Consider the following 57051-nt stretch of genomic DNA (forward strand, 5'->3'; position numbering starts at 1 on the left):
CCCGTAGGGGGAACCCACCCCCCCACCCCCCTCCCCTCCCCCCCCCGAGGAACCGCCCCCCAACCCTGCCCCCCCCCCCCTCTCTCCCCCCTCTCCCCCCCCCCCCCTTTTCCCCCCCCCCCCCCACAAGTGCGGCAGGAAAGCGTCAGTCGTCAGTCCTGGGAGATCGTCTGGAGCAGGTCGCCGACTGTCGCGTCCGGCAGTGCGCGGCGACGTCGGCCAGCCCGACCATGCCGACGAGCGTGTGCGCGTCGACTCGACTCACATCAGCATCTCGTGCCGTCCGCCCACGCTGAGATCTCCGCGGCACCCCGACGGACAGCTTTTTCCGGGTCCCGGGCGAGCTGCCCGCAGACCGCTGCGACGTCCAGCACACCGTCCGGCCCCACGAGCGCGTCATGCACCCCGGTCTGCAGCCAGTCAGCCTGGTGGTCGTCAGCCTCGGCAACCGCGAGAGCGATGAGCCGTAGGGCGGTCACCGTCCCCGCGCCGACCAGCACCTTTGCCGTCTGCCGGGTCACCGCCGTGTCCTTGATGTCCAGCAATAGCCCCACCAACGCTTCCGCAGCCTCAGGAACGTCAGCGAAGGGAGCAAGGTCACGCCCGGCACGGACACGCTGCGACCACGAAGGACACGACGCCTCGGCCAAGGCCGCCTCCAACCCATTCATCATCTCCGACACGACCAGACAGTCTCATGCCCCAAGCGACGTCGGACGGCCGGTTCCACCGGTGAAGCGGTTCCAGCGTGCGAGGTCCATCGGAAGGGTCAGAGGGTGGTGCCGGTCGGCGGCGGTGTCGGACAGCCGGGGCTCGTTGGCCGGGGAGGTGTCGCTGGTGTAGCGGGGGGAGGTGGCGGTCCACATGGTGACGCCGGCGATGAGGTGACCGAGGGCTTCGAGGTAGGTGCGCAGTTGGGGGCTGGCGTCGGGGTGGAGGGTGTCGCGGAGTTTGAGGAAGGTGTCCAGGGTGCGGTTGCGTAGGGCGTTGGCTGTGTCGACGGCTTCTTGGAGGGTGAGGTGGGGGTCTTCGTTCTGCAGGACGCGGATGAGGCTGCAGTCGTATTCGCCGCGTTCGGTCTCTTTGTGGCGGGAGAGGAGTTCGTTGTCGAGCAGGGCGATGGTCACGGCGGTCTGGGTGGCGGCGATTGTGGCGGGTGCGTCGATCTCGTGGGCGGGGATGTCGACGCCGGTGGCGATTTCGACCATGGCGGCCACGGCGGCGCCGGCGCCGGAGGCGTAGCGGAAGGCGAGGTACTCGTCGAGGGATGGCAGGGTGGAGGTCCGCTGGAGGGAGGCTTCGTGGACCAGGCCCAGTGCGTAGCTGCGGAATCCGTCGATGGCGCGGCGCAGGGCTGAGGGTTGGGCGATGGTGTGCAGGTCTTGGGCGATGTCGGCCCAGGCGCGGACCCAGAGGTCGTCGTCGGGTGTGAGGGCGTCTGGTGTCTCCATGACCTGGACGAGGCGGGTGATGCGGCGGATGGTCTGGTGGAGGCTGTCTTCGGAGGTGCCGGCGCGGTCGCCTTCGTCGTCCAGGGCGAAGCCCCAGGCCATGTAGCGGGCCAGGGTGCGGGCGCTGAGGCCGGTGGCGGAGGGGATGGTGGCGGCGGTGCCGTAGGCGCCGACGGTGCCGAGCAGGGCGGCGTGTTCGGCGTCGGAGCACACCCCGGCCTGCTGAAGCCAGTGGCCGATCTCCTCGGCCATGGCCTGGGTGTCGGCGTTGGCGAGGGGGGTGATCGGCGCCCAGAAAGTCGGCAGCTCGAATGCGGCGGCGGGGGCGGGGGCGGGGGCGGTCATGGGGTGCTCCTGGGGTGCGGGTTTCAGTGGGTCCGGTCGGCGGCGAGGCGGGCCAGAGTGGTGAGGTCGGCTTCGGCCACCTGCTCGGGGTCGGCTGCGCGCAGGCTTTCCAGCGCCTGAGCCAGGTGGCGGCGGCTCTGGCCGACGGCCCAGTCGCGTCCGCCGGCGGCCTCGACGAGGTGGGCGGCTCGTTCGAGTTCGTCGGGGCCCAGTGGGCGGGAAGTGGCGTACAGGGCGGCGAGTTCGCGGGCGGGTTCGTTGTCCGCGGACAGTGCTGCCGCCACCGGCAGGCTCTTCTTGCGTGCCTGCAGGTCGGCCAGGCGTGGCTTGCCCGTCACCGCCGGGTCGCCCCAGATACCGAGGATGTCGTCCGCGAGCTGGAAGCACTGGCCCAGGTGCGCGCCGAAATCACGCAGATGGGCGGTTCGCCGGGCGTCGGCTCCGCCCGCCAGGGCTCCCAGGGCGCAGGAGACGGCGATCAGTGAGCCGGTCTTCGCCGCGGCCATCGCGGCGGTCTCGCTCAGGCTGACTGGTTCGGGGCTCTGTTCGAGGGTGGTGTCGGCGTACTCGCCGTCGATCAGCTCCTGTACGGCCGCCGTCAGCCACTGCAGGCCGGTGCCGCACAGTGGTGCGGGCGCCTGTGCCAGGGTCTGCACGGCGAGGAAGAACAACGCGTCGCCGGCCAGAATGGCCGCCGATGTGCCGAACAGGGCCTGGATGGTGGGACGGTGGCGCCGCAGCTGGTCGTTGTCGATGACGTCGTCGTGCAGCAGGGAGGCGTTGTGGACCAGTTCGGCCGCGACCGCAGCGGGCAGGGCCTGGGCCGCCCGGCCCCCGACAGCCTGGCACGCCAGGAGGGCCAGCGCCGGGCGCAGGCTCTTACCCGGCACGGTTGCGGGGAGCCCCTGGGCGTCGGTCCAGCCGAGGTGGTAGTCCGTCAGGCGACGTATCGGTGGCGTCAGGTGCCGGACGGCCCGGCGCAAGGCTGGGTCGACGGTACGCGCGGCATCGGCCAGGATCTGACCTGCGGATTTGGCCCGGGGCACTGTTAATGGTTGTGATGCCATGCTGGGTCCTCGTCTGTGCGGTCGTGGTGGATTGTGACAGCGCGCGTGCAGAGCGGGGCGGCTGGCGCGGTGCGCGGCGGGCTGGGTCCAGACGCAGTCCGCCACGCGGTGGGGCGCTGTGGCCGACGCTAGGGGATGAGCCGAGGCAGGAGAGCGAGGTGCGCGGGCCTGTCTTACGGCCGGCCGGTCACCGGCCGCCGCCGTCGTCGGGAGACGGTCGCGGGTGGGCGATGACGATGACGCGGTCGGGCGTCAGCGCGGCCTTGGCAAGCGGCCGGGGCTCGGGACCCGGCCCCGGAGTCAGGCGCCACCGGGTACTGACCGCCACGAGGGCGATCAACGCCTCGGTGAGGCTGAAGACGTCACCGATGCACTTGCGTGCGCCACCACCGAACGGGAACAGGCCACGCTGACCAGCCTTGTCGCCACGCGGGGAACACCAGCGGTCGGGGTCGAAGTGTTCGGGATCGGGGAACAGCCGCGCGTCATGGTGGAGCATGTAGGGGCTGAACACCACGGCACTGCCCGCGGGGATGCGCCACTGGCCCAGGCTGGCGTCGGCGGTCGTGGACCGGGTGAGCAGCCAGGCCGGCGGGTACAGGCGCATCGCCTCGGTCAGTACGCCGCGGGTGTACTCCAGGCGGGAGAGGTCCTTGAGGGTGGGCACCTGCCCTCCGAGGACGTCGGCGATTTCGGAGTGCAGACGCTCCTGGACTTCGGGATGCCGGGCGAGCAGGTGCAGGGTCCAGGACATGGCGTTCGCGGTGGTCTCGATTCCGGCCATCAGGAACGTGAAGATCTGCTCGTGGACTTCCCTGCTACTCAGCCTGTCCTCGCCCTCACGGGCTTCGAGCAGCGCCGACAGCATGTCCTCACCGTCGGGGCGGCCGCCCTTGATGCCTTCGTGCTCAACGATCACCTGGTCGATGACTGCGTGCATGTCCGCCGCTGCCCGGTGGTACTTCCGGTTGGCGGTGGTGGGCAGTTTCTCCCACAGCCGGAGCGGTGCAGTCATCTGCCGGTAGACGCCCTCGATGACGATGGGCATGGCTTGCTGGATGGTCGCGATGGAAGCTCGGTCCAGATCAGAACCGAACAGGGTGCGTGCGGTGATCCGCGCGAACAATTCGATCATCTGTTTCGCGATGTCGATTGGCTGTTCAGCCTGCCACGCCCCGGCCAAGGCGTCGGCCTCCTCAGTCATGACCTGTGTATATGCCTCCAGCCTGGCACGCGCGAAGGCCGGTTGTACCAGCGGACGCTGGCGCTGATGCTCGGCCCACGCACTGGTCGCCAGCCCGTTCGCCACGATCTGCCGGGCCTTGTCGAAGAGCATCCCGCCCTTGTCGAACACCGCCGGCTCCCGGAGCATCTGCTGCACCAACCCCGGCTCGCAGACCACATACGCCCGCACCGGACCCAGCCGGATCCGGACCAGGGCACCGTGACCCGATAACGACTTCATGAACTCCAAGGGCCCGCGCCTCAAGTGCGGAAGGTGCCCAAGGAGAGGCCACGCCCCTGGCGCGTCCGCCACCCGACTCGACATCCGCTCCGCCACAGCCGGCACCGAACCCCCTCCGTTGACGCCCACGCGGCAAACCCTAGTACTGCAACGGTGTTTGCTGTGATGGTTTGTTGGCTTCTGGGGGTGTGTGGCCGCGTCGTTTGTAGTGGCTGACGCGTGCCTGGAACTGTCGTCGCCGTCGCCAGTGTGACCAGTGCAGGACGTGGTCGATGCTCGCGCGGGGCCGGGTAAGTCGGCTGATCAGGCGTCGGAGTTCGGGCAGGGTGAGGGGTATGAGCTGGGAGGATCCGTTTCTGCTTTCCCGGTGTCGAGTTCGCGGGCTCGCAGGACGGTGAGGCAGGCGTGGACGGCCATGGCCAAGGTCATGTGGCGGTGCCAGCCGTCGTAGCGGCGGACCTGGTAGTCGTCCAGGCCGCATTCCTGTTTCGCACTCTGGAAGCATTCCTCGACCGCCCACCGGGCGCCCGCGATGCGGATGAGTTCGTCGAGGGTGGTTTCGGCGGGGCAGTAGGCGATGTAGTAGGAGATCTCGTCCGGCCGTCGGACGCTGCGGCGGGCGATCACCCAATGGCGGCGGTCCTCGCGGTGCAGGGCCGGACCTCCACCCTGGCCCAGTCGTAGACGCGCGGGCCGTGGGCGCCGTTCCCGCAGGAGCGGCGCTTCCACTTCTGCCTCGGAAGGCCGGGGAACAGGTCGTGGACGGGGTGGTCCATGGCCCAGCGGGTGACGACGGTGTCGTGGCGGGTGGTGGCCATGACATGGAAGACATCCGCCCGCTCCAGCTCCGTGCGCCAGCCTTTGGAGAAGCCGTAGGCGGCGTCCGCGGTCACCCACCGGAACGGGATCTTCTCGTCGATCGCCCGGCGGACCATGGCCTTGGCCGTCACCACCTTCGTCTCGAAGCCGACCGAGTCGTCGATGCCGGCGGCCCGGCAGCGTTCCCGGTTATCCGTCCATGACGTGGGCAGATACAACCGGCGGTCGATCAGGGTGCGGCCACGGGCGCCGGCATAGGCGAGGAAGACGCCGATCTGGGAGTTCTCCGTCCGTCCGGCGGTTCCGGAGTACTGGCGCTGGACCCCGGCCGAGCGGACGCCCTTCTTCAGGAACCCGGTGTCGTCCACGATCAGCACCGCTTCCGGGTCACCGAGGTGCTCGATGACGTAGTCACGGACGTCGCCCAGGACCTCGTCCGCATTCCAGTCGATCCGGTTCAGCAGCCGGTGGATCCGGTCAGGACCGCCATGACCGGCCTCCTCGGCAAGCGTCCAGCCGTTCTTCCGCTCCAGCGGGGCTAACAGCCCCCGCATATAGGCAAGAGCCGACTCCCGCGGCTCCGACCTGGAGAAACGGTGCACGAACCGCCCATGCAACGACTTCAGTTCACCAGCCCACAACCGGGCATCCCCAAGTTCCCCACCCATGACCTGACCAACGAACGACCTGCCCAACCGTCACGGCAAACACCGTTGCAGTACTAGGTGACCTCGAACCGGCTCCGCCCCACGCCTCCCGTCCAGCTGCCCGCCTCCAGCACCGGGGCGAAACCCGTACAAACCGTGACCGCGAACGGCGAGGGCATGGCTCCCGCCGCCTTCCTGGATACATGCGCAGGCGGTGGGTGGTGAGCGCGCCCGCCATCGCCGTCAGTGGGCTCGGCATGCTCACCGCGTCCGGGATCGGCGTGGACGCCACCTGGGCGGGAGTCCTCGGCGGGAAGTCGACGGCCGCCACCAGCGACCAGCTGGCCGGCCTGCCCGTCGATTTCTGCTGCTCCCTGCCACCTTTTGATCCTGCCGAGGTGCTGGGGCGCCGTACTGTGCACCGGCTGGACCGCTCCAGTCAGCTGGCCGTCATCGCCGCCGGGCAGGCTCTGCGTGACGCGGGGCTGGATCCCGCCGTTTGGGATGGTGCGCGGGTAGGAGTGGTCATTGGCTGCGGGGTGGGGGCCTCGCACACCTGGGAAACCCAGAGCCGGCGTCTGCGGGAGTTCGGGCCTCGACGGGTCTCGCCCCTGCTGCTGCCGATGATCGGACCCAGCACCCCCGCGGGGGAGGTCGCTCTGGCCACCGGCGCCCGGGGCCCGAGCCTGGCCACCGGGACCGCCTGTGCCTCCGGCGCCACCGCCCTCGTCATCGCACGCGACCTGCTCGCCTCCCGGCAGTGCGACGTCGTCATTGCCGGCGGTGCCGAAGCCTGTAACACGCCTCTGATCATGACCGGCCTGGCCCAGCTCGGGGCCCTCTCCACGCGCTGCGACGATCCCGCAGCAGCCTGCCGGCCTTTCGATGCGGCACGGGACGGATTCGTCCTCGGCGAAGCCGCCGCCATCCTCGTCCTCGAACGTGTCCCGGACACGATCGCCCGCGGGCACCGTCCCCGGGCTCTGCTGGCCGGCTGCGGCTCCACCACCGACGCCTACCACCCCACCACACCCCACCCCGAGGGCCGCGGCATCCGCCAGGCCATGGCCACCGCCCTCACCGACGCCGACCTGAGCGGCAGCGACATCTCATACGTCAACGCGCACGGCACCTCCACCCGTCTCAACGACACCGTCGAAGCCCACACCATCCGCGCGGTCCTGCCCCACGGTCCCGCGGTGTCCTCCACCAAAGGCGTCCTGGGCCACTCCCTCGGCGCCACCGGAGCCGTGGAAGCCGCCCTCACCGTGCTGAGCATCCAGCACTCCTTGATCCCGCCCACCGCCAACCTGGAACACCCAGACCCCGACACCGACCTCAACCTCATCTCACACACCGCAGCCGAGCAACGCACGACAGCAGCCCTCAGCAACTCCTTCGGGTTCGGCGGCCACAACGTCGTCCTCGCCTTCCACGCCCCGTAAACCAAGCGGGACGACAACAGCCGCCTCCTGGTCCCCGCCAGGGTCAGGCAACGCGGGATAGAGCGTGTCTGAAAGATCGTGTAAGTCCGTGATGTGACAGCCTGGCCCGGGGCTCGGCCTCGGGCCTGCGGGCCAGGCGGAACGGACGAGTCATGGCAGACAAGACGGAACCAGTCACCTCGGCGGTGGCTTGCGACGCGATGGTCGATGAGGTCGTCGAGCGGCCGCTCGACAAAGCCGGTGCCTCGGGGGCGGCCCTGCTCGGTGAGGGCGGGCTGCTGACGGAGATCACCCGGGCCGTTCTGGAGCGGGCCCTGGAAGCCGAGATGAGTGAGCACCTCGGCTACGAACGCAGAGATCCTGCAGGTCACGGGTCGGGGAACTCGCGGAACGGGACCTCGCCCAAGACGGTTCCGACCCATGCCGGTGCGGTCACTCTGACGGTGCCGCGGGACCGCAACGGCGACTTCGAACCACGCCTGGTCCCGAAGAACGCCCGCCGGCTTGCCGGGTTCAACGACCGGATCCTCTCGCTCTACGCCCGCAGGATGAGCGTGCGCGACATCCGCTCCCACCTGGCGCAGACCTATGGCGTCGAGGTCAGTCCCGATCTGATCAGCAAGGTCACCGACGCGGTGGTCGACGAGCTCGTAACCTGGCAGAACAGGCCTGATGAGAATCTGCGAAATCGGCTCTGCCCGGAATTCCGTGAAGCCCCGGTTCACCGGGCCTTGGCCACAGCAGATGCCCGGTTCGGATCACGAATGCGTCCTTCCGGGTCATTTCCGGACATTCCTCGAGCGAGAGACGCGCGGTGGGGGTAGGTCGTTTCGCGCAAGGTGGCCTTGGGATCCATGAGGAGATCAGCTATGTACGCAGTGATCCGGCGTTACGAAGGGGTGACCGACCCTGCCGAGGCGGGACGCCAAGTGGACGAGGGATTCGTGCCTCTCATCCGGCAAGTCCCAGGATTCGTGGCGTACTACTGGGTTGACGCCGGGGACGGAGTGATGGTCTCTACCAGCGTCTTTGAAGACCAAGCCGGTGCCGAAGAGTCGATCAAGAAGGCGGCGGACTTCGTCCGGGACAACCTCGCGTCACTGCTCCCCAACCGTCCTCAGGTGACGGCCGGCCAGGTAGTGGCTGCCGGGTAGCACCCTGCGGAGTGGCGGCGGTTTCCAGGCATCCCGATTCCGACGATCTGGCCTTTCACGGAACTCCGGTCAGAGCCTTGAAAACATCGGCCGGTACTGCTCTTCGTTCCCCACTCGGTTGCTGTCGGCAAACGACGGCCGGGGCTCGGGCGGGTGCGGAGGGGGCTACTTCGGCGGATGTGCGGCAGCGGCTTTCTGCCCCAGTTGCAGCCAGTCGTCCAGGACGTGGTCGTCGAGGACTTCTCCTGCCACGATGACCCAGCCCTTCGAGATCCGGCCGCGGACCTCGAAGGGCCGCGCGCCGGGCTGGGCGAGGGCCTGCGGGGTGTCGTCCGGGGCGACTCGTACCAGCAGGTCGTCGCCGACCACGCCGACCGCCGTGTTTTCCGTCACCGTGAAGACGAGCCCGCCGAACATCTTCTTCGCGACGACCGCGTCGCCCTCCTCCAGCAGCTCCCGGACCCGCTCCGCCAGCACCTCGTCATACGCCATGGCGCTCACGCTACTCACGCACCACGGCACCCGCCCCGCGTGACCCCGCCACAAGCCATATGGGACATTCCTTGTCCTATATGACTACTACGGTCGATTGCAGAGGGCGAAACCGCCCCAGCCGACCCCACCGGAGGAGAAGACCATGGCGGACGCACATGCCGACGGCACCAAGAGCGGCAAGGTCCTGTCGCACGCGATCTGGGCCGAGGACGGAGGCGCGCTCGCAAAGTTCTACGCCGCAGCCCTCGGCGCGCAGGTCTCCGAGCCGTACCGGGACGAGGACGGCAACCCGGCGGCGTTCCCCGTGTGGGTCGGCGACACGATGTACGTCTTCTGGTCCGCCACGACGTTCAAGGCCCCCACCTGGCCGAGGGACGAACTCGCCTTCCACATGGACATCAGGTTCGACGACGTCGAGGCAGCGGAGAAGCGGCTCCTCGGGCTGGGCGCGACCAAGCCCGCCCACCAGCCGGGCGGGGACCACTGGACCGTCCTGCTCGACCCCTCCGGCCAGCCCTTCTGCATCAGCAGCACCCGCTGACACGCGGAGATCATCAAGGACACCGACACCGACCACACGGGCCAGCGCATCTTCTACTTCCGCGACCCGGACGGCTACGCCATCGGCATCAACGACCAAGCCGCCCTCCAGGCCGGCGAACTCGGCAAGTACGCCTGACCAGGGCTCCGGGCAACACACGGAACCAGAGCCATGAACAGCGACAAACTCGTGCACGAGTGAGCCACCGCCTACAACGAGCAGGACTTCGACCGTTTCGGGGACCTGTACACCGACGACACCACCTACGAGTGCGGGTCCTTCGGGCTCGCCTTCACCGGCCGGGACGCCTTCAGGCATCACCTGCAGGAGTACGCCGGCGCCGTTCCCGACCGGCAGTTCACCGTCAAACGGACCATCGCCAACGGGGACGCGATCGCCGTCGAATACGACTTCGCGGGAACCGCTCTCGTCAATCAACGACGGCCGGGTCCGCGACGAGGCCCTGACGCCGAAGAGATTGAAACCACGGATGGGTTCGATCCTGTCGTTGAGGACCCTCTTCGAGACGGTGCGGGCCTTGTCAACGACGCGGGGAGGGCAAGGGAAGGGCGAACCAGACGGCTTTGCCCTCCGCTGTCGGGAGGGTGCCCCAGGAGCTGGCCATGGAGTCCACGAGGAGCAGGCCTCGGCCCGATTCCGCGTCCGGTGCGGCGAAGCGGGCCTGGGGAAGCACCGGGCTCCCGTCGCAGACTTCGACCCCCAGCTCCCGTCCGGCCTGCCGCATCCGGAGCCGGAGCGGACCGCGGCCGTGGCGCACCGCGTTGGAGAGGAGCTCGGAGACGAGCAGACAGGCCGTCTCTCGCAGCTGTTCGTCGTCCCTGCCCCACGCGGCCAGTGTGGCGCGCAGGAACCGGCGGCCCTCCCCCACGCTGCTCGGATCGGCGTCCAGGACCACGGTCCGCGAAGTGGCCGGGATCTCCGGGATGCGCACGAGCAGGAGGGTGACGTCGTCCGGGTTGTCGTCGACGTCCGGAAGGAGGTCACTCAGCAGCCGGTCCGCCGCGGCTTCCAGGGATCCGGTCGTCGCGAGGCCCTTCTCCAGCGCCGCGCCAAGCCCGTCGACCTGCCCTTCGATGTCGCTGCCCGGTGTCTCCACCAGGCCGTCCGTATAGAGCGCCAGCACCGAGCCGGGTGCGACTGCGTGCCGGCTCTCGTGGTGGGGTACCTCGCCGACCCCGAGCGGAACGCTCACGTCCGCCGGGAGCCGGGTCACCTCGCCGCCGGGAGCGGCCAACAGGACGGGCAGGTGTCCGGCCGAGCAGACGGTGACCTCGGCCGCGTCGGCGTCGACGACGAGGTAGCAGCAGGTGACGAACTGGTCCGGGAGTTCACTCACCACGGCGTCGAGGGCGCGCATCAGCTGCCAGGGCGGCATACCGGTCTTCGCCAGGGCGTGGGAGGCGGACCGCAGCTGCCCCATGACGGCGGCGGCGTCCAGGCCGCGCCCCATCACATCGCCGATCATCACACCGACCCGGCCACCACCCAGGGGGATCAGGTCGAACCAGTCGCCGCCCACCCCGGCACCCTGCCGGGCCGGCAAGTACCGGCTGGCCGTCGGCATCCCCGGCACGTCGGGCGGTGAGCCCATGAGGCTGCGCTGGAGGGTGAGGGCGACATGACGCTGCTGCTCGTAGAGCCGGGCGAGCGTCTCTTCGGCGGCCTTGCGCTCCGTGACGTCGCGGATGGCCGCGGAGACGAGGGTACCCTCAGGCGTCTCCAGGGGGCTGAGGCTGATCTCGACCGGGAACTCGCCCCCGCCCCGTCGCAGCCCGTGCAGCTCCAGGCCCGCGCCCATGGGTCTGACCTGCCGGTTGACGAAGTAGCCGGCGCGGAAGTCGGAATGGTGGCCGCGGAACCGGTGGGGCACGAGCACCTCGACGGGCCGGCCCAGCAGGTCCTCACGGCCGTAGCCGAAGAGCGCCTCGGTCTGGGCATTGACCAGCTGGATGGTTCCCCTCTCGTCGACGATCACCATCGCGTCGGGGGCCGCCTCCAGCAGGGCCCGGAAGCGCTCCTCAGCTGCCCGGCGCTCGCTGACGTCCCGTACGGCCGCCGAGATCAGCAGTCCTTCGGGCGTCTCCAGCGGGCTCAGGCTGATCTCCACGGGAAACTCCCGCCCGTCCCGGCACAGACCGTACAGTTCCAGCCCCGCCCCCATCGGGCGCACCTGACGGCTGGCCGCGTAGCCGAGCCGGTGACCGGGGTGCTGACCGCGAAACCGCTCGGGCACCAGCACGTCGATGGGCCGCCCCAGGAGTTCCTCCCGCGGGTAGCCGAACAGGGCCTCGGTCTGGGCGTTCACCAGACGGATCACCCCGGCGTCGTCCACGATCACCATCGCGTCCGGTGCCGCTTCCAGCAAAGCCCTGAAGGGCTCTTCCGTCGTCGCTGCCATGCTGCGCCTCGCACTCGCCGGATCCCTCAGAGGGGAACATCCGAGCATGCGGCCGAAAACCACGCTCCGGGTTGACCGGAATACACCCACAATTGACCGGCTGTGAACGCACCCGCGGTACATCGGCGAGCCCGCCCGGAACACGCCCAACGTGCCCCGCGTCTCGCACTGCACAGCAGCGCCGAACGGTCCGTTCCGAGACCCGTCGAAGGGCGACGGTGTACTGGCCGAGGAGCTGATGCCGGCTTCGGCCGCCGTGCCGTCGGTCCACTCGACCCCCGGTCGTGGTGCGGCACTTGAACATGGGCGTTCCAGTGAGGGGTCCGGCGTCGCGGGCGCCCGTAGGGAGGTGCGTCAAGGATGTCGCCGAGAGGAGCGACGCCGCCGGTGTTGATGCGGCCTTCATCGAGGCGCGGCAGCGTGCGCTCGCACGGTCGAAGAGCACGCGGGACTGCACGGTATGGAGCTGGCGGACCGTGGAAGCGCGTAGCCGGGGGACGGCAGGCAAGGAGGAGCGCGTTCAGGAGCCGGTGGCACTGCTGATCGTCGCGGGCCTGCCAGTCACCGCAGTCGGTCTCGACGTGCAGACGCGCCGTCGCGATGGACAAAGTCGACCCGGACGCTTCCGCCGCGGCCCGGTGCAACGCGGCCAGATTCCCCGGGTTTCCGGTCACCCCGACCACGACTCTTCGCACGGCCTCTGTCCTCTCGTCTCGTCCGACGGTCCCCATGAAAGGGCCTCGACGCAGGACGAGGTGCGGTTGTTGACGGCCTTCTGGGGCGGAGATCCGTAACCATGACGGGTCTCCGATGCCACACCGCTCCGGCGTCAGTAATCCGTCAGGACTCGGCCCGCCCCCATAAGGGTCTCGTTACGGGGTGGCCATAGCTGGAGGGATGCGGGGATGGCTTCGAGTCCGCGCCCCGGACTGCCTCCCCGCACCCTGGGCGTCATCGGCCGCTCGTGGTTCCTCAGGGAGGGCCCCACGTGTTTGTTCCAGTACGACGACGATCCCGAGCCTGAAGAACAGATCCCGGCCGGACCCCTGTACGTACCGGTCCGGCCGGGAGGAGCGGAGGTCGTGGTGCGCCTGTTCCGCACCCCGCTGGGAGCTCGCACCGTCGTCGGCTTCACGGGTCCGGACCGTCTGGCCGCCACGCTCGGCGTCGAGCAACCGTGGATCCGGCTCTCCGGCTCTCCGGGTCCGCGCACGGTGGGCCGGCCGTCGGCGGAGTACCACTGGCAGAGATCGCCGAGAAGTTCGACACTCCGGTCTACGTCCTGGACGAGGGCGAGGATCGCGGCCGCCGTCGGCCCGCGCGGGCGCCAGAAGGTCATGGTGCGGGTGGTGCCGGGCGTCTCTGCCGGCGGACACGACAAGATCCGCACCGGTGCCGACGGCCAGAAGTTCGGTCTCTCCCTGACCGACGGGGGCGCACAGCACGCCATCTCCCGGGCTCGGTCAGTCGCGCCTCGAACTCACCGGACTGCACTGTCACATCGGCTCCCAGATCTCGGACGTGAAGCCCTACCTGGTGGCGCTGTGCCGCATGGTCGGACTCATGGCCCGTGTCCGTGACGCTCACGGGGTCGTCCTGGCCGAGCTGGACATGAGCGGTGGCCACGGCATCGCGTACCGGCCCGGCGAACCCGCCCTCGACCTCACGACGCTCGCGCGCAGGATGCGCGCCGAGCTCGTCGAAGGCTGCGCGGCCGCCGGGCTGGCCGTACCCCGTCTCGTCGTCGAGCCCGGGCGGGCCATCGTGGGGCCGGCCGGAGTCGCGCTGTACCGGGTGCTCGCCGTCAAGCACACCGGCGAGACGGTGTTCGTCGCCGTCGACGGCGGTATGAGCGACAACCCGAGGCCCGCGCGGTACGGGGTGCGGTACGCGCCCCGTCTCATCGGCCGCGCCTCGACGGCCGGACTCCGTACGGCCACGGTCGTCGGCCGGCACTGCGAAGCCGGCGACGTCCTCGCGGCCGACGTCGAACTGCCCGGCGACATCCACCCCGGCGACCTGATCGCCGTACCGGTGGCGGATGCGTACCAGCTGTCCATGGCCTCCGGCTTCAACTTCGTGGGCCGGCCCGCAGTCATCGCGGTCCATGAGGGCACGGCCCGGATGCTGGTCCGGCACGAGACTCTGGAAGACTTCCGCAGCCGGGACATCGGCGGATAGGGCCGACTTCATAGATCCGATGAATCCTGTGCAGTGCTCGGCTACGGCCGGTAGACGAGCTCGATCACCATCGCTGCGATGACGCCCCAGACCCCGATCCCGAGCAGCCACAGGGATCGCCGCCCCCGTCCACCACATCGCCGTCGGCCGGGACCAGTTCGCCGGCTTCCACGAGGACGAAGTCGAAGGGCTGGAGCTCGGCCGGGGTGACGGCCTCGGTCCGGGCCTGCCGCAGGTTCGCCCCGTTCGTCCAGTGCTCCAGGCGCAGCGCGACCGTGTCCGTACGTGCCTTGCGCAGGGACTCGGCCTGGGCGCGGCCCCGGCCCTCGGCGACCGCCTCGGCCAGATTGGCGAACAGGACCGTCAGCCACAGCCAGACGCTGATGACCCAGGTGAAGACGGACGGGTGGATGAGGGCGGAGAGGGTGGTGAGTACGGAGCCGACGGCGACGACGAACAGCACCGGCTTCTTGACCAGCTCACGCGGGTGGAGCTTGGCAACGGCCTCCCTGGCGGAAGTGCCGAGGAGCTCGGGCTCCAGCATGTTCACCTGGCCGGGGCGTTTCCGGGAGGGCCGGTCGACCGGGGTCCCGAGACCGGGGGAACATGCTGGGCGGCGGGAGCCATGAAAGGACCTTCTGATGAGTGTGGTTGGGGCACCCCCTTGTCGGCGGTGGCGGACGAGAGGCGGGTGCCTGGGTGAAGGGTGTCGCCGCCGAGGGCCCTCTCCATCGACCCCCTCGGCCGTCATGTGAGTACGAGAGACCCTCGGCGGCGCAACAAGCAGGAAATTGCTGCCTGTTGGTCATGCGATCCCCTTTCCGGCAGGGGAATTGGCACCGTCTTGACGGCGGCGTACGGGTTACGTCCAACCGCCGTCAAGGGTGCGTCAGTGAGCGTCGGATGTGACGCGGAATCTCGGTCGGCAGATCACCGCGTCGGTGTCCCGCTGGACTGCGTTGGCAACGGCCGAGCCACGCTGGTTCTGGAGCATCCGCTGCCACAGGCGGGCCGGTTCGGTCTCCGGGATGAGCACGGTGACCTGGATATCCGGGTGGGTTCGCATCAGCTCACGCACGTAGCCGGACACAGGACGCCCGAGGGACCGGGTGTCCGCGGAGAGCTCGATCAGCTTGGTCGTGATGTGCCAGTAGACGGCGGTGGCGGCCGCGCCGAGCCGACCGCCCAGGTTGCGCATATTGAGGCCGTCGAGGCCTTCGTCGTCGAGCAGCTCGATGGCGGCGCGGACGAGCCGGTCCGGGGTGAGGGTGTTGCGAGGCATACCCGAGAGGACTACTTGAACTTAGTGCAGTGGCGCGCCTATACTCAATTGCACTTAGTTCAAGAATCCTTGTGACTCACGAACCCGAGGGGGAATCCATGCAGGAGCAGGAGAAGCACGGCGATTTCGGCGCGGTCGTCGCGGCCCTGGCCGAGAAGTACGGCGTGCCCGGCGCGTCGGTCGGCATCCAGGCCGGCGGCCAGACGATCTTCCTGAACCACGGCGTCACCAGCGTCGCCCACCCGCTCCCGGTCGACGAGAACACCCTGTTCCACCTCGGATCCACCACCAAGACCTTCACCGCCACCGCGCTGCTGCGGCTCGTCGATGAGGGCAAGGTCGACCTGGCCGCGCCGGTGCGGCGGTACGTGCCCGAGCTCGTGCTCGCCGACGAGGCGGCCGCCGAGCGGATCACCGTCCTCAACCTGCTGAACCACACCGCGGGCCTGGACTGGAACTTCATCGACAGCGAGGACGAGGACGGCTCCCTGGCCGCGTTCGTCGCCAAGCTGGACCGGCTCCCGCTGATCGCACCACCCGGCGCCCGAGCCTCGTACAGCCAGGCCGGCTACAACCTCCTCGGCCGGATCATCGAGAACGTCACCGGACAGACCTACGAGCAGGCCGTGGCCTCCCTGCTCCTGGAGCCACTCGGACTCGCGAACACGGTCTTCGGCCTGGACGACGTCATGGTGCGAAAGTTCGCGGTGGGCTACGTCCGCGACACGGCCGGCGAGTTGAAGCCCGCCCGGCCCTGGAAGGCGTACCGAGCCGGCGCCCGCGGCGACAACCCCGGGGGCGGCATCGTCTCCAACGTGACCGACCTCCTCGCCTGGGCCCGCTTCCACCTCGGCGACGGCGACGGCCTGCTGGCCGCCGACACCCTGCACGGCATGCGCGAACAAACGGTGGAACTGCGCGGCAGCACGCTGGGCGACGGCTTCGGCATCTGCTGGTTCCTGCGCGGCGTCGACGGAGTCCGCACCGTCGGCCACGGCGGCTCGGGCAACGGGCAGTTCGCCGAACTCCACCTCGTCCCCGAGCACGACTTCGCCGTCGCCTCGCTGGCCAACTCCGAAGACGGCTACGTCTTCAACCAGGCCGTGATCCAAGCGGCGTTCGAGCACTACCTCGGCCTGGTCGAGAAGGACCCCGAGCCCGTGCCGCACGACGAGACGCGGGCCCGCGAGGTCGCCGGCCGCTACGAGAGCGACGTCATGAACATCGACATCGCCACCGACGGGCAGCGCCTCACCCTCGCGGTCGAGATCAAGCCGGAGATCCGCGCCGCCTCGGACACGGAGATGCCGCCGGACTACGCCCCGGCCGCCATGGGCTTCCTGCCCGGCGACGGCGACGAGTACCTCCTCACCGCGGGCGGCCTGAAGGGGCAGCGCGGCTACTTCACCCGCGCCGCCGATGGCACGGTCACCGGCGTCGACCTCGGCGGCCGCCTCTTCACCCGAACGACGCAGGCCGAGACCGTGTCCTAGAGCGCGTCCGCCCACCAGGGCCTGTCCTGCCGGGCGGCTCGCCAAGCACGCGGCAGGCGCTCCCGTCACAGCGATCAGGAGTTCCCGTACGGGCTCACGTCGCCTCTGCCTGCCTGTGGAAGGTCTGACGGCGCGCCGGGCCGGTCGCGTAGTGGACGTATTCGCGGTTCAGGCGGAAGACTGCCGACCAGGCCAGGAGGCGGCTGGGGCGATTGTCGCGGGAGCAGGTCCAGCTCGGTGTACGGCCGCGGGCGGCGATGTCCTCGCACAGGGCGGTGGCGCAGGCCAGTGCGAGGACGTCGCCACCCTGGCCGGGGTCGGCCAGGGTGGCGACGTCCTCGTAGCCGCTGCCGAGGAAGTAGGTGCAGGCCAGCGAGGGCGCCCGGCCGCGGTGGAAGGCGCCCCAGCCGAGGCCGGAGGCGGCGAGTTACTCCCGGCCGCCCCAGGTTTTGTAGATCCAGGCCGTCTCGGGTCCGAGCGCGAAGAGCGCCGGCGCGTCCTTGGGTGTCAGGCGGCGCACGGTGATGCCGTGCGCCGGGCGAGCGGCCAGGGCGGGCTCCTGGTGCACCTAGACCATGCGCTCCCACGGGTCGACGCGGGCGAGCGACTCCGGGCGCCCCGCCGGGGAACCAGCGGGCGAGAGCGGGGAGACGGGACGGAAGGAGCTCGATCACGACGGATGCCGCCTAGGTTCAGGGGAAGGGGAGCCGGGGCGGCCCTGGACTGTGGGCCGCCCCCGCGGGGAACCGGCGCCGGTGAGCGTCAGCGCCGTTCGGCTTTGCCGACCGCGGTTGGCTTGCTGTCCGGCCGAGCGGCCGACGAGTACGTCGGCCAGCTTGTTCAGCCGCTTGACGGTGCGCTCCTCGGTCGCGCAGGGAGCCGGGTCCATCCGCGCGTTCCGGTCGCAGTAGGCGCCGTTGACGATCTCGACCGCTGGGTCGCAGAGGCGGACGACGTGGGCTGCGCCCTCCGAAGGCGTCGCGCCTTCGTGCCCGTACATCGGCCTCAGGGCGGTCTGGCACACGCCCGGTTGACGGACACGGCGGTGACCCTGGGGTCGGCGGCGAAGACGGTGAGGGCCGGCTGTGGCTGGACCGCGTCACCGCTGCCGCTGCGGCCACCCCCTCGGCGGGTGGCTTCGCCGACCCCGGCGGGAATCGCAAACCACCCGCCGTGCCACCCGAAGACGCAGCCATTTCAGATATCACCCGATCGTGCAACAGACCCGGCCGCGTCGCTCGAGCGGAAGATCAAGCCGTCGGAGGCCACGGGCACGGCGGCGTGCAGGACGAAGGCGTTGACGGCGAGGAACCCCAGCCCGGGCACCTCCAGGTGATCGGTGAGCCCAGTGACATCGGATCCGGCCTTCACGATCGACACGGCCCACTCACTCCCACGGCCCCCACGAGTTGCAGAGACCCTTGCATCGTGCTTCCGGCGCCGCCCCGGACGCATCACGGACGGTCCCGCGGCTGAACCCTCGGGCGCTCCCGCGGACAGCCGCGGACAGCCGCGGACGGTCCCGCCCCGGAGAGTGCCGGGCTACGGCAGGCGGTGCCGGACCGCCACCCCATCTGCCACCACCTCGGCCGGGTGCCCATCGGGATCCCCCGGGTCCGGACCCGGCTCCCCGAGGCCCGGGCACGGGGCGGTGCCCCCGGAGCGGACGGCCGGCGCGGGGGTATCGGGCCGGCCGCTGCCGGGCGGGTCAGTGGACGCCGTTGTAGACCTGCCAGCCGGTGGCGATCCTGGTCTTGGCGGCGAAGGTGCCCTTGCCGGTACCGGACCAGCGCCAGACGGCGCCTGCGGTGTCGCGGGCGAGGAGGTCGGCACGGCCGTCTCCGGTCAGGTCTCCAGCTCCGATGACGGCGTTGTACGAGGCCCCCCAGTCCTTGGCGAGGAGGGTGCGGGCGCCGAACTTGCCGGTGCCGGTGCCGTTCATGCGCCAGAACCCGTTGCCCTTGTCCTGGAGGAGGAGGTCGCCGATGCCGTCACCGGTGAGGTCGCCCGCGCCGACGATCTTCTTGTAGTCCTTGAAGCCCGTGCCCAGCAGGACGCGCGGAGCGAGGAAGCCCGTCTTGGTGGCCGCGTAGAGGTACAGGCCGCCGGTCTCGGGGTCGCGGGCGACGAGGTCCGGGCGGCCGTCCTTCGTGACGTCGCCGGGCGAGGTGAGCACGTCGTACGCGTTCCAGCCCCTGCCCAGCACCTTGTGCTTGGTGGTGGGCTGGAGGGCCTCGCCGCACGCCGGGGTGTAGAGGCGCATCTCGCCGGTGGCCAGGCGGACCAGGGTGTCGTTGCAGCGGTCGCCGTTCACATCACCCGTCGGGACCGGACGGAATCCCTTGGGCCAGCCGGTGGTGGTCGTGCTGCCGCTGAAGTTGCCGGTGGCCGGGTTGCCGTAGGCGGTGCGGAGGGAGCCGGAGGCGGTGGTCTGGAAGAAGTCCCCCGTCCCGTCCGGGGTCCCGGTGGCGGCGCGGCTGCCGAAGTCGCGGTAGACGGCTGAGCCGCCCACGACCTTCAACTTGCCCGAGGCCAGGGTCACTTCGTCGGGGCTGGCGACCGCAGCGCCCTTGAGAGTCCAGGTCAGCGGACCGTTGGGGGCCACGGCCCCGGAGTCCGTACGGCCGTTCCAGACCGGCGTCAGCGGGGACTGGCCGAGCCCGCCGGTGAGCGTGCGCACGGTCCGGCCCGCCGGGTCCTTCAAGACCAGCAACCAGGAGGAAACGGCGCGGTTCAGCTTCCAGGACGGCTTCCAGACCTCGGACTTGGGGGTGCTGTTCGCCAGGGAGACGGCTGCCGGTACCGAGGATCCGGTCACGGCGAGCGCCGGCTCGGTGCTGGTCCGCGTACTCCACAGGCGCCCCTCCAGGGGCCTGGCACCGGTGCGTACGGAGGAGTTGTGCCAGAGGGCGGTCGCCGTGCCGTCGGAACCGGCCGCGATCTTCAGGCTGATCTTGCGGTCCCTGCGGGAGTCCCCGTCGGGCAGGAGTCGGGGCGAGCTCCAGGTATCGGTCGCAGGATCGCGCACGATCTCGGCGGCGGCCGGGATCCACTCGTTGTCCGGGGTTTCCCGCTCGGTCTCCCAGACCACCCGCAGGGTGCCGTCGGGAGCCATGGCGGCGTGCGGGCCGGCGTTCCAGGCCGACCAGCCGAAGCGCCGGCTCCGGGGCCACTCGGCGGCGCCGGCCGGCAGGACCGCGGTGAAGACGCTGTTCGAGATGTCGTCACCGAGGTCGAGGGCGTCCCCCCAGACCACCGTGACGTCCCCGTCGGGGGAGACGAACGGCTGCGGCGAGGGGACGGCGACCTCGGCGTCCGAGTTGGGGATCTCCAGGGGCGCCGACCAGCCTGCCGCGGGACGGCGGACGGCGGCGTACAGGTTCTCTGTGTAGTCGCCGATGAGCTTGCTCCAGCTGACGGCCATGGTGCCGTCCGCGCCGGCCCCGATGCGGGGTGCCGTGATGCCTTCCGCCGGCGCGGCCATCGGGACGGGGGCGCCCCAGGAGCCGGCGGCGGTACGGGTGACGGTCTCGATCGAGGGGACCCCCTGCGGGGAGGTTCGCAGGTAGGCGACGACGGTGGTACCGCGGGCGTCAACGGCCACGTCGGGGCCGTCGACCTGCTCGCCCGCGGCCAGGGCGGTGGACACGGTCGCGGGCTCGGACCAGGTGCCGTCGGCGGCGCGGACGGAGGTCTCGATCGTCCAGCCGGTCTTCGCGTCGGCGGGCCGGGCAGCCCAGGCGGCGGTGAGGGTGCCGCCGGGGCCGGCGGCGAGGCGGCCGCCGGTGACGGCCTTGCCCGCAGAGATGCCGAGGACCGGCTGCGGCTTCGACCAGGTACCGCCGGAGACGGTGGCGGACATCACACGGGCGGCCGTGGAGGGCGCGCCCTCCACGGACATGTCCTCGGGGTATTCGGCCCACAGGGCGGTGACGGCGCCGTCGGTACCCGTGAGGAGGGCGAGGTCGCCGCGGTCGGTGGGGGTCGAGGCCAGCTGCGTGACCGGGGCCCAGACCTCGGACCGGGCGCCGCGCACGGAGGCGTGCAGGGTGCGCCTGCCTTCGGCGGTGACCTCGTTCCAGAGGGCGACGGCGGTGCCGTCGGAGGCGATGGCCAGCTCCGTCTTGTCGTAGCGGGCGAGCGGGCCGTCTACCAGGTGGGCGAGGTTCCACGGCGCCAGGGGCACGGCCGCGGAGGCCGAGGCCGGGGACAGGGACGGGGCCGGGGCCGGGGCCGCAGCGGCGCTGAGCAGCGGGGTGACCGCGCCGCCGGAGACGACGAGCGCGACGGTCGTGACGGCCGCGGCGAGGCGGCCGCGGGCCCGGGTCCGGATCCGGGTCCGGGTCCGGGTCCGGGTGCCGGTGCGGTCGTGGGTGTGGGCGTGGACGGTCATGCGGGTGGTTCCTTCCCCCCGTGAAACTCAGTGGTCACGGGTTCGACCGCGGAACGGCCCGGCGGGTTGTACGGAAAATCCGAGTTTCTGCGCACACCGCCACCGCCAGGGGCGCCGGGCCGGGACGAACCGGAGAACCACGCCCCCGGACGCTCCCGCGGTAGCCCGAGCACGAAAGTCCGCCCCGCCGGCGACGGCCGTGCACGAGCTCTGGCTCTGAGCGTCTCCGCAGGCCAGGCGGGTCACGCTCCTGCCTTCAAGAGAATGACGGCTGCCATCCGACTCCCGCGTAGCGGACCTGGAAGACCACGGACCCCTCCGAAAGCCGTCCTGGCGGACCACGCTTACCCGTTCCCCGCCACCCGGAACCATCCCCACCACCGCGGAATCCCCACTGCCATCCCCCAACCGTCCGACCGGGCCACCCGCGGCACCGGCCGGTCCGGCAGAGCGATCCGCACCGGGCAGTTCAGCACCGTCGCTCCGGACAATTGCGGGGTGCAGGACCGTGAGCAGCCGGGCGCCGGCCGAGCCGGCCAGAGCCACCGAGACCGCCTCGACCACCCGCCGCAGCGCCGGGGGGCGTCGTTGATACCGCTCCGTCAGACCGTCGACCTGCCCGACGAACGTCAGCTTCAGGCAGTCCGGGTTCTCGCAGCACAACCGCCACACGGACAAGTCGATCACCAGCGGACGCCCGCCCACCGCCTCGTCCACGACACGACGCACGTACCGCGAATGCGTCCACTGCGACACCTGCCCGCATCCCGGACAAACCCGGGATATGTCGTCCCTGTCACAGCAGTGACCCGAAGCGCCTCCGGGCTGGTCTCCACCCGCTCGATCCGCAACCCGGCCAGTTGCAGCAGCAGTTCCTCGACAGTGACAACACACGCCGATCGAATGCCTGGTCGGCATGCCATCGTCGGCCGACATCCGCGACCGGATCAAGATCGATTATTGGAAACACCGGAGCGTTCCGGACAGTGCCGCCGTGTCCGGATCACGGTTGCGGCTCGAAGTCAGCCAGGGAAGCGAACCCTACGAGGGCGTGGGCAACCGGGTCAGCCCGCCAGTCGGGCCAGGGCCAGCGCGTGGGCGCGGGCGAGGGAGTCGGCAGCGGCGCACGGGACGTCCGGCTGCACACCGACTCCTTCCCAGTTCGTGCCGGAGACGGGATTGACCGCACGGCCAGTGGGGACGGTGGCTTCCAGATGCGGGTGCACCGTCCAGCCCTTGCACGGATGCGCGCCGCCACGGGTGGGCTCCCCGACGACCACGGCGCGGCCGAGCTGCTGGAGGTCGTACGCCAGCTCTTCCGCGGCAGAGAAGCTGCTTGCACTGGACAGCACGTACAACGGCCTGCTGCCACCGAAGCGCGCACCGGGCACGTGCGGCAGGCTCCAGGACTGCTCGCGGCTCTCGCCCCCGCGCCAGTGCATGGTGTTGAGGTGCGTGCGCTCGTCCAGGAGGTAGCTGCAGACGAAGGCGACCGTATCCGGGTCGCCGCCCCTGTTGCCGCGAAGGTCCACGATCAACGCCTGGGCACGGGAGACCAGGGTGAGGGCGGCGCCCAGCGGTTCGGCGGCCCACTCCAGCGGAAACAGCATCGGTGCCAGCTCCACCACCGCGACCCCTCCGTCGAGCAGCTCCGTCCGGGGCGCACCGCCCAGCGAAGCCTCGAAGTCCCGGCGCATCGCGTCCAGGGTCGCCGCCCCCTGCTTCGGGGGCACCGGGTCGGCGTGGTGCTTCAGTCTCAGGTGCCGGTCGCCGTTGACGGACTGCAGGTCCGCGGTGACCAGCCGGGCGAGCTCCTCGGCGTCGTCGACGTCGTAGGCGCCCTCGGCGAGGCGTCGTTGCAGCAGGCCGGCGAGCTGCTCGGCTATCTCCGGGAATACGTAGTTCTCGGTCAGCAGCCGGGACATCTCGTCGATGACAGGGGCGGGTTGAAGCTTCGTCAGAGTCGTCATGGCAGGGGAGTAGAGCACCACCCTTGCGAAAGCGTCAAATAGTTAGACACTTTGGGTATGCGAGACCAGCCTCCCTACCTGCCGCCTCCTGAGGACGTCCTCGAAATCGGTGCGCCTGAGCAGTTCGCGGCACTCGCCCACCCCTTGCGCCAGCGATTGCTCTTCGCCCTCGGCCAGCGGCCCGCCACCACCGCCCAGCTTGCAGCGCAGCTCGACGCGAAGAAGGGCAACGTGGCCCACCACCTCAAAGTGCTCCGCGAAGCCGGGCTGATCCACATCGCCGAGACCCGCCAAGTCCGCGGCGGCACCGAGCAGTACCACCAGCGCACGGCCAGCGACATGGTCGTCGCCGAACCCCAGGCGGCAGGCACCGCCGCGATGCTCGCAGCGTTCGCCCAGGAGCTGGACCGCTCACCCGCCGAGGCCCACCTGACACTGCGCCACCTGCGCCTCAGCCCGGCGAAGGCAAGAGAACTCGGCGAGACGCTCGCCCGACTGGTCGACCAACTCGAGGAGGACGCAGAGGACCAGCCCGTGCACGGCGTGCTGATGACGCTCTACCAGCAGGCACCGCCCACCAGCACGACCGGTCCCGCCTGAAAGGCGGTGCCCCCCCACCCCCGCGGAGGAGCACCGCCTTCGTCCGCGGACGGCGGGGCCGTACGGCCCCGCCGTCCGCGTCAGTGGATCGCGTCGCACCGTCGTGGGCACGGAGGGCTCTACGCGGCCCTCGCAAAGGGCCGGGTCGACGCGGCCCGGATGCGACGGACTTTGGACTGTCGGGAACTCGCGGTGGCGGTAGGGCTGGAGCCTGTGCCCGCGAAGGTGAAGGGCGTGCGGTCGAAGGTCAAGCCAGTGCCGTCCGCGCAGCCGAGCCAGCAGTGTCTGTCCCGCGTCTCGATCGGTGACGGACGCGGCCGTGACCACGACGGCCAGTAGCAGGCCGAGGGTGTCCACCACGATGTGACGCTTGCGGCCGCGGACCTTCTTGCCGCCGTCGAAACCCCGGGGCGCGGCCGGCACCGACGCAGCCGCCATCACCGACTGCGCGTCGATGATGCCCGCCGTCGGCTCCCGGTCGCGGCCGGCCGCTTCACGGATCCGGTCCCGCAGCCGGTCGCGGAATTCGGCCGTCCGGCCCTTGTCGCGCCAGCGTAGGAAGAAGGCGTAAACGCGATCCCACGCGGGGAAGTCCGCGGGCATCGACCGCCAGGAGATACCGCCCGCGACCAGGTAGCGGACCGCGTCGACCATCTGCCGGTGGCAATTGCCCTCCGGCTGCCCGCCCCGGCCCTCCAACCAGGCCGGCACCGCAAGTGCGGCACGGACCTCGGCCCATTCCGCGTCCGTCATGTCCGACGGATACCGGGGCTCCCGGCCCGGACGATCGCCCGCGTTCCCGTACATGTGGGCGAGGCAGTCACACGACCGGGAAGGAGAGTTGGACGACCCGGTGGACAGCACGAAAGTCCGCAGCACCAGGGCCTCCTGACGCTCGGATGGATTCGACACCCACGAGCTGTTCGGGAGGCCCTGCCTTCGTGCCCAGACCACCAGAAGATCACCCGGCCGGGCAACCGCACTCGAACTCACGCCCTGAGCGGTGTGAGTGGTCTGGACTGATGGCGCGACGCCGGGAGTTGCCTCCGCACCCTCCCGGCGTCGGGCGAGCGCCGTTGCCCGCGACCAATCCGGATGCTTGTTCGTCCGTCGGTGCGTACCCTCCCCTGAATGAGAGACGTAACAACACGCGCGGTCAACCGGCTGACGAAGCACTGGGCCGGGGCCGTGGTGACCGGAGAGCAGGGCACTGTGCTGACGGCCGCGGGAGTGTGGCCGCTGCTCGCGCTCCTCGCGGACGGCGCGGGCGGCCGGGCCCGCGGTGAACTCGCCGAAGCCGTCGGCCTCCCGGCGGCAGACGCGGCCCATGCGGCCCGGGAACTCCTCGCCGGCCTGAAGGGTGTCCGCGGTCTCGCCGCGGCGACCGGGCTGTGGACGAGCCGGGAACTGCCACTGGAGGAGGCGTGGGCCGACCGACTGCCCCACGGGACGCACGGGGTGCTCACCGGCGACGCCGACGCCGACCGCAAGGCGCTCGACGGCTGGGCCGAGCGGCAGACAGACGGCCGGGTCGACCACATGCCGGTGCCCCTCGACGCGGACCCGCCCATGGTCCTGGCCTCGGCCCTCGGCCTGCGAACGAAGTGGATCAAACCGTTCAGCGCGGTACCGGCCGACTTCACCGAGGGGCCGTGGGCCGGACGCGAGGCCCTCGGGCTCTACCGCGGAACCTCCCTCCTCGACCGGGTCCGGGTGGCCGAGGCGGCCTGCGGCCCGCTCACCCTGCTGGAAGTCGTCGGCACCACCGGAGTCGACGTCCACCTCGTCCTGGGCGAACCCGGCGCCCGGCCCGGCGACGTGGTGAGCGGCGGCATCGACGCCGTGACCCGCGCCGTCCGCACGGTCGACGGTTACGCCCTGCCCGACGGTTCACCCGGCCCGGGGCTGACGATCGGCACGCAGCTGTCGCTCGACCGCGAACCCCGGCTGGACGTCGAGACGGTCGCCTTCTCCGTCACCGGCACCCACGACCTGCTGGAGCAGGCCCTGCTGTTCGGCCTGGAGACGGCCGCGGACGGCCGCTCTGGGCACTTCCCCGGGATCAGCAGCGTCCCCGTGGCGGTCGGCTCGGCCCACCAGGCCGCCGTCGCCCGGTTCGACGCCGAAGGATTCGAGGCGTCGGCCGTCACCGCGCTGGGGATGGCGGTGGGCTGCGGCACCGCCCGCATCCGGTACCGAACCCGCCGCATCCACGCCTCGTTCCAGCGCCCCTTCGGCTTCCTCGCCGTCCACCGCACCTCCCGCCTCGTCCTGGCGGCCGGCTGGGCCAACGAACCGCTGCCGTGCCCGAGCGACGCCTGGGGCTTCGACCCGGACGACGAGGACGACTTCTGACCGGTCGGTGCACGTACGGTGACTTCGCATGACCGACTTCGAGGACTTCCTCCGGGCCATTGACCCCGGCGGCCTCGCCGCCGACGTCCGGGCCGTCCGGGAGGTCGGGACGACGCCGTCGCGGCCCCCGCGTGGGAAGGTCCCGCCGGTATGGCTGCACGGTGACCTCCACCCCTCGAACGTCGTCGTCTCCGACGGGACGCTCTCTGGTGTGGTCGATTTCGGCGACATGTTCGCCGGCGATCCTGCGTGGGACCTGGCGGCCGCGTGACTGCTCCTTCCCGCGGGACGGCCCCGCGGTTCTTCGAGGCGTACGCGCGCGCGGACCGGGCCACGATCCGGCGGGCCCGGGGGCCGGCCGCTCTGAAGAGCCTCTTCCTCGTCCTGATGGGCCAGAGCGGGGAACGGGGCCTTCCCGGCGGCAAGCCGGCCTGGGGGACCCGCGGGCCGGGCGGCGCTCGGCCGTGTGCCGGCGGACGGTGCCGCGCGCTGACGGGCGGTGTCGTCAGGCGCGGACCAGTTCCAGCGCCTGCTTCAGGTTGTACTCGGCGATGCCCGCCATGAACACCCGGTCGGGGAAGTCCCCGTCGAGCAGCCGGAGCGGACCCGCCGTCAGCGAGAGCCGCTGGGCGAGCGTGTAGAGCGCGAGCCGGTCCTCGTCCAGTCCGCTCACGCCCAGCCGCTCGTAGGCGTCCTGGAGGCGGATCCGCAGGAACACGTGCTCCCACTCGACGTCGAAATACGTCACCCCCTCGATGTCGATCACCACGGGGTTCCCGTCGGCGTCCACCAGTACGTGGTCGGGGCCCAGTTCGCCGTGCACGACCGCGTACTCCGCACGCGGGCGCACCGCCGCCGACAGGCCCAGCAGCCGCTCCTCCAGCCGGCCGCGGGCGTCCTCGATGCGCGGATCGCGCGAGGCGGCCTCGGCGAGGTCCCGCAGGGCGCGGTCGAGGACGACCCCCTCGCAGGACGTACCGCGCGATGTTCCGCCTTCGTCGACCACGGCCACCTTGCCGTACGCCGGTGCCCGGTGGCCGCGCATCGCCTCCAACGACTCAGCGAGCCGGGCCATGACCGGAGCGGCCGCGCCCGCGTCGCGGGCGAGCAACTCCTCCAGGGTCTCCCCCCGGAGGTCCTCGACGATCGCGAGGTCCGCCGGACAGTGGACGCCGTCGCCGTCGGCTAGACGGATCGCCGGGACGCGGACCCCCAGCGCGTCCAGGCGCGCGTGCGCGGCCGTGAACAGGTCGAGCCCGAGGCCCGGCGAGAACGGGTCGGTGAGGTCGTCGTCGCCCTGTGCCGCCGGCCAGTAGTTCTCGGCATCGTCCCACAGATAGGCGATCGCCGTCGTCGCGTCGTCCATCACCAGGCGGTACACGCCCTTCTTGCTGCCGCCCGCGAGCCGTTCGACCGCCTCCAGCCGCCGTCCGCCGCCCAGCGCGGCCCGCGCCGCACCCGCCAACTGCTCCCGCGTCACTGCCCTGGGTGCCACGCTCCGAACCACCTCTCCTCCACGACAACCTGCGCACCCTACGGGCACATGGGCGTGGGCGCGACTGGCTTCTTCCGGATCCGGGCCGGGGCGGGGCGGCGAAGACACGTCCAGGGGCTCACGCCGGATCGCGGATCGCGTATCACATATCGCAGTCGTGGGGCGGACTCGTGATGTCGAGGGCTCCGTCGCGGAGGACGAAGTGGCGGACCTCGTCGTCCACGGTGACCTGGGAACGGCAGGCGCCCTGGAACGCCCTGGTGTGCCAGCCGGAAGCGGGCCGGGCCGAAGCCCTCCTGGATCTCGGTGAGGAAGTCCGTCCACCTCACCTCCGGCAGACCGGTCTGCCGTGGCACCGTCGCGAACCAGTCGGCGAGGCCCGGTCCGCCGCGCCGGGCCCACGCCTCGTTCAGCCGGAGGAATGCGGCTTCCCCGCGGTGGGGCAGGCGGTGCGCGCCCGCTGCCAGGACCGCCCCGCCCGCTCCGGCGAAGGCTCGCTTGGATCGCGCACTTGGACCCGGGGTGCCTGGCAGGCGAGCCGGGCCACCAGGTCCCGCGCGTACTGCCGCAGTGTCAGCCCACGGGATCCGGAGGCCCTCAGGCCGCGACGAGTTCGTCCGCGAGGAACTCCCCCACGAACTTCCGTGCCCGACGGTCGAAATCGGTGTACTGCGCCTCCCGCTCGGCGCCGGCGACCGCTTCGCCGACCAGCAGATTGCCCTCGGCGTCGATGCGCTGCGGCCGCTCCTCCGCGTCCAGGAGCAGGCCTACGGTGGAGCGGGAGAAGCCGCAGTAGTAGGCGATACCGTCGCTCAGGTTGGACTCGAGGACGGACTGCATCGACTCCGCGACGGGGTCGTCGGCGGTGGCGCCGGCCAGAGCCAGCCACAGCATGCGCTTGCCCGCCAGGCGGGGATTGCTGCGGCCGTAGGCGAACCCGTAGTTCCATACGCGGTCGATCCATCCCTTGAGGACGGCGGGCACGCTCTGCCAGTACACCGGGAAGACGGCGACGACGACATCGGCGTCGAGGATCCGCCGCATGTGGGCGTGCGTCTCGTCCGAGTACGGCTTCTCCCGGTTGCCCCAGTCCGGCTGGTCCTCCACGTTCATCCGCGGGTCGAACCCCTCGGCGTGCAGGTCGAGCAGGTCGATGCGGTATCCGGCGGCCTCGAGCTGGGCAGCCGCGCGGCGGGCGGTGTGGGCGGTGAGGGAATCGCTGCGGTGGTGCGCGACGACCACGAGGGCTGTCCTGGTGTCACTGCTGTGCTGCGGCACGGTGTCTCCCGAGGGCTCGATCTGTGCAGTGAGTCCAGTACAACCGCGGCACCGTAGATGATCCATGGGAGAAACTCTCCAGGACATAGGAGATCGTCTACGATTGCGCTGTGGATCCTCTGAGTTCACTGCTGAGCGGCATCCGGGCCGAAGGCTCGGTCGTCAGCCATGCCGTCCTGACGGCGCCCTGGAGTATCACCTTCGCCGACGCCGCTCCGCTCACCATGGTCAGCGTGCTGCGCGGTGGCGGCACGCTGCTGCTGTCCGACGGCACCGAGCGGGCGATCGGCGCGGGCGACACGGCCATCGTCCGGGGCCCCGCACGGTTCCGCCTCGCGGACGAGCCTGCCACTGTCCACCGCCCCCACACCGCGTACGAGATCAACTGCTTCACCGCGGACGCCGCGTGCACCGGCCAGGAACTCGACGGCATCCACTGGGGCACCGGCCCGGAGGGAGCGACCGCGCTGATCGTGGGCGCCTACCGAGCCTCGGGGCACCGCCACGAACGGCTCCTGCGCGCCCTGCCGCCCGTCCTGGTCATCACCGAGGACGCCGAGGTCTGCGCCTGGCTGGAGAACTCCGCCGCCGACGCCGCCCGGCTCTCCGCCGGTTCGCAGGCGCTGATGGACCGGCTCCTCGACTGGACTCTGGTCTGCACGCTGCGCACCTGGTTCGACCGGGCGGGCGCCGACGCGCCCGGATGGTACCGCGGCCTCGCCGACCCGGTTCTCGCCCCCGCCCTGCACGCCTTCCACGGGCGGCCCGCCGAGAGCTGGACGGTCGCGTCGCTGGCCGCTCAAGCCGGCGTCTCCCGGGCTCTGTTCGCCCGGCGCTTCACCGAGCTGATGGGCCGTCCGCCCCTCACCTACCTCACCGAGTGCCGCATGGACGACGCCGAGGCACTCCTGGCCGACACCGACCTCAGCATCGCCCAGATCGCCAAGACCGTCGGCTACGCCGACGCCTTCGGCTTCAGCACCGCCTTCAAACGCCACAAGGGCCTCAGCCCCAGCACGTTCCGCACCACGGCGGCGTGAGTCACGGCAGGCACGGGCCCCACGCTCCGGACCGCAGCACGACACCGAGACGTCGTGCCGGAGCTCGGCGTCGACGCGCCGGTGCAGCAGGGCGGCCAGCGGTCGAGGTAGGTGAGACGGCTGTCGACGCAACGAACTGTGGAAGGCCCTCGACTACCTCCGGTAAGGCGACACCCTCGCCGTCCCGCCACCGGACCGGCTCGGCCGCTCCATCCAGGACCTCATCGCCATCGTGTCGGCCTGCGCAGGCGCGGCATCGGCTTCACCTCGCTGCACGAGGCACTCGACACCACCACCCCGGGCGGACGCCTGGTCTTCCACGTCTTCGCCGCCCTCGCGGAGTTCATCCGAGAACTCATCGTCCAGGGCACCAACGAGGGCCTGGACGCCGCCCGCGCCCGCGGCGCCCGCCTCGGCCGCCCGCCGGCCATGACTGAGGAACAGATCCGTCACGCCCGCGACCTGCTCACCCGCCCGGACAACACCGTCGCCTCGATCGCCAAGCTCCTCGGCGTCTCCCGCAAGACGATCTGCGAGTACATGCCCGAGCTGAAAGGCGGCCGACTCGGCCCTGTCCTCCCGAAGCTGCCACGAAGTGACAAGTAGCTCTCTGTTGCAAATCCGGGGTGGGCTTGTCCGGGTTTTCGATCTTTCCGAATTCCTGAGGAGCCGCTCGGCGACGTTGGTCCGGTCACGAAGACCGGAGGGAGCGCGGAGTGCGGCAGGAGTGGGAGCCGGAGGACTTGATCGAGGTCTGGACGCTGTTGGAGGAGGACCAGGAGCGGGTTCGGAGCAAGTCGGGGGCGGCGAACCCGCCGGGTTTCGCGCTGTTGCTGAAGCCTTCGGCTTCCGAAGAATTGCCGAGGAACACGGAACGGACCGGGGCGCCCCATACGTTGAACAGGGCGGGGCCGCGCCGTGCGCACCCGACGAGCACCGAAGGGACGGGGGGACGCGTGCCGCAACAGAGCCGCTCCGCGCGGCCCGCCCCACCGATGAGCACGCAGACCGTCATCGACGCCTGACCCTTCTGACCCGGCGCACACCGCGCGGGGCCGGTCACGCGTCCCTCCGTCCTGCCCTCATCGTGGAGTACGCATGTCTCGCGCACCCTTGTCCCGCCCATCCTTGTGGAGGGCGATCGTCGCGCTGGCAGCCGTCGCGCTGTCCCTCTACATCGCCCTCACCCAATCCGCCCGCCTCGGCCTCGATCTGCGCGGCGGTACCCAGATCGTCCTGGAGACCCGGGACTCACCCACCGTCAAGGCCGATGCCGCATCCACCGAGCGCGCGCTGGAGGTCCTCAGGCAGCGCGTCGACGCCCTCGGCGTCTCCGAACCCGGCATCGCCCGCTCCGGCGAGAAACGGATCATCGTCGAACTGCCCGGAGTGCAGGACCCACGCAAGGCCGCCGAGGTCATCGGCCGCACCGCACAGCTGACGGTCCACCCGGTGACGGGATCGACGGCCGACAAGGGCTCCGCGAAGCCCGAGGCCGACGGATCGCGCACCCTGCCCGACCCGGACCAGCCGGGCAACCACCTGAAGCTGGGCCCCACCGCCTTCACCGGCGAGGGGGTCAAGGACGCCGAGGCAGTCCTGGACCAACAGTCGCTCAACGGCTGGATGGTCTCCCTCGACTTCCGCAAGGGTGCGGGCGACACCTGGGCGAAGATCACCTCGGACGCGGCCTGCGCGCCTCAGGGCGCTCCGGAACGCCGCGTCGTCATCACCCTCGACAACAAGATCATCTCGGCGCCCGACGTCAACGCGGACGTGGTGTGCGGGACCGGTATCATCGGCGGCTCCACGCAGATCAGCGGCGACTTCGGCCGGGCCGAGGCGCGCGACCTGGCGGCGCTCGTGAAGGGCGGCGCGCTGCCGGTGCCCCTCGACGTCGTGGAGCAGCGCACGGTCGGCCCGACGCTCGGCGCCGACGCAATCGAGGCGAGCACCAAGGCCGCGCTCATCGGCATCGCCCTGACCGCGCTGTTCATCACCGTCGTCTACCGGCTCCTTGGCGCGCTCGCCGCCTTGGCCCTCGCGCTGTACGGCCTCATCTCGTACGCCGCTCTGGTGGCGCTCGGCGCGACGCTCACGCTGCCGGGGCTCGCCGGGTTCGTCCTGGCGATCGGCATGGCGGTGGACGCGAACGTCCTGGTCTTCGAACGGGCCAGGGAGGAGTACCTGGGCGTCCGTTCCAAGGACTTGGCGAAGCCGGTGAAGACCGGCTTCGCGAAGGCATGGAGCGCGGTGATCGACTCGAACGTGACGACGCTGCTCGCCGCGGGATTGCTGTTCTTCTTCGCCACGGGCCCGGTCAAGGGCTTCGGGGTCACCCTGTGCATCGGCGTCCTGGCATCGATGCTCACGGCGCTCGTGATCACCCGCGCGCTCGCGGACTTCGCCGTCGCCCGCAGCTTCGTACGCAAGCGCCCCGGTCTGACGGGCATGGCCTCGACGGGCCGAGTCCGCACGTGGCTGTCCCGCCGCAACCCGAACCTGGTCCGCCACCGTCGCCGCTGGCTCGGCGCGAGCGCACTCCTGGTGGCGGTGGCCGTCGCAGGAATCTTCATCCGCGGACTGGACTTCGGAGTGGAGTTCACCGGCGGCCGCCTCGTCGAGTACAGCACCAGCAGGTCCGTCGACGCGGACACGGCCCGGAACGCCGTGTCCGACGCGGGGTTCCCGCGCGCGGTGGTGCAGGAGTCCGGCGACGGCGACATCACCGTACGCACGGAGAAGCTCACCGACGACGAACAGCAGCGCGTCAAGGCGGCCTTGGAGAAGCCCGGCGGAACCGTCACGGTGGAGCGTGACGAACAGATCGGCCCGAGCCTCGGCAGCGAACTGCGCCAGAAGGCGCTCCTGGCCCTGGGCATCGCGGTGGCCGCCCAACTGATCTACCTCAGCGCGCGGTTCCGCTGGACCCTGGCGGCAGCGGCAGTCTCTGCGATGGTCCACGACGTCCTCCTCGTGGTGGGCCTGTTCGCCTGGCTGGGCAGGCCGGTGGACAGCGTCTTCCTGGCGGCGCTGCTCACGGTGATCGGCTACTCCGTGAACGACACGGTGGTCGTCTTCGACCGCGTCCGCGAAGCGCGCCGCCGAGACCCACGAGGCAACCTGGAGAAAACGGCCAACCACGCTGTGCTCCAGACACTCCCGCGCACGGTGAACACGGGCATGGGAGCCCTGTTCATCCTGACCGCACTGGCGGTACTGGGCGGCGACTCGCTGGCGGACTTCTCCGTGGCGCTGATCGCGGGCGTCCTGGTCGGCATCGCCTCGACCATCTTCACCGCGGTCCCGATCGCGATCGCCCTGGAACACCGCAACCCGCCACCAGCACCGGCACGGGGCCGCCGCGCCGCGAAGGAAGTCCCTGACGGGAACAGCCCGTTGGAGGCGCGGAGGAAGAAGGAGAGGGGGACGGGGGCGGTCGTCTGAGCCCGCGAGGACGGCCCTGAGGCCGAGGGCAGCCTCCATCACACGCCGACCGGGCCTCCACGGAGCTCCGACAACCGCGGCCACGCTCCGTGGAGGCCCGGTCGGCACGATGCCCGGGAAAGCGGCATCTCTGTCACCATCATGACTTTCGGTCACGGGATGTGACGCATTCGGCTCCGGATTTCCTCATCAAAGGGTGTTGGCGGGGTTCTTGAAGGGCCGTGGATTTTGAGGGCCGGGACGGCCTTCAGCGCAGCCCTGCCGACGGTCTCCTCCCGGAGGAGGAGGCCGGACCGGGCCGCAGGTCCCGGACCGGGGGTGGACGGGACCGGGGTCCTCGTGCTCTTGGGCGATGTGCCGTACCAGGGCGGGTTCCTAGCCTCGGGGCATGCGATCACACGAAGCGGACGATGCTCAAGGAGACCCCGTGACCACTGTCAGCCCCGCCGCACGCCGCACCTTGGCCGTGGGCCTCACCCTCGCCGCCTGCCTCACGTCCTCCCCCGTCCTGGCCACGGCCGCCGAGACCCCCGCCCAGGGCAGCTCCGGGGCCGGACTGGACCGGTACTACCGCCAGCACCTCGGCTGGGGCAGCTGCATCAAGGGCCACGACGACACCACGGGCCGCGATCTGGACCAGGCAGGCGTGCAGTGCGCGGACGTGACCGTGCCCCTGGACTACGCCGACCCCCGGGGGCGCACGATCACCGTGGCGATCTCCCGGCTCAAGGCCACCGACACCCGCCACCGCATCGGCGCGATCCTCCTCAACAACGGCGGTCCGGGCGGTCCCGCGCTCCAGTCCCCGCCGCAGGCCCGTGCGTCGATGAAGGAGGTCGGCGCGCGCTACGACATCGTCGGCTTCGACCCGCGCTTCATCGGGCGCAGCACCGCGCTGGACTGCGGCTTGCCCGTCGGCATGACCTGGCTGTCCGCCGGCACCGGCCGGGCGGGCTTCGACCGCCAGGTCGCCCTGCAGAAGAGCCTGGCCGACAAGTGCCGGGCCACCGACGCCGCGGTGCTCCCCCACATCACCACCCGCAACACGGCCCGCGACATGGACGTCATCCGCGGCACGCTCGGCGAGCGGAAGATCTCCTTCCTGGGCTACTCGTACGGCACCTACCTGGGCACGGTCTACACGCAGATGTTCCCCGGCCGCCACGACCGGATGGTGCTGGACGGGGCGATCAACCCGAGCGACTACCGCCCCCGGCTGCTGAAGGGCACCGAGCGCGAGAACGAGAAGGCGCTGTCCGACTGGGCCGACTGGGCCGCGGAGCACCACGGCACCTACGGCCTCGGCCGCAGCCGCGCCGAGGTGCTCGCCGCCGTCGACCGCATCGTAGCGGCGGCCGCGCGCGGTCCGCTGACCATCGGCGCCGGCGCCGATGCCTTCCGGATCGACGACAGCCAGGTGCCGCTCCTCCTCTTCTCGGGCATCGCGGACGACACCGCCGCGGCGCGGGCGTCGTTCGGCGAGCTGCTTTCCGTACTGGCCAAAGCCGCGGAGGGCCGGCCGACGACGGTGCCGCCGATGCTCGTCCCGGAGCTCCGGTACGTGCTGCGCGGTGAGGGCGAGCCCACCGGCGCGCAGTCCGCCGTGATCTGCGGGGACGTGGCCGCCGCCCGCGATCCCGAGCTCTACTGGCGGGACATCGAGCGCAACCGCACCGCGCACCCGCTGTTCGGCGCTCTCACCAACAACATCAACCCGTGCGCCTTCTGGGACTCGCCGCGCGAAGAGCCCACCCGGGTGCGGCGCGATGCCCCTGCACTGATCGTCGCCGCCACCGGCGACCCGCGCACGACGTACAAGGGAAGCGTCGAGCTGCACAAGCAGCTGCCGAGCTCCAGGCTGGTCACCCTCGAGGGCGCCAACCGGCACGCCCTCTTCGGGCACTACGGCAACGCGTGCGTGGACGACCAGGTCAACCGGTACCTGGCCACCGGCAAGCTGCCGGCGAGGGACCGGACCTGCGTCAAGCAGGCGGGGTAGCGGGCCCGCGGTTCACGTTCCGAGTGCGCGGGCCGGCAGCATTCTGCGGTTGTTCGTCGCGGTCTTGGCGAACACCGACTTGAGGTGGTCCTGCACGGACAGTGACCACACACCCCGAAACAGCCCCCGACCAGCATCAACACACCAGAGCCCACTGTCTCTCACACCGCTGTCACCAAACCGAGAGACCGCTGTTGGCGGTACTGAGCCGGCTGACACTGGACACGAGCCCCGGACGGTTGGTGCTGTACCCGCCGGAAACGGCTCGCCGGCCGTCCGGACAGATGGCGATCGAGCCGTTGGCTCCGTCTGCGGGCACCGATACGGCCGGCCCGGAGACCTCGGTGACCTCACCCGTACCTGCCGGCCCGGTAGCACCGGTCACGCCCGTGGGCCCGGTCGCGCCAGCGGGCCGGTCGCACCCGTCGCCCCATCGAGACCCTCGTGATCCACAGCCGCTCCCTTCGGGTTGCAGCCCCCGTCGCTGTGACCGGATGACGTTTGTCCGGAACCGGGTGTACCTCGACGCCCCTTTCACGGCTCTTGGCGCACGTAGCTGTGCTCGCCAGCCCTTGAGGAGAAGCCGTGCGTTCGAGAAGGAAACCGTCGGTTCTGGCCGCTGTCTGTGTGAGTGCCCTGGCGGTCGGGGGGCTGGCACATCCCGCACTCGCGGACGGCTCGGTCAACGGGCCCGTCGAGAACTGCAACGCCGCGGCCGCCGTGTCGCCGGGGTCTTTCGGCACCGGCGCGCTGTCGTGGTGCATTCTGGCGTCCAAGCAGAGCGGTGAGGCCAAGAAGCTGGCCCGCGAGGGGTTCGTCAAGGGCCTGCTCGAGATGCTGACGAACCACACCGGCGGCAATTACAACATCATGATTTTCGACGTCAAGGGCAAGAACGCCTTCGGGGACCCCTGGTTCGTCCACCCCTACACCGCGAACCTCAAGGACGTGGCGTACCAAGGCGACATCGAGTACAACGACGCGACCTCGCGCGAGGACCAGACCTACCGGATATGGATCTTCTCCGGCGGCGGCAGCTTCACCAACCACGGCGACGGCGGATGGATCAACTGGGGCTTCTACGGCCTGTGGGACCGCAACGGCTCCACCGTCGACTTCCGCCCCACGATGGTGCCGGCCACGACCCCCGGGGTCCCCAAGGGCGAGACGCCCGGTCCCGGCGGCACCCCCATCACGCCGGGCGTACCCGCCCAGCCCGGCCCCCGTCCCGACTTCCGCGCCGACAGCGCGACAACGACGCCCTCCGGATCAGGCCGCCCGCCCGTCGGAGTCCCGGTGCGCCTGAAGACCGTCAACAACCTCGGGGCTGCCGCGACGAACGCCGCCTCCGGCTCGACGGTGGTCGCGGGGAAGCTGGGTGACACCAACTCCACGTGGTCGTTCAAGGAGGCGGGCGGCGGCCGCTACGAAATCGCCAACGGCCTCGGTCCGGTCCTCTCCGAGAACACGAGCACCTACTTCGCGTCCATCACCACCTGGAAGGGCGGCGCCACCCAGAAGTGGCAGGTCATCCCCATCAAGAGCGACACCTACCAGATCAGGATCAGTGACCAGGACTGCCTGACCTACCACGAGGACTACAAGAAGCTCGGCGTGTGGACCTGCGACGGTTCCCAGGGCCAGCAGTGGACCATCGCCCGCTGAGCAGCACCCCCACGGGCCCGCAGCCGCGCAACCGCGCGCCTTCGGGCCCCAGCAGACAACCGCTCAGGCCGACCGGCTTGGCCGGCTCGCCACTGGGTCATCCAACCCGAGCCACCCACGAGGCGAGCGGCCGGCCCGGCATTCGCCCGACCGGTGATCAGAGCGGCTCTGCCGTGGACCGGCATCGACTGTCGCCAAGCCACCCGTTCCTGCTCATACAGAATGCCGCTCAACATCCGAGCGCCACCTCGGCGTGAACCGCGCTCTCAACCAGCGGGGCTGAGGTTCAGAAGAAGTCGATGAACAGGTCCCTGGAATGTACTCCGGGTGGTGGGGAGGGAGACCATACGGTGAGGCCCGGCCTCGTGGAGGTCAGGTCGGGGGATGTGCTGCCGGCAGCCACTCGACCTGGCCGCTGCGCAGGTCTCCGGTGAACGTCAGCGCCTCGCGGCTTATGCCCAGGGCGGCGAGCAGGATGTCGATCGCTGCATCGTCGTCCTCGGTTTCGTTGATGACGGACACGACGGTGTCCGTCATCGGACTGTCCTCCATGCGGTGGTGGGCAAAGTGCACGCCACGGATCCGGACCATCGCGACATCGACGGAAGCCAGTTCCTCCCAGCCCTGCTCGGTCGTCAGCTTCAGCCGACCTGCCACGGCCTCCAGCGGCGGTGCAAGGCCTGCCACCACGCGGAACAGGCCCGAGACGTACCACCACATACTTGTCTGCAATGCAGGGTTCGGGTTCGCACACGCCGAGACGGGTGCGTCCGGCCAGTCGGCCTCTGGGCCAGGCACATCGAGGTCCAAGATCTTCCACTCCCGAGCAGCCCTGTTCGCCGCGGTCGTACGGGCTCCGGTCACCGGCGTCGTCCTGGTCGTGGTGTTGACCGGCGCCACCCCGCTCATCGTCCCGACGTCGGTCGCCTGCTTCGCCGCGACACTGACCGCCCACCGGCTGGAGAACGCACCCGTCTACGACGGCCTGCGGCGCCGGATGCTGGAACGCCCCTGCGGGGGCTTCCCGAAACCTGTCGCACCCGTACCACTGCCGTCAGACCCCTGCCAGCGCCAGCTTCAGGAACGTCACCTCGGTGCCGGACCTGAGGTCGATCTCCTCGTCCAGGTCCCGCACCCGGCGGTTGCCGACCAGCACCAGGAAGCCGCTGCGCCGGAACGCGCTCAGCGCCAGCGCCGTGCACGCCTTCGGATCGGCGGCGCTCCGCGAGACCCGCATCCGGATCAGCTCCCGCACCGAGAGCCGGTCCGCGGCGACCTCCACGCCCCGGCCGTGGGCACCGCTCCCGGCAGGACTGTCGTCGATGAACGTGACCATTCCCATGCCCCGCACCCTAGGAGCCGCCACTGACAGCGACCGCCTGCCACAGCCAGGGCACGATCCGCAGGGCCACGAAGCCGAGTTCTTCCACGGCCCGGCGCAGCTCCCGCACGGCCTGGACGGGTCGGGTGAGATCCGCGCCGGCCACCCGCGCAGTCGTCCCTCGGACTGGGCAGCGAACTCGGCCACTTCGTCGTTGCCGATCAGGGGCCCTTTGGGCCCGTACCAGGCCGCCGAGAGTCCGATCTCGACGTCGGCCGCGGCCATCGCAGCCACCGTGGCCTTGACAGGCAACGCCTCCTCCAATAGGCCCTGTCCCGTCCACCGGCGCAACGACTCGAACATCTCATGGTCGGAGTGACGGAGCGTAGGGTGCTGCATCCACGCGTCGATGACCGGCATCAGGTTCCCTGCCCTCTCTCCTGGCGCTGCCGGCCCTATTGCGCCGGATGCGGCTAAGCGAACGCTTACCGCGACCCTGGCTCGTACGTGTCGCCCACAACCACCGTCCAACGCCTGGCCGTGCCGCTCCGGGGCCGATGTGCGAAGCCGCAGTCCTGCCCGGCGGAGGTCGCAGGGGCCGCCGCGCAGCCGGCACGGGGCTTCAGCCGCTGTGGGCGAAGCCCTTGCCCGCGCGGTCGAGAGGGTCGGCCGGCAAGCCGAGGAAGCGCAGGCGCAGGGCGTCCCAGGCCGCGAGTCGGCTGAAGTCGGGGGCGTCCCGGATGCCCTGGCGGTCGGTGAGGAAGGGGTTGGGCAGCAGGACGGTCATCATCTGTTCGTCCCGTCCGTTGAACAGGCGCAGTCCCCAGCTGACGGGCGTCCCAGCGGATCCGATGCTGCGGTAGAGCTCGGCGCGGGAGCAGCGTCGGATGCGGCCGAGTTCGGGGCCTGAGGCGGTGTGTTCTCCGATGCACAGGTGGAAGTGCCAGGCGTCGAAGTCGATGGTGGCGTATCCGTCGTTCATGGTGATGGCGGTGGGGGCGCAGGGAGCCCCGACTTCCCAGGCGGCGCCTTCGATGACGGGTCCGAAGTTGATCTGCTGCCAGTGGTCGGTGAAGACGGTGGTGATCAGGTCGAGGAGGGTGGCCTCGTCGGTGGGCAGGGCCCAGACGTGCTCGGTCCCGCCGCCCAGGGTTTCGAGGACTGCCGGTTCGCTGGTGGTCATGAGGTTGGCTTCCTGTGGTTGAGGACGCAGTCGCCGCAGGTACCGGCACCCGGCACGCGGTAGTAGAGACAGCAGCTGCGGCGGCGGAAGGTGATCGTGTGGTCGTGCGCGATGTCCAGGACTCCTGCGCCGGCCAGCGGCGGGCGGGCGCAAAGCGCGCGGACAATGGGGTGGACGGGATGCGGAGTGTGCGGGGCGCGGGCCCGCAGGACCCGCGCGGCGCCGATGAGGGCCGAGGCTTCGTTGCCGCGCAGCACGTGCGGCGAGACGCCGCAGACCCGGTGTACGGCATCGGCGAGCGGGCGCAGATTCTGCACGAGGACACTGTCGTGCAAAGCCTCGGAGAGGTCCGGTGCCGGGAGCCCTCGCGGGTCGGGCAGCCACAGGTCGACAGGGCCGGCAGGTGCTTGGCGCCACCACAGCCGGTCGGGGGCCACGTCGGGAACGCGGCCGGTCAGAGCGGCGGTGGCAAGGGAGATCGACCAGAGCCGTGAGGCCGTGCCGATGTGGAGGGTCGAGGCGGCCACGCGCTGCTGGTCGGTGCCGAGCCGCCCCGCTACGGCCCGTACGTACTCCTCCAGCGGTCCGGGGTCCTCGTACAGCTCGGTGAGCGGCCGGAAGCCATCGCTGTCGGGCCGATCTCCGCAGGTGACGGCGAAGTACGGTCCGATGGCGGCCAGCTCGGACGGGATCGTGTCGTTCACCACGTGCGTACCGTCCGGGTCAGTTCGTGGAACGAGGCGATGTCCATGTCGATGGGGTTGTCCCCTCCGCGCAGTGTCATATGGCCGTCGTCGTCGGCTCGTACCTGGGCTGCCTCGGACGTTCCGCCGCTTCGCACGGCCAGCCCTTCGCGGGCCAGGGCGCGTTCCAGCAGCGGACGCAGGTCGGGCGGGGCGTCCACGGTCACGGTGGTGTGCGACGGGCGGCGAAGCCCGAAGCTGCCCGAGCGCGGGTCGAAGGCAAGGTGGTCGGCGTCGAAGGCCGCGGCGACGGCCCCCGAACGGATGAGGTCTTCGGGGGCGCCGGTGTGTACGCGGGATTCGCGGTCGACGAGCCAGACGGCGTCGGCGACCCGCAGGGCCAGCTCCAGGTCATGGGTGCTGACCACGACGGCGAGGCCCTTGTCGCGGGCGAGGTCGCGCAGGAGCACGGTGAGCGCCACCCGCGAGGGCACGTCGAGGAAGGCGGTCGGCTCGTCGAGCAGGACGACGTCCGGTTCCTGGGCGAGGGCCCGAGCGGTGAGGATCCGCTGGCGTTCGCCGTCGGAGAGTTCGGCGGCCGGCCGGTCCGCGAGGTGCGCGGCGCCCACCGCCCCCAGTGCCCACTGGACGGCGGCGTGGTCGGCGGGAGTGAGCCGGCCGGTGAAACCGGTGTGGGGGTGGCGGCCGAGCGCCACCAGTTCCCGAGCCGACAGCAGCCCGGCGTCGACCCTGTCGGTCAGGACCACGGCCAGGCGCCGCGCGAGCGCCGCGGGCGGCTCCTCGGTGATGTCCCGCCCGTCGATCTCCACCCGCCCGGCCAGCGGGGGCAACAGCCCGCACAAGGTCCGCAGCAACGTTGACTTTCCGGCGCCGTTGGGGCCGAGCAGGACGGTCAACTCACCGGCGCGGGCCTCCAGATCCAACCCCGACAGCACGGCACGCCGACTGCTCCTGCCCCAAGAGGCGCGTATCCGGTGTCCCACCGTGAGGTCCTTGGTGTCGAGCCCGCGGCTTTCGGTGGGCCTTCCCCCATCGGGCCCAGCCACCGTGGCGGTGTCCGGGCGCGTGGTCGAGTGTGTGTCCGTCATGGGGTCACTCCTTGCAGTCCGCGGCGACTGCGGATCAGGAACGCGATGACGACCGGTGCTCCGAAGATCGAGGTGATCGCGTTCAGAGGGAGCACCGCGTCCATGCCCGGCGGCTGGCTGAGCAGCGCGCAGGCCAGCGCGAGGAACGAGCCGGCGAGCATCGACGCCGGGACCAGGACCCGGTGGTCGGAGGTGCCCAGCGCGACCCGTGTCAGGTGCGGTACGGCCAGTCCCAGGAAGGCGACCGGGCCGCAGAACGCCGTGGCCGCTCCGGCCAGCAGGGAGGTGCCGAAGAGCGCGAGGTCGCGGCTGCGCCTCACGTTCAGGCCCATGGTGCGGGCGTAGTCCTCGCCCAGGAGCAGCGCGTTCAGCCGCTTGGTGGTGAGCATCGCCGCGACCAGGCCGACGCCGATCACCGGCAGCATCACCGTGAGGTCGGGCCAGGTCGTGGCGCTGAAACTGCCCAGCCCCCACATCACGAACTGCTGGGCGCGCTCGGGTTGCGCGTAGACGAGCATGACGCTGACCACGGCCGTGGCAGCAGAGCCGATCATGACGCCGATGACCAGCAGGGTGACCGCCGAGCGCACCCAGCGGGAGAGCAGCAGTACCAGTGCCAGCACTGCACCGGCCCCCAGGGAGGCGGCCAGCACGACTCCGAGGCGCCCCAGCCCGGCCAGGCTTCCGGTGAAGGTCCCCGCCACACCCCCCGTGCTGACGACCACGCCCGCCACGCCCAGGCTCGCGCCGGAACTGACCCCGAGGGAAAACGGATCGGCCAGCGCGTTGCGGAAGAGGGTCTGCATCTGGACCCCGGCGACCGCGAGCGCCGCGCCCACGGCGGTCGCCGTCAGGGCACGCGGCAGCCGCACCTCTTCGACGATCACCACCCACCGCGGGTCGGCCTCTTCGCTGCCGAGCAGCACCCGCACCACATCGGTGACCGGTATGTGGTACGAGCCGAAGGCGATCGTCAGAACGAACAGGACCGCGGTGCCGGCCAGCAGCCCGCTGGTGACGGCCAGGCGCCGTCGGATCCCCGGCACCGACCGGTCAGGTGCCGGGGCAGGTGCCCGCCGGGCGACGGCCGGGGCGGCCTGCTGCGTGATCACGCCTTGGGCACCTTGGCGTAGAAGGTGAAGGTGTGGCCCGCCGCCTGGTCCGGGTGCAGGAGGGCGAACAGGTCGGCAAGGACCAGGTCCGGCCGCAGTACGCCGCGCTCGTAGAAGTCGTTGCCGCCGCCGGGGCCTTGCGCCTTGGTGTTCGTCCAGACCTCACCCCCGTTCACGGCACCCAGAGTGCCGTAGCGGCTGTCGGCCTTGACCGCGTCGGCGGTCGACGTCCACGGCTGGCCGACCAGCCACAGGGGCGCGTCGCCGGCCTTGGCATAGACGGCCTCGAAGTTCAACTGGAGGTTGCCGGTTCCCGGCTCATCCGCCCACGGGTAGCTGCCGCCCGCGTCCTTGATCAGCTTGCCCATGTAGCTTCCGCCGGATGCCATGCTCCAGGTGCCCTGGTACATCGTGCCGGGCAGCACCTTGACGGGCTTGGCCGCCGCGACGGTCTTGGCCGCCCTGGCGGCGACCTTCCGGTAGTCGCTCTCGATGGTGTCGAAGACCTCTCCGGCGCGCTTCTCCGCCCCCGTGAGCGCGGCCATGGCCTTGACCCACTCGGCGCGGCCGAGGGGGCTCGCCTCCAGCCATTCGGCGTTGGCGACGACGCCGACGCCGGCCTGGCGCAGCTTGGGGTACTGGGGATCGTCGGTGCCCTGGGTCATCAGGACATCGGGCTTCGCCGCGATGACCTTCTCGGTGTCGATGACCTTGTCCTTGGCGTACTCGGTCACCCTGCCGGACTTCACCCTCTCGCGGACCTCGGCTGAGCTGACGAGGGCACCGCTGGCCATACCGGTCAGGACATCGAGGGTGCCGGTCTCAGTCAGCAGCGGAAGGTGCGTGGTCGAGGCCGAGTACAAGCTCTTGACCGGCACCGTGATCTGCTGCGCCCCGGCGAGGTCACCGCTCAGCTCCGGCTTGGGTGCCCCGCACTTGACCAGGACGTACGACTCCGGCTTGCCCTGGGGGAAAGGCTCCTTGACCGTGAGGACCTGGTAGCTCTTCTCGTACCGCAGGGTGAAGTTCTGCGCGTGCTTCACCGTCGACTTGACGGGGAAGTAGTCCTTGGCCGGATCGAAATCGGTGATGCAGCCGTCACTTCCCGCGGCCCCGGAGGCACGGGAATCAGCGGGACGGACCGCATCACCGTCGCCGCAGGCGGTGAGGGTGAGTCCAGCCGCGAGCAAGGTCGCAACGGCGACGGACCGGTGGAAGGACTTGACTGGTCGTACAGACACGAAGGCTCCAGGCATGCGTCGAAGCGCACCGGTGATATGCGGGTGCGCGTGCGAAACCGACCGCTCAAGGGCGGTCACAGAAGGTACGGAGGGCGGGTTCAGATCCCCGAGGACAAAGCGGGAACGTCACACCGCTGCGACCGGCCTTCGAAGGCAGCCGACAGCGCAGAGCTGACACAGGTACGCGGGCACACGAGTGCCACCGTCCTCCCTCGGGGAAATCCGCCCCGGTACATTGAGGTGCGACGGCGTGAGTCTCCTGACTCGGGATCAACACTTCCCCGGCCTTCCCACCCAGCGGGCGGTGGCTTCGGCGGAGTCGCTCCCCCTACACAGTGGCGGTACCGTGCCGGAATCTCACCGGCTTCCTCGTTCCGCCGTCGCTTGACGAAGCGAAGCATCCCAGACTGCGGCACCGCACGCCAGCCCAACTCCTGTGCGTCAGGCCACAACAGAGCCACACCAGCAGCCATCACCTTCCGTACCACGAGTCCGGTCGTTGGTACCTTCGGACGGGACCGTGCCCGTGCGCGTGCTGCGGCCGCCATACGGTCAGGCATGTGCGGGCCAGGCGCTCCGCGCGACACCAGGCCCGGTGTTGCTCAGCCGCGGCGGTGGTTCGCACGGCCCCGGGCAATGTGGCGCAGAGGGCGGCGGGACGAAGCGCCGGTCCAGCCACTCCTGCGGCTTTCCCCCGCCTCACCGTAGGACTTCTCCCTCGACGTGGTGCGTCGCCTCGGGATGGGTGACGACGTAAAGAGTGCGCACGAGTGCGTGCCCTCCTACTAGGTAGCGTCCTGGTCAATTGCAGTCTGCAACTACGAAAGAGACAGTTCGAAACCATCAAGCGGGTTCTTCAGCACCGGCTCGGGTGCCGGCGTGGCTGTCGGAGTCGACTCCAGGTGCCGTTGCAGGTGAGGCGGTCGACGATGGCCACGCGATGGCGTGGATCGGCGAGGCTCTCGGTCCAGGCGCCGACGGATTCCTTCACTCCGCCCTGGTTGTCCCTAGACCCGGCGCCCTCGTACTCGATGGACCGTCACACCGGCCCGCGAATCCCTGTCCTGCCAGGCGATCGGAGTCGCGCGGGAACACCGACCCGCTGCGCCACGGGCCGTAGCGCCATTCTTCGCACGCGACCCTGCGCGCCCCCGTGAGCCCTCCCGGCCCGCATTCCGGCTCGTTGCGTCAAGGGTGCAGTTGCCTCCGGCTTCCGGCTGCGGTCACAGGAGTGCTTACCAGACTGGCTGGATTCCTACGGGGCGCACATGCGACCAGAACAGCGGCGTCAGGCCGCGCCGGTCAGCGGCAGCGGCAGCGGCAGCGGCAGCGGCAGCGGAGAAGCCGGCCGGCGGCTCTTGGCTCTACTCTCCGCGATAAGCGGTCACCAGCAGCGTGGCCGCCGCCCGCGGCCCCGAGCTGGTGGCGGGCAGAGTCTCCACGGAGATCTTCGTCAGGCCGGCCTCATCGAGCAGCTTCGTCCAGACCTGCTCTTGCAGGACCCACCGCTTCAACACCGCCGCCTCTCCCTCCGGGGTCTTCGCCGGCAGCTCCGCCGCCACGACGTCGGGCTCGGCGGGTGCCCCGGTCAGGTAGTGGGCGAGCGTGGAGAACACCAGGCGCCCGCCCGGCCGCAGCGCCTGCGCAGCCACCGGCAGCAGCTCGCGCGGGTCGGCGAAGTCGACGGCCCCGAACACGCTGTACAGCACGTCGTACGTACCGGCCGCGCCCCGCAGGTGCGCGACGACATCGTCTGCGACCAGCTGGAGGCGCGGCGCCAGCGCCCCGTACAGGTCACGGGCCAGCGCCTGCTGCGCGGAGGAGGAATCGACCGCGACGACCTGCTCCGGCAGGTGATGGACCGCCAGGTGAGCCGCGTGCCGGGCCGCTCCCGCGCCCAGATCCCCCACCCGCAGGCCGGCCAGGTCGCCCAGCACGTCCGCGCCCGGCCCGCCGTCTTGGCTCCAGACCCAGAAGAAGCTCGCGGGGACCGCACGGTCCGTCTCGGCACGGGCGCGCCCGTAGTGGTGCCAGAGGTCTGAGGTGGTGGTCACCCGCCTCATCCTTGCGCTTCCGCCCCACTCGCGGGCCGGTTCCGCCGAATGTCACCCGCCCGTGTCCGGGGCCCCGCAAGGCCCCTGACGCCGGCCGCCGCGGGGTCAGTGCGAGTCGTTCCCCGGGTGACAGGGCCCGCACTTGGCGGCGTCCGCCCACAGGGGCAGATCGACCTCCCAGCCGTCGGCGGCGACCCGCTGCGCCGTCCTCGTCACCGAGCCGTCGTTCTTGAACTCGATGTCGGGGATGTGATGCAGGAAATGGCCGCCGTTGTGCCGCTCGCACAGCTCCGCGTACGACACGGTGTCCAGGATGATCGTGTGCACGCCGATGTCGACGAGGGAACTCGGCGCCAGGCCCAGCTTCTCGCCCCGGTGCGCCATCGCGGTGAGCAGGTACGCGTACCCCTGCCCCAGCACCCGCTCGGCCATCACCGAGTCGTACGGGTAGTCCCGCATCAGGAGCCCGACCTGCTTCTTCCACAGGTCTGCCGGCACGACCTCCCGCACCGACCGGACCGGACAGGCCATCGGGTCGGTGGCAGGCGAAGACGCGACGGTAGTTGCCATTGTGCCTCCCTTGGACGAGCGCCGCAGTGCGAGGCGCTGTGCCCACCCCACCACCCGGCCGCCGCCAGGAGCTGTCAACTGCCTCTCTGTGCAAAGCAGTTGCGGATCGTGCAAACAGTCTCGACGGCCCCGAAGCGTCCCCGTACCGTAGAGGCCCCCTGTCGTGCGGCGTGGGAGGGACACGTGCCCGTTGACCCGCTCTGGAATAGCCACTTCGCGCGCCAGGCCGCCGCCGAGCGCCATCCCGGCGCCCTCATCCGCCTTGGACGCCAGCACCGCGCATGGACCCTCGCTGCCCTCGGTGAGCGCCTGGGCTGCTCCTCGGCCACCGTCTCCCGCCTGGAGCGCCGCACCCGCGTCACCGATCTCTCGCTCGTCCACCGCGCAGCGCTCGAAGTCGGCGTGCCCCAACACGTCCTCGCCGCCTCGCTGGCACCACCGGCTAAGGCCACTAGAGTGACGGCCAGTTCACGTGAGGCCGAGGAGGACCAGATGCGCCGCCGCACGCTGCTCACCGCCACGGCGGCCGCGGGCCCGGCCGCGCTCCTGGCCGGCCTGGACGACGCGCTCGCCGCCACTCCGGCGCCTACCAACACCGGCCCGCTCGACGGCCGGTTGGCCGCCGCACGCAACCTGTACGACCAGGGCGTCCACGCCCGACTGCTCAGCGCCCTGCCCGGCCTCATCGCCGACGCCCACCAGGCCGCCCGTACGCGCCGCGACCTCGACCAGGCCCGCCTGTCTTCCGTGTACAGCCTCACCTCCGCCGTGCTGAGCAAGCTCGGCTCATACCACCGGGCCCGGATCACCGCCGACCGGGCCCGCACCTGGGCCGAGGTGTCTGGCTCGCCGCTTGCCGCCGCGGCCGCGGCCCGCGAGCTCGCGATCGTGCTGCGCCACCAGGAGCAGCACGCCACCGCCCAGCGGCTTATGACCGCGACGGCCGCCGACCTCGACGCCACCGGGCTGCGCACCGAAGCCGCTGCCGCGGCCTACGCGCAGATGCTGTGCACCCTGGCCTACACCGCCGCCTGCGCCGGCCAGCGCGCCAACGCCCTGGCCATGACCGAGGAGGCCTGCCGCGCTGCTGCGCGCCTTTCCGCCACCACACCGCCCGGCCGGCTCTTCCCTGTCACCCCGGCTGCCGTCAACCTGTACGCGGTCGGTGTGCACTGGGCCCTGGGGGATGCGGGCGCGGCCCTGGAAGCCGGGAAGGACCTCCGGCCCGGGCAGTTCCCCACCGCCGAGCGCAAGGCTCGGATGAGTACCGACATGGCCCGAGCTTGGTGGGCCTGGAATCGGCCCGAGCAGACCGCCCGTGCCCTCCTCGACGCCTATCGGGCCAGTCCCGGCGAAGTGCGCGACCGGCCCGCGATCCGCGCGATTGTCACCGACCTCGCCCAACATCATCCCCGTACCGCCGTCGTCCGCGAACTCCACACCGCCGTGACCACAGGCGAACCCACAGACCCTGCGCATTCCCGATAGACACGGTCGGGCAGGCGCCCCAAGCGGGAACGGCGCATCGCGGCAGCACGAAGGCAGCGAGGGCGCCCATCAGGCTGTACCGCTGAGCACGAGGAAGCAACCCAGTCGCATCTTCAGGTCGGCTGGCGGGCGGGGCGGACCATGTCCGGACGCCCTACGGGGTGGGGGTGAACCCCACGTCCGTACCGTTGCAGCCCGCCGCGACCCCGTACGGCCAGTCCCGCTCCGCCTCGTCCACCGCCAGACCCCAGCGCAGCTTGGTGGGCCGTCCCCTCCGCGCCCTCGACCCGTACCTCACTGCCTTTACTTTACGGACACACAATGCAGCGCCCTCAGCCGAGGAGCACGACGAGCAGGACGGAAGCACGTCGTCCCAAAGGAAAGGAATGATGCGCACCATGAAGTACACCGTCTCCATCGAGATCCCCTGCCTCGGGAGAAGGCGGTCCAGCTGCTCGCCGACCCGGCGCACCTGCCGAAATGGCTGCGGGGCCTGGTTCTGATGCCCGGCGCCTTCCGCAAGCAGTCGCAACAGCACATGCGGGACTTCAAGGCGTTCGCCGAGCAGGGAAAAGACGTCCGCGAAGCGACGGACTGATCTGCCGTAACCGGTCAGGCGTCTGGCGGCGTGGCGCGGAGAGGCACGGGATATCGAGCGTGACGATGTCCGGTCCGCGACCGCGCAGTTTCACTGACCGGCGACAGAGGTGTCGCGGACCGGTGCAACTGTGCGATGCCCAACCAACCTGCGAAACGGCACACCACTCAACCGACCTGCACAAACACACCTCACCGGGTCGCCGCACCCGCGGTTCAGTGCTCACAGAGGGAGAACTCCCGTTCGTAGAGCTGCTCGTTGTGTTCGTCGACGAAGAACTTCCTTTCCTGCATGAGTTCCTCGCGGTAGGTCTTGGCCTGCTCGAGCGTCATGGTCGATGTGTCGGACCAGGGCTGCTGCGGCGGTACGTCGGAGGTCGAGACGATCCGCTCCGCCGGGTCGACAAGGAAGAACGCAAGGATCTTGCGGTGTCCCGGGCGGGCGGGGTCCGTGAGACGGAACGCGTCCACGCGGTGCTGCAGGGCGTTGGGGAACGCCAGGCAGCGGCCCGCCGGGGTCGGTACCGAGCCCAGCACCTGGTTCAGCGCGTCTTCGTCCTGAAGGCCGTAGACCTCGCGCAGCCCGGCGTCGTCGTTCTGTTCATAGTGCGGGTCGTCGAGTGCGGCCCGGAACCCCAGCCGGCTCTCGGTGATGTTCTCGCTGTCCCAGTAGTAGATACCGGTCGAGACGATCCGCTCGTTCAGCATGCCCTCGACGTGCCAGGAACCGCCGGGGTACTCGGGCTTGTCCGGGGTGAGGTGGACCGTGGCCAGCTTGACGATGACCTGGAGCCGACGGCCGCGCAGGTCGACCCGGGCGGAGGCGTCGGGCAGTGCAGGCGGGCTGAAGGCCGGGGCGTCCGGGACGATCGGGCAGCGGTTCTCCCACCAGGCCTCATAGGCCTCTTCCCAGGCAGCGCGGGCATCCATGTAGGCCGCGTTGTCACCATAGGACGACTGACGCGGATACTCCGGTTCCGAGTCGTACCAGCCGTAGGGATCGGCCTCGATCCGCAGGGGCCGCGGGTGCCGCAGATCGGTGAGCACGTTCTCGAACAGCGGGCGCAGGCGCGCGAACACGTCCGGCAGGACGGACGCCAGTGCGCGATGCGCCTCGGGGTGGACGTTATTGACGTACGAGCGGAAGGCGACGGTGCCGTCGTCACTGACGTCGACGTCCGTGGGCAGCCACTGGAACCTCTCCGAGAACTCGTACTTCGAGTAGTGGTTCGTCGGGTTCTGCCAGGCCCGCTCGGGCCCTCCGCTCACCTCCCTCACCAGGCAGAACAGTGAGGGGTGCACGAGATCCAACACCTGGCCGTCGGATCCGGGATGCCAGTCCCGCTCCGCTTCGGGGACCTCTTCCAGGACCCGGACCGCCTCACGCAACCGGGACCTGAGCTGCTCGTCAACGAGGGTGTCCGACTGCCAGACCCCGTCGACCGCGGACACCTCGATGCCAGTGCGCGCGTCCCGCAACGCGGCGTAGTGCCCCAGCTCGGCGAGAACGTAGCGCACCTGCGCTTCGGTCAGGCCCTGCGCCACCGCTTCCTGCGTCCACCTGGCGACGATGTCGGCGTCGTTCATCTTGTCGAACCAAGCGGGCTTGGCGCGCAGGTGCGAGCTGCACTGCATCATCTGCAGCTCCCGCAGCGTCCGGGGCGTCGCGAACGCCGGGGAACGGGAGGTCTGGAACGGCAGCGGGAAGGCGGACAGGCCGGTCACTTCTGGTGGTCCTCACGATCGGTGTGCGGTGCCCGGAAGGATAGCCCGGCCCACTGACACCACAGCCGCGGCCCCCGGGACGCCGCAGGTCTCGGGCCAGCCGCGGGTACACACACCGGCTACCCAGAAACGACACCGACCCGCACCGAACGACGCCACGCACTTCCTGAGCAGCCCATCCCGGCGCCTCGACACCCGGTGAACGGCTCTGTCGACGGCCTATGAAGCATCCGCGACGCCCATCGGCTTCACTGACCGCCGACACCCCATGTCGACGACCAGAGGACCTGCACAGCCGCCGACACCGAACAGCACATGGAGTGACGTACCGGGGACCCCACCCGAGCAATGGCCCAACGGCCCCTGCGGCACTGCGAGCCGGGCGGATCTTGACGCATAGGATCCCGGAATGGAAATCGAACTGTCTGACGTACTGGACGAACTGACCGAGCTGCAGCAAGCGACCGACGAAGCGCACGCCGAGTTGACACGCCTCCAGGAAGAACTCGGCGACGCGGCCCAGTGGACCGACGAGCAACACGTGACCTGGCGGGACGCATGGGAAGACGCCCGCGAGCCCTGGTGGCTGCTTGACACGGCCCTGGACCACTACGCGGAGACGATCGGTCTGGACCGCGATGAGCTGGAGGCCACAGTGCAGAAAGCGGCAGGCCACATCCCGCTACCAGACGAAGACTGACGACCCCACCGGCAATCGAGGCAGCCTCACGCACGTCCACCCCGTAGACACCCGCGCAAGGAGGGTCGGCGACCCACGGCGCCGCCCCGCGCCCCCGGCCGACCCCCTGTGTGAACAGGCACGCCCATGACAGCCAGCCGTCGCGTGCCGGGTCGCATCCCGGCGCCTGGGGGTCGCCGCATCATCCGCCGCACACAATGAATATCGCTGACCTGCATCGATGCAGTGGTCAGTCGGCAGGCTGGGCAGGACCGGGAAGTTCAGCTGAAGCTGTCGCCGAGGCCGGCGAATTCCTCGGGGTCGAAGATGCGGATGCCCAGTTCTTCGGCCTTGGTGCGCTTGGAGCCGGCCTACTCGCCCGCCACCAGGGGCCCTCGCCGTCGTTCGCGTGGGTCGCGGGCTTCTGCGGCTCGGCGGCCTGCGTGACGACCTACTGGGGCCTGGAACGTGTCGAGGAGCGGGCGAGTTACGAGTTCGGCCGCAATGACGCGGGCCTTCTCGGTGCCGCTGCCGTCGGCCCCGGCCAGCATGTCCGCGTCGGCGGCCCGGTTCGCCACCGCACCTTTGAACTCGCCAGCCTTGCCGGCGACCACCTTGCCGATGCCACCGAACAGGACGTCCTCCGCATCAACCACAACCCACAACTGCCCTGGTCCTTCCTCACCCACACCGGCCTGACCATCCACCCACCACACCCACCGAACTTACGAAAAGATCACCCGTCGCTCCTCGTGAAGGTGCCGAGACCGGTCGTGTCGAGGTTCTCGACCCGGACCTTGTCGGCGCGTCCGCCGGACCCGACGGTGAAGGTCACGCCGGACACGCCGACGGCGTTCTCGCCGGTGGTGGTGTAGCTGAAGGTGTCACCGTTGTAGTGGCGCAAGGCGAACCGTTGCTTCTTGGGCCCAAGCTGCATGGTGAGTTCGTCGCCCTGGGCGCTGACGGTCATCGGGCCGTAGTACTCATTGGCGTACGTGCCCGTGTAGGCGCCGTTCGCCTTGGCGGGTGCGGGCGAGGCCGGAGGTTTGCCGTAGTCGACCGGCGAGCGTTCCCCCGCCAGGGTTTGCTTGATGATCGGCCCGAGGAACGTCAGCCAGTCGACGGTCGGCCCGCCCGTCTGCGCGGTGTCGAAGAAGGTGGCTGTGACCGCCTCGGGCAGGCCGACGGGCTCGCCGTTGGTCAGGACGACGATGCCGAGCTTCTCCCCGGGCAACAGTCCGACGTTGGTGGCCGCCCCCAGCGCGAAGCCGCCGGAGTGACCGAGCCTCAGTCTGCCCTGGTCGTCGTAGCTCACGTTCCAGCCGAGCCCGTAGAACCCTGCCCGGCCTGCAGGCGAGTGCGGCGGCACGGAGACGATGTGCGGCAGGTGGGTCTGCTCCAGCGCGGCGGCGTCGATGATTTGCCGCCCCTCGAACTTGCCGTTGCCCAGCTGCAGGCGCAGCCACTTCGTCATGTCCCGGACCGTGGAGCTGGCCCCGCCGGCCGGGCTCTGGGCGTCCGCGTTGCGCACGTACATGGCGCGCCAGGTGTCTCCGGTCTGCACGTGCAAGGTGGCCTTGTTCTTCGCCTTCTCGTAGTCGGCGAAGGAAGAGCTGGTGGAATCCATGCCGAGCGGCCGGTACAGCTTATCCGCGGACAGCTTCTCCCAGCTGGTCCCCGCTGCCCGCGCGGCGGCGACGCCGGCTTCGGTCAGCCCGAAGTTGGTGTAGGCGTAGTGGGCACGGAAGGGGGCCAACGGTTGGTAGCGGAGGTGGTCCAGGATGTACGTGCGGTCGTAGCCGAGGTCCTCCAGTAGGTCTCCGGCGTGGTCGGGCAGGCCGCTGCGATGCGAAAACAGGTCGGCCAGCGTGACATGGCGGGTGACCCAAGGATCCTTCAGCGCGAACCCGGAGCCGTGGTCGGCGACAGGGTCGTCCCAACCGACGGTCTTCTCGCCCACGGTCGCGGCGACCACGGTGGACGCGATGGGCTTGGAGACCGAGGCGAGCTGGAAGACGGTGTCCGCTCCGACCCGGTCCTGCGTGCCTGCCTTCCGCAGGCCGAACCCCCTCAGGTACAGCACCTTGTCTTCGTGCACCACGCCCACGGCGACTCCGGGCACACCTGTGCGGCGCATGTAGTCCCGTACGACGTCGTCCAGCTGGCTCACCGCGGTCTCGACCTCGGCCCGGGTGAGCTGTGGCGGCAGCTGGGCGGGAGGGACGGTGGGCAGCGGCGAGGTCTCGACGCCCGCACGCCCGACGGTGGTGTTGGCATCGGCCCCGGTGCAGCCGACGGCCAGCGCCGCTACCATTCCCAGTCCGCCCAGGGCCGCGGTAGCACGAAGGGAGCGGGGGTATACACGATCAAATCGGGTCACACATCCCATGGAACTCCCTCCCCTGGCACCTGTCACGCCTTGGCAGGCCGTTCAGGGGATCCGGCGTACGCCGTCAGGTGGTCAATGCCAACCGTCGATGCTCCGCCCTCTTCCGGCCTCGGAACCATGGTGATCCGACCGGACCGGACACCCCACACGCGACTGCTGCGTCCTCGCTCGTGAGCCCCGCGGCGATCTTCACCCAGAATGCACGGTCCACATCTCGCCGGACCGGCGGTCTTCCCGGCGACCGCATTGCCGGCCGGCCCGTCACCTTCGTGGTCCACCCCGCGGCACGACCCGTGTTGCACCAGCGGCGGTTCCGCCGCGGTGGTGTGTCTAAAGTCGGCTCATCCGCACTTGGCGTCTTCGCATGGGTGGAGGCGGTCGAGGTCGTCGCGCTGGGTGAGAGCCACGGCCCCCTCCCCTGCCAGAGGCAGCGAGGAGGCAGGTCTTCGGCGCATGACTGCAGGGGGAGCGCTTCCTCGCCACAGGGTCGTTCCCCCGCCCGCAACCTATGTGCTGCACATGACGCACACGTGCCCGTATGCGAGGCTGAAAACAGGAAGAGAAGAGCCTGCCGAAAACTGCCAGGCCCGTGCGGCCCGGCTGATCGGGGTAGCGTCATGCCCACGCGACTTGCCTTCCGCAGTATGCCGCCGGCCCTCGCCGGTGTCGCTCTCGCCGTCCTGGCATCAGCTCCCGCCGCATCGGCCTCCACGTTCGGCACGCCCGTGGCCGCCGCCCACCAGCTCGTCGCCCGAATCCAACCGGCCACCATGTCGATACCGGCTATCGGAGTGTCCGCACTGCCCGTGGTCCCCTACTCCGGCAGCCCCGACGACGCTCCGGGCACACGGATCCAGGACCAAGGCGTGGCCGCGAGCCCGTACGGTCCCACTGGGGGAGTCGGCCCCGGCGATGTGGGGAACTACATCGTCACCGGGCACCGTGTCACCGCCGGCGGCCCACTGAACGCCCTGCCGGCACTGCCAGCCGGTGCATCGGTGTACATCACCGCCGGTGGTAAGACGTACGAGTACACCATCACCGCGACCCGGACGACCTCCTTCCGCTCGCCGGCCTCAATGGCCGCGCAGCGCGCGGCGGTCCCAGGCTCCCCAGGTGCCGCCCCCACACGAGCGATGATCACCGTGACCACGTGCCTCACGCCTGAGGACGACGCGGCGGGCAACTTCTGGAGAGACGCGCAGAACAACCCCGAACACCGCCTCGACAAAATCGGCGTCCTCACAGCCACCACCTCCTGACCCATTGAGCAGGTGTACGCACGACGCAGCCATCCCGACCCTCGGGGCAGGGAGCCTCTCAGGTCTCCGCCACAGAAGACCCGACCCTTCCTCTGTACAGCCGTGCGGGGCAGTACCTGGCCAGGGGCGACTACTGGTTTGACGAGGACCACGCCGACAGCCACGACGGCGTCAACAGCCGCCCGCACGCATGAGCCGGTGGCGGACCGGCGGGCGCCCGCACGGTGCCCGCCGTGTTCCCGTTCCTCCCTCGGCGCGTCGTCGGGGATGACGACGGGGGTCGGCCCTCAGGGCCGGCGCCACCGGTCGTGGTCCACGTGCGACCCGGGCACGGGCCCCCATCCCGCAGCATGCCGCCGTCCACCGCCCAGGACGCGCCGGTGACGTAGGCAGCCGAAGGTCCGGCCAGGAAGGCGATGACCGCGGCGACCTCATGCGCTGTTGGGACCGGTCGGCTGCCAGGGGCCGAACGCGTTGTTCACCGACTTCATGGACGGACGCAGCTCCGGGAAGTGGCGCAGCAGCACGCTGGACATGCTGTTGTTCTCGATCCAGTCGAGGCCGGTACCCGTAGTCACCGCCTCTAGGGCGTGTATCGAATGTGCTGATCACAGCCACTCATGGATGGCTGCGATGAGAACGGTCGCTTCGTATCGGACTGCAAGCTTGTCGTACCTCGTGGCCACGGCCCGGTGTCGCTTGAGGCGGTTGATGCCGCACTCAACCGCGTGGCGTTCGCGGTAGTCGATCTTGTCGAACTTCGGAGGGCGGCCACCGTGCGAGCCGAGCTTCTTGCGGTTCCGGGCCTGGTCCGCCTTGTCTGGGATCGTGCAGCGGATGCCGCGCCTGCGCAGGTAGGCGCGGTTCTTTCGGGAGGCGTACGCCTTGTCGGCGCGGACCCGGTTCGGGCGGGTGCGTGGCCTGCCCGGACCGGGGCGGAAGACGCGGATCCTCTCCAGGACGGCTTCGAACTGTGGAGAGTCCCCTCGCTGTCCGGCAGTGATCACGATCGACATCGGCTTCTGGCCCTGCTCGACGGCCAGATGCAGCTTGGTGGTCAGACCGCCGCGCGAGCGTCCAAGGCCGTGGTCGTCCGGCTCCGCCGTGCCGACCCCGCCGGGTGGCTCCTTTTGCAGATCCCCCATTTCCGCGCACCGGCGGCGTGCTGGTGGGCCCGGCATACACTGGAATCGACGTTGATGTCCCAGGTGATGAGTTTCTTGGCATCCGCCCGGACCTGAAGTTCGGCAAGGATGTTCTGCCAGGTGCCGTCCCGCTGCCAGCGGCGGAACAAGTCGTAGACCCGACCCCAGGGGCCGTACCGCTCCGGAACGTCACGCCACGGGACGCCGGTGCGGGTCCGAAACCGTATGCCGTCGATCAGCTGCCGCCTCGTCCATATCGGCGGGCGTCCCAGCTTCGTGCCCCGGGCAACAACGGTGCCAGCCGCTCCCACTGGGTACCCGTCAGATCTCCACGCGCCACCGGGCGATCATCGCAGAGGCTGATCGACTTCAGAACTGGACGTCAGACCGGTCACAGACAGGATCGCCTCGACTGTCTCTTCAACCGTCTGCGCAGCGTTGTCGATCCAGACTCCCTGCTGCCCGAGCTCGGAGCGCATCGCCTCATCCAGTGGCGACCAGTCCACGGCCAGTGCCTTCTCACGAGCCTGGTTGCGCCGCCATGCCTCTGCCGGGCCAGGAGCGAGGACGACGATGTGGAGCGGCACGGCCGCCAGCGTCATGCGGTAGAAGTCAAGGTGGGAACGACGGACCACGACATCATCGAGCACCGGGATGAATCCGGCCCGCACGAAACTGTCCGCCAGAAGGCACGCGTTGCGGGCCCTCAGGAAAATCTGCCGGTCGGCTTCCGCGTTCGCGGCCGGTGAGGGCCATTGCCCCCCGCTGACGATCATCTGCTGGAGTGCGTCCACCTCGATATGGGCCGCCATCCGGAACCGGCTGGCCAGCGCAGCGGCCACCGTCGACTTCCCACTCCCCGGGATGCCGGTCAGCAGGACAGCCCCAGCAGCCGGCTCGCGGTCAACGGGCACCAGATCCAAGCTCATACGAGTTCTCCAAGCACAAACGATCAAGACCTTGGAAGAATACGCGCTGCCCCATCACCCGCCCAGTCAGCGACCGCTTGATCCATTTTCGACACACGCCCTACGGCGCGTATCGAGTCGTGATCATCGGGTGGTCCTGGTGAGGTCTTTGATCCAGATCATCGAGGCGTGCAGGTTGAGACTGGCGAGGTAGCTGTCGGGAGTCTTGTCGTATCGGGTGTCTCACCGTCCCAGTTCCGGCCTCCTGGTACGTCCCGCTCTGGGGCGGGTGAGGCACGTGGAGCCGACGTGGGCCGACCGGTGCGCTGATGTCCGGGCGGGGACTCATGGGACATGGCCCGGCACCCGGCTCAGGTTCCGGGGAGGATACGGCGCGTTTCGTAGGCCCACATCGCGATCTCGACCCGGTTGCGGGCTCCGAGTTTGGCCATCAGGCTGGCCAGATGCGTCTTCACCGTGCTGAGGCTGATGTGCAGTGCATCGGCGATCTCGGTGTTGGTCAGCCCGCGAGCGACGGC

At 70.3% G+C, this 57051-nt stretch carries 43 protein-coding genes, 15 pseudogenes and 1 riboswitch (1 of these 59 cut by a window edge); of the genes and pseudogenes, 20 read left to right on the forward strand and 38 right to left on the reverse strand.

What is annotated here, in order from left to right; all coding sequences use genetic code 11:
- Positions 1-266: 266 nt before the first annotated feature.
- From ACZ7H1_RS30215 to ACZ7H1_RS30235, 5 genes and pseudogenes are all read right to left on the reverse strand, one after another.
- Positions 267-674: a HEAT repeat domain-containing protein gene (locus ACZ7H1_RS30215; RefSeq protein WP_470791015.1), complete on the reverse strand. Its 408-nt coding sequence runs from the start codon at positions 672-674 to the stop codon at positions 267-269.
- A gap of 21 nt (positions 675-695) precedes the next feature.
- On the reverse strand, positions 696-1796 hold the full coding sequence (locus tag ACZ7H1_RS30220; RefSeq protein WP_470790973.1) for a terpene synthase family protein: 1101 nt from the start codon (positions 1794-1796) through the stop codon (positions 696-698).
- Between the two features lie 23 nt (positions 1797-1819).
- Positions 1820-2779: a polyprenyl synthetase family protein gene (locus ACZ7H1_RS30225; RefSeq protein WP_470790974.1), complete on the reverse strand. Its 960-nt coding sequence runs from the start codon at positions 2777-2779 to the stop codon at positions 1820-1822.
- Positions 2780-3050: 271 nt separating this feature from the next.
- A complete protein-coding gene (locus ACZ7H1_RS30230; protein WP_470791016.1) occupies positions 3051-4412 on the reverse strand; it encodes a cytochrome P450 in 1362 nt (453 codons plus the stop codon).
- 219 nt (positions 4413-4631) lie between these two features.
- Positions 4632-5815, reverse strand: a pseudogene (locus ACZ7H1_RS30235) (IS701 family transposase).
- 182 nt (positions 5816-5997) lie between these two features.
- Between ACZ7H1_RS30235 and ACZ7H1_RS30240 the strand changes: the two are divergent.
- From ACZ7H1_RS30240 to ACZ7H1_RS30250, 3 genes and pseudogenes are all read left to right on the forward strand, one after another.
- On the forward strand, positions 5998-7239 hold the full coding sequence (locus ACZ7H1_RS30240) for a beta-ketoacyl-[acyl-carrier-protein] synthase family protein (protein WP_470790975.1): 1242 nt from the start codon (positions 5998-6000) through the stop codon (positions 7237-7239).
- A gap of 152 nt (positions 7240-7391) precedes the next feature.
- Positions 7392-7910: pseudogene (locus ACZ7H1_RS30245) on the forward strand (transposase); the annotation flags it as partial.
- Between the two features lie 198 nt (positions 7911-8108).
- Positions 8109-8393 carry a hypothetical protein gene (locus ACZ7H1_RS30250; protein ID WP_470790976.1) on the forward strand — a complete coding sequence of 95 codons (285 nt, stop codon included), beginning with the start codon at positions 8109-8111 and terminating at the stop codon, positions 8391-8393.
- Between the two features lie 165 nt (positions 8394-8558).
- Here ACZ7H1_RS30250 and ACZ7H1_RS30255 read toward each other — a convergent pair whose 3' ends face one another.
- Positions 8559-8885: a TfoX/Sxy family protein gene (locus tag ACZ7H1_RS30255; protein ID WP_470790977.1), complete on the reverse strand. Its 327-nt coding sequence runs from the start codon at positions 8883-8885 to the stop codon at positions 8559-8561.
- 145 nt (positions 8886-9030) lie between these two features.
- On the opposite strand from ACZ7H1_RS30255, the gene ACZ7H1_RS30260 reads away from it, so the two are divergent.
- Together ACZ7H1_RS30260 and ACZ7H1_RS30265 are read left to right on the forward strand one after the other, a co-directional pair.
- Positions 9031-9429: a VOC family protein gene (locus tag ACZ7H1_RS30260; protein ID WP_470790978.1), complete on the forward strand. Its 399-nt coding sequence runs from the start codon at positions 9031-9033 to the stop codon at positions 9427-9429.
- 216 nt (positions 9430-9645) lie between these two features.
- Positions 9646-9870 (forward strand): annotated as a pseudogene (locus ACZ7H1_RS30265) (nuclear transport factor 2 family protein); the annotation flags it as partial.
- Between the two features lie 100 nt (positions 9871-9970).
- Here ACZ7H1_RS30265 and ACZ7H1_RS30270 read toward each other — a convergent pair.
- Entirely contained in the window at positions 9971-11848 is a 1878-nt protein-coding gene (locus ACZ7H1_RS30270) for a PAS domain S-box protein (protein ID WP_470790979.1), read from the reverse strand.
- 905 nt (positions 11849-12753) lie between these two features.
- On the opposite strand from ACZ7H1_RS30270, the pseudogene ACZ7H1_RS30275 reads away from it, so the two are divergent.
- Together ACZ7H1_RS30275 and ACZ7H1_RS30280 are read left to right on the forward strand one after the other, a co-directional pair.
- Positions 12754-12993, forward strand: a pseudogene (locus tag ACZ7H1_RS30275) (hypothetical protein); the annotation flags it as partial.
- A gap of 147 nt (positions 12994-13140) precedes the next feature.
- Positions 13141-14029 (forward strand): annotated as a pseudogene (locus ACZ7H1_RS30280) (diaminopimelate decarboxylase family protein); the annotation flags it as partial.
- A 64-nt stretch (positions 14030-14093) separates the two neighbouring features.
- Here the strand turns inward: ACZ7H1_RS30280 and ACZ7H1_RS30285 are convergent.
- Positions 14094-14573 (reverse strand): P-type ATPase actuator domain-containing protein, encoded by a 480-nt coding sequence (locus ACZ7H1_RS30285; protein ID WP_470790980.1) that lies wholly within the window; start codon positions 14571-14573, stop codon positions 14094-14096.
- A 345-nt stretch (positions 14574-14918) separates the two neighbouring features.
- Positions 14919-15161: pseudogene (locus ACZ7H1_RS30290) on the reverse strand (amino acid permease); the annotation flags it as partial.
- 248 nt (positions 15162-15409) lie between these two features.
- Between ACZ7H1_RS30290 and ACZ7H1_RS30295 the strand changes: the two are divergent.
- Entirely contained in the window at positions 15410-16804 is a 1395-nt protein-coding gene (locus ACZ7H1_RS30295) for a serine hydrolase domain-containing protein (RefSeq protein ID WP_470790981.1), read from the forward strand.
- Between the two features lie 94 nt (positions 16805-16898).
- Here ACZ7H1_RS30295 and ACZ7H1_RS30300 read toward each other — a convergent pair.
- The 6 genes and pseudogenes from ACZ7H1_RS30300 to ACZ7H1_RS30325 form a co-directional block, all read right to left on the reverse strand.
- Positions 16899-17213: pseudogene (locus ACZ7H1_RS30300) on the reverse strand (GNAT family N-acetyltransferase); the annotation flags it as partial.
- 18 nt (positions 17214-17231) lie between these two features.
- Positions 17232-17372 carry a hypothetical protein gene (locus ACZ7H1_RS30305; RefSeq protein ID WP_470790982.1) on the reverse strand — a complete coding sequence of 47 codons (141 nt, stop codon included), beginning with the start codon at positions 17370-17372 and terminating at the stop codon, positions 17232-17234.
- 237 nt (positions 17373-17609) lie between these two features.
- Positions 17610-17896, reverse strand: a pseudogene (locus ACZ7H1_RS30310) (SDR family NAD(P)-dependent oxidoreductase); the annotation flags it as partial.
- 105 nt (positions 17897-18001) lie between these two features.
- Positions 18002-18184, reverse strand: a complete 183-nt coding sequence (locus tag ACZ7H1_RS30315) for a hypothetical protein (protein WP_470790983.1) — start codon at positions 18182-18184, stop codon at positions 18002-18004.
- Positions 18185-18512: 328 nt separating this feature from the next.
- Positions 18513-21197 carry an FG-GAP-like repeat-containing protein gene (locus tag ACZ7H1_RS30320; protein ID WP_470790984.1) on the reverse strand — a complete coding sequence of 895 codons (2685 nt, stop codon included), beginning with the start codon at positions 21195-21197 and terminating at the stop codon, positions 18513-18515.
- A 1064-nt stretch (positions 21198-22261) separates the two neighbouring features.
- Positions 22262-23167, reverse strand: a complete 906-nt coding sequence (locus ACZ7H1_RS30325) for a S41 family peptidase (RefSeq protein ID WP_470790985.1) — start codon at positions 23165-23167, stop codon at positions 22262-22264.
- Between the two features lie 57 nt (positions 23168-23224).
- On the opposite strand from ACZ7H1_RS30325, the gene ACZ7H1_RS30330 reads away from it, so the two are divergent.
- The gene (locus tag ACZ7H1_RS30330; protein WP_470790986.1) at positions 23225-23767 is read left to right on the forward strand and encodes an ArsR/SmtB family transcription factor; all 543 of its coding nucleotides are present in this window, start codon (positions 23225-23227) and stop codon (positions 23765-23767) included.
- A 270-nt stretch (positions 23768-24037) separates the two neighbouring features.
- On the opposite strand, the pseudogene ACZ7H1_RS30335 reads toward ACZ7H1_RS30330, so the two are convergent.
- Positions 24038-24574: pseudogene (locus ACZ7H1_RS30335) on the reverse strand (IS5 family transposase); the annotation flags it as partial.
- Between the two features lie 324 nt (positions 24575-24898).
- Between ACZ7H1_RS30335 and ACZ7H1_RS30340 the strand changes: the two are divergent.
- Positions 24899-26122 carry a serpin family protein gene (locus ACZ7H1_RS30340; protein WP_470790987.1) on the forward strand — a complete coding sequence of 408 codons (1224 nt, stop codon included), beginning with the start codon at positions 24899-24901 and terminating at the stop codon, positions 26120-26122.
- Positions 26123-26159: 37 nt separating this feature from the next.
- A pseudogene (locus tag ACZ7H1_RS30345) lies at positions 26160-26615 on the forward strand (phosphotransferase); the annotation flags it as partial.
- Positions 26616-26627: 12 nt separating this feature from the next.
- On the opposite strand, the gene ACZ7H1_RS30350 reads toward ACZ7H1_RS30345, so the two are convergent.
- Both ACZ7H1_RS30350 and ACZ7H1_RS30355 read right to left on the reverse strand, forming a co-directional pair.
- Positions 26628-27602 (reverse strand): phosphotransferase family protein, encoded by a 975-nt coding sequence (locus ACZ7H1_RS30350; RefSeq protein WP_470791017.1) that lies wholly within the window; start codon positions 27600-27602, stop codon positions 26628-26630.
- Positions 27603-28214: 612 nt separating this feature from the next.
- Positions 28215-28895, reverse strand: a complete 681-nt coding sequence (locus ACZ7H1_RS30355; RefSeq protein WP_470790988.1) for an NAD(P)H oxidoreductase — start codon at positions 28893-28895, stop codon at positions 28215-28217.
- A gap of 110 nt (positions 28896-29005) precedes the next feature.
- Between ACZ7H1_RS30355 and ACZ7H1_RS30360 the strand changes: the two genes are divergently transcribed.
- The 5 genes from ACZ7H1_RS30360 to ACZ7H1_RS30380 all read left to right on the forward strand — a co-directional run bounded on the left by ACZ7H1_RS30360 (position 29006) and on the right by ACZ7H1_RS30380 (position 37046).
- Positions 29006-29935, forward strand: a complete 930-nt coding sequence (locus tag ACZ7H1_RS30360; RefSeq protein ID WP_470790989.1) for an AraC family transcriptional regulator — start codon at positions 29006-29008, stop codon at positions 29933-29935.
- A 138-nt stretch (positions 29936-30073) separates the two neighbouring features.
- Positions 30074-30541, forward strand: coding sequence for a recombinase family protein (locus ACZ7H1_RS30365; protein ID WP_470790990.1), 468 nt, complete (start codon positions 30074-30076; stop codon positions 30539-30541).
- Between the two features lie 492 nt (positions 30542-31033).
- Positions 31034-33382, forward strand: coding sequence for a protein translocase subunit SecD (gene secD, locus ACZ7H1_RS30370; protein WP_470790991.1), 2349 nt, complete (start codon positions 31034-31036; stop codon positions 33380-33382).
- A 427-nt stretch (positions 33383-33809) separates the two neighbouring features.
- The gene (locus ACZ7H1_RS30375; RefSeq protein ID WP_470790992.1) at positions 33810-35381 is read left to right on the forward strand and encodes an alpha/beta hydrolase; all 1572 of its coding nucleotides are present in this window, start codon (positions 33810-33812) and stop codon (positions 35379-35381) included.
- Between the two features lie 627 nt (positions 35382-36008).
- Positions 36009-37046 carry an RICIN domain-containing protein gene (locus tag ACZ7H1_RS30380; RefSeq protein WP_470790993.1) on the forward strand — a complete coding sequence of 346 codons (1038 nt, stop codon included), beginning with the start codon at positions 36009-36011 and terminating at the stop codon, positions 37044-37046.
- A 372-nt stretch (positions 37047-37418) separates the two neighbouring features.
- On the opposite strand, the gene ACZ7H1_RS30385 is transcribed toward ACZ7H1_RS30380, so the two are convergent.
- The gene (locus tag ACZ7H1_RS30385) at positions 37419-37856 is read right to left on the reverse strand and encodes a hypothetical protein (RefSeq protein WP_470790994.1); all 438 of its coding nucleotides are present in this window, start codon (positions 37854-37856) and stop codon (positions 37419-37421) included.
- A 22-nt stretch (positions 37857-37878) separates the two neighbouring features.
- Between ACZ7H1_RS30385 and ACZ7H1_RS30390 the strand changes: the two are divergent.
- A pseudogene (locus ACZ7H1_RS30390) lies at positions 37879-37938 on the forward strand (hypothetical protein); the annotation flags it as partial.
- A gap of 162 nt (positions 37939-38100) precedes the next feature.
- Here the strand turns inward: ACZ7H1_RS30390 and ACZ7H1_RS30395 are convergent.
- The 10 genes and pseudogenes from ACZ7H1_RS30395 to ACZ7H1_RS30440 form a co-directional block, all read right to left on the reverse strand.
- Complete coding sequence (locus ACZ7H1_RS30395; protein WP_470790995.1) at positions 38101-38388, reverse strand: ubiquitin family protein; 288 nt, start codon at positions 38386-38388, stop codon at positions 38101-38103.
- Between the two features lie 10 nt (positions 38389-38398).
- Positions 38399-38533, reverse strand: coding sequence for a hypothetical protein (locus ACZ7H1_RS30400; protein WP_470790996.1), 135 nt, complete (start codon positions 38531-38533; stop codon positions 38399-38401).
- Between the two features lie 456 nt (positions 38534-38989).
- Entirely contained in the window at positions 38990-39550 is a 561-nt protein-coding gene (locus tag ACZ7H1_RS30405; protein WP_470790997.1) for a DUF7676 family protein, read from the reverse strand.
- Entirely contained in the window at positions 39547-40257 is a 711-nt protein-coding gene (locus ACZ7H1_RS30410) for a (2Fe-2S)-binding protein (protein WP_470790998.1), read from the reverse strand. The genes ACZ7H1_RS30405 and ACZ7H1_RS30410 overlap by 4 nt, the downstream gene beginning before the upstream one ends.
- Positions 40251-41189, reverse strand: coding sequence for an ABC transporter ATP-binding protein (locus ACZ7H1_RS30415; RefSeq protein WP_470790999.1), 939 nt, complete (start codon positions 41187-41189; stop codon positions 40251-40253). The genes ACZ7H1_RS30410 and ACZ7H1_RS30415 overlap by 7 nt, the downstream gene beginning before the upstream one ends.
- Before the next feature lie 149 nt (positions 41190-41338).
- Complete coding sequence (locus ACZ7H1_RS30420; protein ID WP_470791000.1) at positions 41339-42454, reverse strand: FecCD family ABC transporter permease; 1116 nt, start codon at positions 42452-42454, stop codon at positions 41339-41341.
- On the reverse strand, positions 42451-43695 hold the full coding sequence (locus tag ACZ7H1_RS30425) for an ABC transporter substrate-binding protein (protein WP_470791001.1): 1245 nt from the start codon (positions 43693-43695) through the stop codon (positions 42451-42453). Before ACZ7H1_RS30425 ends, ACZ7H1_RS30420 begins: the two co-directional genes overlap by 4 nt.
- 232 nt (positions 43696-43927) lie before the next feature.
- Positions 43928-44108: riboswitch (cobalamin riboswitch) on the reverse strand.
- A 232-nt stretch (positions 44109-44340) separates the two neighbouring features.
- Positions 44341-44414: pseudogene (locus ACZ7H1_RS30430) on the reverse strand (histidine phosphatase family protein); the annotation flags it as partial.
- A 645-nt stretch (positions 44415-45059) separates the two neighbouring features.
- Complete coding sequence (locus ACZ7H1_RS30435; RefSeq protein ID WP_470791002.1) at positions 45060-45749, reverse strand: class I SAM-dependent methyltransferase; 690 nt, start codon at positions 45747-45749, stop codon at positions 45060-45062.
- Between the two features lie 105 nt (positions 45750-45854).
- Positions 45855-46319, reverse strand: a complete 465-nt coding sequence (locus ACZ7H1_RS30440) for a glycine-rich domain-containing protein (protein ID WP_470791003.1) — start codon at positions 46317-46319, stop codon at positions 45855-45857.
- Positions 46320-46502: 183 nt separating this feature from the next.
- On the opposite strand from ACZ7H1_RS30440, the gene ACZ7H1_RS30445 reads away from it, so the two are divergent.
- On the forward strand, positions 46503-47807 hold the full coding sequence (locus tag ACZ7H1_RS30445) for a helix-turn-helix domain-containing protein (RefSeq protein WP_470791004.1): 1305 nt from the start codon (positions 46503-46505) through the stop codon (positions 47805-47807).
- 154 nt (positions 47808-47961) lie between these two features.
- On the opposite strand, the gene ACZ7H1_RS30450 is transcribed toward ACZ7H1_RS30445, so the two are convergent.
- Together ACZ7H1_RS30450 and ACZ7H1_RS30455 are read right to left on the reverse strand one after the other, a co-directional pair.
- Positions 47962-48105 (reverse strand): hypothetical protein, encoded by a 144-nt coding sequence (locus ACZ7H1_RS30450; protein ID WP_470791005.1) that lies wholly within the window; start codon positions 48103-48105, stop codon positions 47962-47964.
- A gap of 515 nt (positions 48106-48620) precedes the next feature.
- The gene (locus ACZ7H1_RS30455; RefSeq protein WP_470791006.1) at positions 48621-50129 is read right to left on the reverse strand and encodes a DUF4246 domain-containing protein; all 1509 of its coding nucleotides are present in this window, start codon (positions 50127-50129) and stop codon (positions 48621-48623) included.
- 409 nt (positions 50130-50538) lie between these two features.
- Between ACZ7H1_RS30455 and ACZ7H1_RS30460 the strand changes: the two genes are divergently transcribed.
- A complete protein-coding gene (locus ACZ7H1_RS30460) occupies positions 50539-50829 on the forward strand; it encodes a hypothetical protein (protein WP_470791007.1) in 291 nt (96 codons plus the stop codon).
- A 715-nt stretch (positions 50830-51544) separates the two neighbouring features.
- Here ACZ7H1_RS30460 and ACZ7H1_RS30465 read toward each other — a convergent pair.
- The gene (locus ACZ7H1_RS30465; protein WP_470791008.1) at positions 51545-53122 is read right to left on the reverse strand and encodes a serine hydrolase; all 1578 of its coding nucleotides are present in this window, start codon (positions 53120-53122) and stop codon (positions 51545-51547) included.
- A gap of 178 nt (positions 53123-53300) precedes the next feature.
- Positions 53301-53444, reverse strand: a pseudogene (locus ACZ7H1_RS30470) (IS30 family transposase); the annotation flags it as partial.
- A 370-nt stretch (positions 53445-53814) separates the two neighbouring features.
- On the opposite strand from ACZ7H1_RS30470, the gene ACZ7H1_RS30475 reads away from it, so the two are divergent.
- Complete coding sequence (locus ACZ7H1_RS30475; protein WP_470791009.1) at positions 53815-54459, forward strand: class E sortase; 645 nt, start codon at positions 53815-53817, stop codon at positions 54457-54459.
- Positions 54460-54746: 287 nt separating this feature from the next.
- On the opposite strand, the pseudogene ACZ7H1_RS30480 reads toward ACZ7H1_RS30475, so the two are convergent.
- The 5 genes and pseudogenes from ACZ7H1_RS30480 to ACZ7H1_RS30500 form a co-directional block, all read right to left on the reverse strand.
- A pseudogene (locus ACZ7H1_RS30480) lies at positions 54747-54898 on the reverse strand (SDR family oxidoreductase); the annotation flags it as partial.
- Positions 54891-55037 carry a hypothetical protein gene (locus ACZ7H1_RS30485; RefSeq protein ID WP_470791010.1) on the reverse strand — a complete coding sequence of 49 codons (147 nt, stop codon included), beginning with the start codon at positions 55035-55037 and terminating at the stop codon, positions 54891-54893. The gene ACZ7H1_RS30485 and the pseudogene ACZ7H1_RS30480, both read right to left, overlap by 8 nt.
- Positions 55038-55067: 30 nt before the next feature.
- Positions 55068-55944, reverse strand: a pseudogene (locus ACZ7H1_RS30490) (IS5 family transposase).
- A 7-nt stretch (positions 55945-55951) separates the two neighbouring features.
- Positions 55952-56533 (reverse strand): AAA family ATPase, encoded by a 582-nt coding sequence (locus ACZ7H1_RS30495; RefSeq protein ID WP_470791011.1) that lies wholly within the window; start codon positions 56531-56533, stop codon positions 55952-55954.
- Positions 56534-56883: 350 nt separating this feature from the next.
- Positions 56884-57051, reverse strand: partial view of a response regulator gene (locus tag ACZ7H1_RS30500; RefSeq protein ID WP_388811666.1) — the final stretch only. The gene runs 495 nt beyond the window's last position; 168 of the gene's 663 nt are visible here — the last part of the coding sequence; the start codon falls outside the window, past its right edge — the gene reads right to left on this strand; it ends in the stop codon at positions 56884-56886.

Source organism: Streptomyces sp. NPDC037401 (assembly GCF_055602345.1).

Excerpts from the sequence above, each read along its gene's own strand:
- ACZ7H1_RS30405 (WP_470790997.1), bottom strand. The coding sequence starts at position 39,550 with ATGACCACCAGCGAACCGGCAGTCCTCGAAACCCTGGGCGGCGGGACC.
- ACZ7H1_RS30250 (WP_470790976.1), top strand. The coding sequence starts at position 8,109 with ATGTACGCAGTGATCCGGCGTTACGAAGGGGTGACCGACCCTGCCGAG.
- ACZ7H1_RS30395 (WP_470790995.1), bottom strand. The coding sequence starts at position 38,388 with ATGGGAATGGTCACGTTCATCGACGACAGTCCTGCCGGGAGCGGTGCC.
- ACZ7H1_RS30325 (WP_470790985.1), bottom strand. The coding sequence starts at position 23,167 with ATGACGACTCTGACGAAGCTTCAACCCGCCCCTGTCATCGACGAGATG.
- ACZ7H1_RS30270 (WP_470790979.1), bottom strand. The coding sequence starts at position 11,848 with ATGGCAGCGACGACGGAAGAGCCCTTCAGGGCTTTGCTGGAAGCGGCA.
- ACZ7H1_RS30330 (WP_470790986.1), top strand. The coding sequence starts at position 23,225 with ATGCGAGACCAGCCTCCCTACCTGCCGCCTCCTGAGGACGTCCTCGAA.
- ACZ7H1_RS30285 (WP_470790980.1), bottom strand. The coding sequence starts at position 14,573 with ATGCTGGAGCCCGAGCTCCTCGGCACTTCCGCCAGGGAGGCCGTTGCC.
- ACZ7H1_RS30215 (WP_470791015.1), bottom strand. The coding sequence starts at position 674 with ATGATGAATGGGTTGGAGGCGGCCTTGGCCGAGGCGTCGTGTCCTTCG.
- ACZ7H1_RS30495 (WP_470791011.1), bottom strand. The coding sequence starts at position 56,533 with ATGAGCTTGGATCTGGTGCCCGTTGACCGCGAGCCGGCTGCTGGGGCT.
- ACZ7H1_RS30255 (WP_470790977.1), bottom strand. The coding sequence starts at position 8,885 with ATGGCGTATGACGAGGTGCTGGCGGAGCGGGTCCGGGAGCTGCTGGAG.
- secD (WP_470790991.1), top strand. The coding sequence starts at position 31,034 with ATGTCTCGCGCACCCTTGTCCCGCCCATCCTTGTGGAGGGCGATCGTC.
- ACZ7H1_RS30295 (WP_470790981.1), top strand. The coding sequence starts at position 15,410 with ATGCAGGAGCAGGAGAAGCACGGCGATTTCGGCGCGGTCGTCGCGGCC.
- ACZ7H1_RS30465 (WP_470791008.1), bottom strand. The coding sequence starts at position 53,122 with ATGGTAGCGGCGCTGGCCGTCGGCTGCACCGGGGCCGATGCCAACACC.
- ACZ7H1_RS30460 (WP_470791007.1), top strand. The coding sequence starts at position 50,539 with ATGGAAATCGAACTGTCTGACGTACTGGACGAACTGACCGAGCTGCAG.
- ACZ7H1_RS30260 (WP_470790978.1), top strand. The coding sequence starts at position 9,031 with ATGGCGGACGCACATGCCGACGGCACCAAGAGCGGCAAGGTCCTGTCG.
- ACZ7H1_RS30240 (WP_470790975.1), top strand. The coding sequence starts at position 5,998 with ATGCGCAGGCGGTGGGTGGTGAGCGCGCCCGCCATCGCCGTCAGTGGG.
- ACZ7H1_RS30320 (WP_470790984.1), bottom strand. The coding sequence starts at position 21,197 with ATGACCGTCCACGCCCACACCCACGACCGCACCGGCACCCGGACCCGG.
- ACZ7H1_RS30340 (WP_470790987.1), top strand. The coding sequence starts at position 24,899 with ATGAGAGACGTAACAACACGCGCGGTCAACCGGCTGACGAAGCACTGG.
- ACZ7H1_RS30440 (WP_470791003.1), bottom strand. The coding sequence starts at position 46,319 with ATGGCAACTACCGTCGCGTCTTCGCCTGCCACCGACCCGATGGCCTGT.
- ACZ7H1_RS30230 (WP_470791016.1), bottom strand. The coding sequence starts at position 4,412 with ATGTCGAGTCGGGTGGCGGACGCGCCAGGGGCGTGGCCTCTCCTTGGG.
- ACZ7H1_RS30220 (WP_470790973.1), bottom strand. The coding sequence starts at position 1,796 with ATGACCGCCCCCGCCCCCGCCCCCGCCGCCGCATTCGAGCTGCCGACT.
- ACZ7H1_RS30475 (WP_470791009.1), top strand. The coding sequence starts at position 53,815 with ATGCCCACGCGACTTGCCTTCCGCAGTATGCCGCCGGCCCTCGCCGGT.